A 57,315-nucleotide genomic window follows, 5' to 3' on the forward strand; every position below is an offset into this window, starting at 1 on the left:
TCGGCGAAGTCGGCCAGCTTCTGCGCCGGGTCGAAGATCGGCGCCGCCGCGATGCCGAACATCTGGTAACCGCCCGCGCCGCGCACGGAGTAGATGCAGGCGAAGCACCCGCCGTGACCCACGGTCAGCTTCGGGGTGTCCGTGCGCGGGCTCAGGTACTTCGGCACCTCCAGCTGCTTGTCGCGCTCGACCAGCTGGAACAGGAACGGCAGGCCGGCGACGAACCCGACCATCGAGACGATCCACGGGTTCGTGTGGTGGCGCCGGATGAACTCGGCCGCGCCGTCGAGGTCGTTGATCCGCGCCGCGTAGTCGAGGTCATTGCCACTCGGGTCCTGGTGGTACCCCTCGCGAAACCGCGCGCCGACCTCGTGGGTGTACGGATCGTCGTACCACACGGGGACTTCGATGATCCGGGTCGACAGCACGGTGTTGCTTTGCCGCCGCGTCTCGGTTTCCAGCTCCCGGACGGTGGTCTCCAGGTCGGCCGGCGCCACCACGTCGGGGTCGAAGCGGATGAGCAGCGACGCGTTGGCAGGGCAGATGTCGACCACGCCGTCGAGGGACTTCGCGGCCAGCGCGCGTGCGATGCCCATGGCCCGCAGGTTCCCCGGCAGGCTCATCTCCTCCGCGATCTCGACGAAGAGGAACTCGTCGCCGCCCCACGTGTAGCGGGCCTGGGCGGGCAGGGTCTGTGGTGCGCTCACGCCTTCTCCTTCAGCAGTCCAGGAGCCGTTTCGATGAACTTCGTGTGGTGCTCGACCGCGGCGAACTCGGGCCGCGCGAACAGGGTCAGGTGCAGGCCGATCGTCGTCGCGATCCCGGTGATCTCGACGCCGCGCAGCGCCTCGGTCATCCGCGCCATCGCTGCGGCGCGGTCGGGGCCGTGCACGATCAGCTTGGCGATCATCGAGTCGTAGTACGGCGTCACCGCGTCACCCGCCTCGACCCCGCTGTCCACCCGCGCACCGGACGGCCACGTCAGGGTTTCGACCGTGCCGGGGCTCGGCATGAACCCGCGGTCGGGGTCTTCGGCGTTGATGCGCGATTCGAAGGCGTGCCCGGTGAACGTGACGTCGTCCTGGGCGAGGCCGAGCGGTTCGCCGCGAGCGATCCGCAGCTGCTGCTCGACGAGGTCGATACCCGTCACGAGCTCGGTCACGGGGTGTTCGACCTGCAGCCGCGTGTTCATCTCGATGAACGCCGCTTCGTGGTGCACCGGGTCGTAGAGGAACTCGACCGTGCCGACCCCGCGGTATTGGCAGGCCTGCGCGAGATCGACCGACGAGTGGCGGATCCGTTCGCGGACCTCGTCGGGCAGGTCGGGCGCGGGGGCCTCCTCGAGCACCTTCTGCGAGCGGCGCTGCATCGAGCAGTCACGGTCGCCGAGGTGGATCACGCGTTCGCCGTCGCCGAGCACCTGCACCTCGACGTGGCGCGCGCGTTCGACGAACCGCTCCAGGTACATCGTGTCGTCGCCGAAGCTCGCCCGCGCCTCGGACCGCGTGAGGTCGAGCGCGGAGAGGAAGTCGGTCGGATCGGTGACGAGGCGGATGCCGCGGCCGCCGCCACCAGCGGACGCCTTGAGCACCAACGGGAAACCGACCTGGCGGGCGACCGCGAGCGGGTCGGCGTCCGGGTCGAGCGGTCCGCCGGAACCGGCCAGCACCGGCACCCCGGCCTTGCGAGCGGCTTCGCGGGCGGCGACCTTGTCGCCCATGAGCCGGATCGCGTCGGGCGCTGGGCCGACCCACGTGAACCCGGCGTCGAGCACGGCCTGCGCGAAATCGGCGTTCTCGGACAGGAAACCGAAACCGGGGTGCACGGCGTCGGCGCCGGTGTCGCGCGCCGCCTTCAGCACGGCGTCCTGGTCGAGGTAGCTGTCGCGGGCCGGCGGCGGGCCGATTACCACGGCTTCGTCGGCGGTCCGCGCAGCGAGCGAATCGCGATCCGCTTCACTGCACACGGCGACGGTGGTGAGGCCCAGCTCGCGGGCGGTGCGCATGATCCGGACGGCGATCTCGCCGCGGTTGGCGATGAGGAGCTTGCGCACCCGTCAGTCCTCCACCACGACGAGGACCTCGCCGGGTGTCACCGTGCCCCCGTCCACGACGTTGATCGACTTGACCGTGCCCGCCGTCTCCGCGCGGATCTCGGTGAACTGCTTCATCACCTCGACGATGCCGACGGCGGCGCCGGCCTCGATGCGGTCGCCGGGCTGCACGAACGGCTCCTTGTCGGGCCCGGGACGCGTGTAGAAGATGCCGGGAAGCGGAGAGAGGATGTCGGACACGGGCCTGCCTTTCACTGGTTCTCGTCGAGCACGGCGCGCACGGCCGCGGCGACCTCGGGGGAGTTGGGGGCGTCGGAGTGCACGCAGACGCTGTCGAAGCGGATGTCCAGCTCCGCGCCGCCGACCGACAGCACGGGCCGGCCCTTCAGCGCGCGGCCGACGCGCTCGGCCGCGGCGGCCGGGTCGGTGCGTCCGGGACGGCGGAGGATGATCAGGTTGCCCTCGTCGTCGTAGTTCAGGTCGACGTAGAGCTCGGCCACGAACGGCACGCCGAGCTCGGCGCACACCGTCTCGTGTGCGGTGCCGGCGATGCCGAAGAACGGTACGCCGAAGACCTTCGCCGCGCGGGCCGCACCGGCCATGAGGTCGGGATCGCCGGCGAGCATGCCGTAGAGCGCGCCGTGGGGTTTGACGTGGTTGAGCGGGGCGCCGTGCTTGGTCAGGAACGCCGTGAGCGCTCCCACCTGGTACAGCACGATCGACTCGACCTCTTCGGAAGTCAGGACCATGCGTCGCCGGCCGAAGCCGGTCAGGTCGGGCAGCCCGGGGTGCGCGCCGATGCGGACGTCGTGCGCGACGGCGGCGGCGACGGTCGCGTTCATGACGTCGGGATCGCCCGCGTGGAAGCCGCAGGCCAGGTTGATCACGTCGACGAGGTCGAGGAGCGCTTCGTCGTTGCCGAAGCTGTGCAGGCCGAGTCCTTCGCCCATGTCGGAATTCAGGGTCGCGGTCATGGTGGGTAACAGTAGGCAGCATGTGGTGGCGGGCACATTGGTCAGAGTGACCTAATCGTCTGGGCTGGGTTGTGCTGAGTGCTCTACGCTGCCCGGGTGCGTGTTGCCGACATGCTCGAAGATCCCGAGCGCCGCATCGACATCCGCGTCGAAGGCCCGCCCGGCGCCCTGGCGAGGCCGATCACGTGGTGCGCGCCGACGGAGTCGATCGACCCGTCGCCGTTCCTCACCCCGGGCGCGCTGATGCTGACGTCCGGGATGGCCTTGAACGTCACGGACGTCCGGATCTGGGACGCCTACGTGGAACGGCTCGCGAACGTGCCCATCGCGGCGCTTGCGTTCGGGCTCGGGCCGGCGCACGCGGCGCTGCCGGAAGGGCTCGTGGTCGCGTGCGAGAACCGCGGGGTGCCACTGCTGGTGATCCCGGACCAGGTGCCGTTCGTGCTCGTCCAGCGCGACGTGCAGGACCGCCTTTCGGCCGAGCGCTACGAAGCCCTGCGCCGTGGTTCGGAGCTGGCCGACGACTGCACGCGCATCGCGGCGGATCAGGGCACGATGCAGGACGTGCTGCACCGCATCAGCGAGGTCGTCGGCGCTCGGGTGTCCATTCAGGACTCGACCGGCGCGACCTTACTCGCGGCGGGTGGCGAGGGCGCGCTCGCGGCGCGTACGGAGTTCACGCTGCCGGGCAGCAACCGCGACCGCTTCCGGCTGGTCGTCGAGGAAACCGATGCGCAGACCACGATCCGGACGCTGCTCGCGCCCGTCGCCGCCGTCGTGTCGATGCAGCTCAGCACCACACTCGGTTCCGCGGGCGTCGCGCACTCGCGCAACGCGGGCCGGCTGACCGAAGCCGTCTACGGCAACGATGCCGTGCCGACGGCCGATCTGGTCGCGCTGGCCCGCGACGCCGAGCTGGAGCCGTACCAGCGCACGGGCGTTGTCGTGCTGCAAGCCGAAGCGGGGATGTCCACGACGTACCTGCGGTCGGTGTCGTGGCGTGCCCGCGTGATCCTGGCGGGGGAGTTCTCGGCGATGCGGTTCGTCGAGGAGCCGGACCTCTCGACGATCCTGCTGCAGAGCGAGTCGCTGGAGCCCGCGCAGTTGCTGTCGGCGGCGCGCTCGGCGCTCGGGCAGGCGCGGTCGGTGTCCGCGGTGGTCGCGACCGCGGAGAACGCCGCGGAACTCGGCCTCGTGCTGCGGATGTGCCGGCGCGCGCTGGGTCCGTCCGGCGTGCGCGCCGCGCCGCAGCTGGACTTCGACGCGGTGGTCGACACGCTGCGCCACCCCGGTGCGATCAGCCTGGCCCAGCGGCTCGTCGCGCCGCTCGCGCGATCGGAGGAGCTGCTGACCACGCTCGAGGCGTACCTGCGCCACAGCGGCGCGACACCGGCGATCTGCGCCGAGCTGTTCATCCACCGCAACACGCTCGCGTACCGGCTGAAGCGGATCCGGGAGCTGCTCGCGCTCGACCTGCAGGACGGGCACGTCCGTGCGACGCTGTTGATGGCCCTGCGACTGGCGTGAGCTTGTGCTGAGTGCACAGCCGCGCTTGTCCGGTTTGGGCATTCAGCTGCGCGCGGCCACTTCCCGCGCGGCTTCGATTAACGCGTGGCAGGCCGGGTCGGTCTCGTCGGCGTGCCACGCCAGCGCGGTGCGACTCGGCGGAAGCCCGGTGAGGGACACGTACGCGACGCTGGACCGCGCGAAGTGGCTCGGCGCCGCCCGCGGTGGTCAAGGTGCCCGCCCGCCCTGGCAGCTCTTCGTCCGCGTCCCCGACCTCCACGAGTGCGGCGCCGGGTGGTCCTCGCGCAGGTCGCCACCAGAACTCGGCACACACCGTGTCGGCGGTGCGTCGATCGTGAGGGGTTCGTCGAGCAGGCCCGTGACGTCCTCGCTCTCGCGGTCGGCCGGCGGGTGACCGGCCGCGCGCTGCTCGGTGCGGAGTACGAGTCGCCGCAGCTTGTCCGACCGGAACGGTGGCCCCACGAACGCCAGCGGCACCGCCCGCTCGGGCAACCCCGGCTGCCAGACCACAACGTCAGGCTGCTGCTGGTGTTCGCACCGTCGATGGCGCTGTCCCTCGGCTGGGAAGCGCCGCTGAGCGCCTCCGTCTTCGCGGCGGACGCCGCCCTGCTGATGGCAGTCTCGCCCAAGGCTCCGTCCGCTTCTACGACGACGACCACCTGGCGTTCACGCACACCGTTGCGAACCTGGGGCACGACTCGCTCGTCGAGGTGAACTCCACCGACGTCTTGCGCCGTGGCTACCGATTTCCCGGTCGCGGTGCAGGCAGGCGCTCGGATGGCGGCGTTACGGACCCGGCTGCACCGGCGGGGTGAACGTCGGTGGGGTGGCTGCTGGATTGGGCAACGGCGTCGGCGTCGTCACTGGTTCGTCGGACGGGCCGGTGTCCTTGGTCTTCGTGCCGTTCTGCGGAATGATGCCCGGGCCCGTCACCTGTCCCTGCGGCCGCGCGTTGAGCGGCTGCTGGTAGACGCGATCCCGGACCCGATCCGGCGGCGCCTCGTCGCTCGCGGGGGCCTGGGCCACCGCGTAGCGTCCGTGACCTGTGGCGTTGAACCCGGCGTGATCACTGTCATACGGTAACCATGCGGTGACACGACGCCACTGGCGACAGGGCTTGGTGGCAGGGGAGGCGGGGCGATGGCGTCGGGAGGCTTCACGGCGGTGCCCGACGCGCTCAGTGCGGCGGGCCGGGCGGCCGGGGAGAAGGTGGACGGCCTGCGTGGTGCTGACTGCGCTGAGCCGGCCGGGCGAGTGGCTGCGGCGGTGCCCGGGGGCAAGGCTGCGGCCGCGGCGGGGCGGTGCCGGGAGGCGTTGGCGGCCACGTTCACGGAGTGGTGCGAGGAAGCGCAGCGGCTGGCCGAGCACCTGGGCACGGCGGCTGACCGCTGCCGTCAGGGCGATCATGCACTGGCTGGGGTGTTCCCGCGGGCGGCGCCGGGGATGAGAGGGCCGCGCTGATGGTGTCGCTCGCCGATGTCCGGGCCTGGAGCCCCGCCGCGTTGGAGGACATTTTCTCGCTGCTGCAGGCTCGTACCCAGATCCTGATCAATGACGGGGACGACTTCGCCAAGACCCTCCCCGTCGTGGGATGGAGCGGCGATGCCGCTGACAACGCCGCCGCCCAGCACCGCGCCCTGACACGCGGGCTGGATACCGTCGCCGCGGGAGCCGCAGCCCTCGGCAAAACGATCGCGCAAGCCGCCGACGCCATCACGGGTGTCCAGAGCGCCCTCACCAATGCGGAGGAGTTGGCCCACAAGTACGGCTACCAGATCACCGACGCCGGTGCTGTCGCCGACGCCTTCGCCGGACAGCAAGTGCCCCCGGACCTGAGCCCCGAGGACCGGGCACGCACCCACACCCAGCTGGTGGACGACGTCGCGCAGATCCTGCGCACCGCCGATGACATCGACACCGACCTGGCCTCGGTGCTGCACCGGGCAGCGGCAGGCCAGTTCGGTACCGGCGACGAATCCACGGTCGCCGCCGCTGCCGCAGACGGAGTCAAAGATCCCGGGCTCACCCTGCCCGAACCCCCACCCCATGCGACCCCGGCCGAGAACGCGGCCTGGTGGGCCACCCTCTCGACCGCGGGGCAGGCGATCCTGCTTCGTGATCACCCTGACTGGCTCGGCAACCGCGACGGGCTGCCCGGCAGCGTGCGCTCCCAAGCCAACATCGCCCGTATGCCGTCCGAGCGTGCCATGCTGGAACGGGAGTTGGAGCATTCGCGGGAAATGCTGGCGCTGGCGAAAGATCAGCCGTTCCCGACACCCAATATGGTGGCCGACGCACTCGCCGATGTACGCAAGATCGAGGCGAAACTGGATTCGCTGAACAAGATCGAAGAGACGCTTCATCGGCCCGGTGAACGACAGCTGCTGACGCTGGACACTACCGGCGAGCGCTTGAAAGCGGCCGTATCCGTCGGCAATATCGACACCGCGAAGCATGTCGCCGTGTTTACTCCAGGTTTCACCTCTACGGTCAACGGCTCGCTCGGAAACTACGATGCCGACATGCAAAACCTGCAACAACACACCCAGAACATCGCCGACCGGTACGGCGATGGAGGCGGGGCGGCGACGGTGACGTGGATCGGTTACGAGGCGCCCCAGAACGATGACATCCTGAACGGGGGGAAGTCGGTGATCTCCGGCGACCTCGCGCAGGTCGGCGCACGGAAGCTCGACGGCTTTCTCGACGGGATCGGCGCATCACACGATGCCCAGAATCAGCCGCTGCACTTGACTGCTCTTGGCCACTCCTACGGCAGCCTCACTACCGGCATCGCGTTGCAGCAGCAGACACCAGTTCACGATGCAGTTGTGTTCGGCTCGCCAGGCCTCGACGCCCAGCAGCGCAGCGACCTACACGTGCCCGTCGGGCACCTCTTCGCCGCCGGGGCTGATCAGGACGCGGTACCCAAACTCGATATCGCGAAGCATTTCGGTGTCTCGCCCTACGACATGCCGGGCGTCGACCGCGCCAGTACCGAAAGTGGAGTCGGTGTGGAAGGGCCTACCAGCAGTACTCACGGCCACAGCGAATACCTCACCAACGGGTCCACATCTCAATACAACATAGCCGCGATCAGCGCGGGCCGCCCCGACTTGCGCATCAACTACGTCGCGCCACCACCGCCTCCGCCGGCACAGATCCCGACGCACCGATGACGAAGAGGTCGCCTGTCCGCATGAACATCCACGCCGCGCGCGCAGCTGTCGGCACGGTCCTCGCCTTGTCTTTGATCAGCTGTAGCGGCCAGGGAGCAGCCGTGAATAACGAGCAAAATTCTACGACGCAACAGTTCAACGAACTCATGCAGCGTCCGGACATCGAGCAAGAAGCCGCCCGGTATCAAGAGATGGACCAGAAGATTCGCGGCGCACTCACTGCGACTTTTCCAGCGCTCACATGGCAACAGCGCACACAAATCGCGGGCAGTGCATGCGGTGCCGGGTACCCGGGGCTCGGAGCTGACGGCGAAGTCCGTGGCCTGCCAAACTGGATGGCGGCGGGAAATATTCCCGATGCCCAGTGGGATAAAGCTGTGAACGTGGTGCATGGTGTCGCGCAAGGTTACGGGTTTGACTCTGGGCAGGTGATCGTCAGCCGCCCTAATGACCACGAGGTTGTGTTCCGCGACCGGTATCAAGCCGAACTCAACATCGGTACGGCGGTCAATACCACCCTTCTTGTCCGAACCGGCTGCCATCTCACCGCCGAAGCCAAGAAGCGCGGCACCCCTGCGCCAGCGCCAACCGCGTAAGCGGCCACGCGTCGGGGCGAGTGTCTCGGTGGAACCCGGCCGCCGTGCCTTCGTCGGGGAACCAGCACGGCGGCCGGGAGATCAGGAGTCGCAGGGTCGTGGAACCCGCCGGCCAGGGGTGCAGTGCAGGCCGGGGTGGTTCGGCGGAATCGCACAGCCGAGCGCGCGCGCCGGTACGCCACATCGCAGTACGGGCACTGCGTCGGAACCCCGTTCGCGGTGCGCTGGTCGAGCCGCTCGAATTCCGCGGCGGCCGTCGCGCCGCACAGCATCGTGATCCCCTCGCCGGGCGCCGGGACCGCGGCGAGGGCTGTTCGGTGCCACACGCCGTCGATCACCGGATGGATCGCAGCCGGGTCGATGTGGATGAGCGCGCTCATGCGACCAAGGCTCGTGCTGAAGGCTTCGTCAGGCAAGTGATATCGCACGAAATATCAAGTACCCACACGAACGGACTACGCGTCGCGCATGTCATCGGGCGTGATCGGCTGATATTCACCTGTCTTCCGGTGGTAGTCTCTGCTACGGCCTGACCACAATGGACGCCTAGCTGATCAAGGAAGACGCAACATGACTGATCACGCCATGGCGTTCGCAGGCACCAGTTCAAACACCGGCGGCTGTCCGACGCTGTTCGTCACGGACCGCGGCACGCTGGTCATCCAGGGCACCACCGTCACCGACCCCGTCGCGTTGGAGACCGTGCGTGCACGCGGCAACGGCATCCCGGCCCACGAGTCCGCCGTTGAGATCCCGGCCGCGCTGCTCCCGTTCGTCGACATCGAAGCGCTGCAACGGATCGCCTTCGCCGACGAAGACCGGCCCGACTTTATCGTAGACCCCGCCTCGGCCGGGAAACTGCAGCAGCTCGCCGAGGCCGTCAGCCGATGACCTGGGTCAAGCCCGGGCCCGAGTTCGCCGACCTGCTCCGGAGCTTCGAGTGCTCGGCGTGGCGGTGGGAGTGTCAGGGCACCTACCGGGAGCCCGAGGAGCGGGAGCCGTTGCAGGTCTGGCGTGGCGGGCGCGTCGACCACGCATTCATGCGACCGTGGCTGGAGCAGATCCGCGCGCAACGCGCCGCCGGGAAGACGTGGGAGCGGGCGCGGATGTTGACCGACCCGCCGACCGAGTACCCGCGGTGGATGTTCGAGCTCACGCCTTTCAACATTGAGGCGGGCTAAGACATCCGCTGGATCAGCGAGGAGCACGCCCGCAAGCTCGGCGCCCCCCACGAGGACTTCTACCTCTTCGACGACCGGCTCGTCGCCACGGTGCACTTCGACGAGAACGGCGTGGCCGGCGCCGAGCTGGCCGACGATCCCGCTACGGTCGCGCAGCACCGGCGGTGGCGTGACATCGTCTGGCCGGTCGCCGTGCCGCACGACAAACAGTTCGCACCTTCGACGAGGAGCCCGTGACCGGAGACCCGAACGGCCGACTGCTGGAATTCGCCGATCGACTCCGGCAGCACCGCATCGCGCACACGCCCAAGATCACCGGCAAGGCGCTCGCCGAAATGCTCGGCTGGGGGCCGATGAAGATCTCGCTCATTGAGCGCGGGCGCCAGCCGATCACCGAACCCGAGCTCACCGAGTGGGCCCGGGTCCTCGGCGTATCCGACGACGAGCGCGACGATCTGTTGCGAGAGCTACAGGCGATCCGGCTCGACCAGGCCCGCTGGAAAGCTCGCATTCGCACAGGCGGCCACGAGGGCGCCCAGCGCTCGTTCGCCGAGCTGGAGCAGGCGGCCCGCAAGATCGCATGCTTCGAGACCGCGGTCCTTCCCGGTCTGGTCCAGACACCGGGCTACGCACGAACCGTGTTCGAGAAGAGCGCTGCGCTCCGGGGCGCAGGCGACGACATCGACGCCGCCGTCGCCGCGCGCATGCAGCGGCAGCAGATCCTGTACGACGAAACGAAAACGATCGAACTTCTCATTGTCGAGAATGCTCTACGGGGCGGCGTTGCCTCGGCTGCACCATGGCCGGCCAGATTGACCGACTGATCGCGGTGACGCAGCTGCCGAACGTGCGGTTCGGGATCGTGCCGAGTGGCATCGATCTTCCGGCACCCGCCCAGCATGGTTTCTGGCTGTTCGACGACGGGTTGCTCTACATCGAGGTGCTGCACACCGAACTCACCACCCGCGATGCCGACGACGTGCAGCTCTACCGCGACTACCTCGCCGCGCTCTGGACCGCCGACGCCGAGGGCGAGGACGCCCGCGCCACGCTCTTACGTGTGCAGAGCGACCTCGCCCAGACTGGCTGAGTCGGCCGTGCCCTAGCGGCGACCGTGCCCGTCAGAGCAGTCGCGCCTGCGCCGCGTAGACCGCGTCCTTGAGCGCGACGAACTCGGCGTTCGACTTCTTCAAGAACAGGATCGCGTTCTCATCGCGGCCGGTGGTTTGAGACCGGCTTCCCTGACGGCCTCGGCGTTCCTGACCACCGGGCACGGTGAACTCGATCCACCCCTGAATCAAGGCGTTCGCCGGCTTGAAGTTGATCCCTGTGATGTTCTTGATGTGGATGCGCTTCTCCGCCGAACCGGTCAGCAAACGGCCGGCCTTCCCGCGGGTGATCGTGACGAACACGCCGTCGAACGTGACCGTGCCGTACCGTGATCATCCATCAGCCAGGACAGACCGCCGGCGTTCTCGGATGTCCGCACGGCGACGTCGGCGCCGCCGTGGTCGTAGCACCGACGTGCGGTGAGCTCCTTGGTCGTGTTCTGGAGCCCGAGCTCCATGCCATCGAGGTACCAGGGCACGACGTCGATGACCGTGGACGCTCGCACGCTGGAGGCCAAATCCCGTCGGCAGGACCCGTTCGGCAATCCGCGCGGTGATCAGCCTTCGTCGTGGGTCGACGACAAGGGCTTCGTCGGCGGCACCAAGGACGAGAGCGGCTTGACGAACCTCGGCGCGCGCGAGTACGACCCCGAAACCGGACGCTTCATCTCCGCCGACCCGGTCATGGATCTCGACGACCCGCAGCAGCTCAACGGGTACGCCTACGGGAACAACTCGCCGGTCACGAACTCCGACCCGAACGGCCTGTTCTGGAAGACGGTGTCGGTCCAGAAGCGGATGGCCGTGACCGTCATGCTGTGGGCGCTGGTCGCGGCCTCATTGTTCTTCCCCGTGCTCATGCTGGTCGCGGTCACCTACTGGGTTGTGCAGGTGTTCGTCTACCGCATCTGGATCGACCCGCCGTGGGGCATCGGCGGGGGCGGCGACGCGTAGGCTCACGACCAGGCGCTGAAGGACGCCGGCCTGAGCCAAGCCGAGTACGAGGAGGCCAAGAAGGCCGCCGCCGACAAGCGCAGCTGGGTCGACATCGCCATCCAGGTCGGCGGTGACATCCTGCAGGAGATCATCGGTGTGAAGGGCATCGTCGACAACTGCATCAAGAACTTCAACCTCGCTGCCTGCGGCTGGGAAGTCCTGACGGCGCTGCCCTGGGGCAAGATCCTCAAGGGCGGGAAGATCGTCGAGAAGATCGTCACGGCGTTCAAGGACACGCTGTCGTGGATCCGGGGTCGGGACAAGGCGATGGCTGATCTGCGAGCGGTTGAGGCCGCGGAGCAGCGATTGTCCAGCGTGACCGGGTGCAACAGCTTCGCACCAGGGTACATTGGTGCTGATGGCCGACGGCCAACGCCGTCCAATCGAGGACGTGCGATTGGGTGATCGGGTGCTGGCCGCTGACGTGGAGACCGGGCGCAGTATGTCGCGCGAGGTCGTCGCGACGATCGCGGGCCAAGGCTGGAAGCACCTGGTGGAAATCACGGTGGCCGGCGAGTCGCCGATTATCGCGACCGATGGTCATCCGTTCTGGGAGCCGGACCGTCGACGGTGGGTTCAAGCAGCAGATCTCAACGCCGGTGACCGGCTCCGCAATGACGATGGCACAACAGTCGAGGTCACCAACAGCCGTCATTGGGATGCCCCGGCGCGCGTGCGTAACTTGACGGTCGAAACTGATCACACGTACTACCTCGTGGCGGGCGATCGTCCGGTGCTCGTCCACAACGCCAGCTGCCCCAGCGGGAAGCTGTCGGATCCCTTGCCCAACGGGATGAACAACAAGATCGCCTCGGCCTACGATGATGTGAAGGCGGGTAAGATCGCATCACATGACACCTGCCGGGGACGGGAGAACCCTTGGTGGGCGGGAGCCAAGGAGTATCGGGTTCCTGGCGGGCCTGAGAACGAAAGAATCTTGGAGAAGGAATTTCCCAACGGTGTAAAGGTGTACGGCTGGTCGATACGTCACTACGAGGACATTAAGCGCTTTAGTGCGCCACATTTCCCCGATTCTGGATGGAAATGATAATTTATGAATAATATTGGCGATATCAAAGAAGTAGGCCGTGAAAGAGTACTGTTGTATCGGCTGATTGACGAGCGACAGGAAAAAATTCTCGCAGAAGCCGAAGACGTAAGGGGATTCTTTGTTTCGTCAAGCGAAGGCCATGGCGAAGTTTCCTTTCTGAATGCTCAAGTAGGCGACGATGCACCGCGAAGGACCGACGACGCGGTTCTCCTCATTATGAATAATCGACGAGAAAAGATTGGTGAGTATTTCATTGGTCGAGTGTTCTTTGGTAGTGGGGAGACGGCATCTTGGCGCGGTAATAAATCCACGCTTGAATTTCGATTCTTCGGTAATCGCTGTGAGTCTACTGAGGCTGGAGCAATCTGGCGACGCTGGGCGTCTGGGGTCCCCGTTCGTGAAGGAGAATGGCTTAACCTGTCGACGAGTGAGCAGGATTCGTGGCTACACGTCGTGCAGAACTCGTGGTTCGCAACCGGTCATCGGGCTGCTCGCTACGGAGGTGACGATGTTGTGCGCCTCGACGGGGCCCGTCTTTCAACAAAGGCCGAATTCTATTGCGCCCTCGGTGAGGCGGTAAATGGTCCTGGTGGTTATTTCGGCTCGAACTTGGACACCGTTGCCGATTGTATCCGTTCCAGCGCTGGGGCTAAATCGCTGATCGGGGTGCAATGGGGCGACTTCGCTTCGTCTAGGGAGGCGTTGGGATTGGAATTCATTGATGCCATCATGAACGTAATGCGTGAATTTGACGTAATGGTAACTTTCCTTTAGTGAATTTACTTCGTAATTGATAGCTTCGTTTTCCGCGGTGCACTCAAAGCCACGTTGAATCGGGGTGGTTCGCACCAGCCTGCGATGCACGATTCCGGCGAGTTCGGCAATCGTGCAACCGCACTGTGGTCCATTGGCGCAAAGGGCGACTGTGGACCGTCGGCTGCTCGAGGCTCTTGGAGCTGGGGGCATCGGGATCTCAGGACATGACTCGCGGCCGGTTGGTTTAGTCATCATGCCTGCTAAACCTTATGTTGCATTTACTGGCTCAGGTCCCGCGGTTACGGAGCACTGGTGTCGACTGGTGCTGATTGCTGACCTTATCTACGACGCACTGGAGTTCCGTGACTGCTCTACTGGAGCTTCCGCAGTCCCCGGTTGCCACCGCGTAGACGTAATGAAACGCCCCGTCACCCGTGGTGAGCGCGCTTCGCGGGATCGCCACGGGATCCGCGCCGGATTGGTCGCTGACGCTGACCGAGGGCGCTTCCGATTTGCCGGTTTCGTCAGAGTAGCGAATAGCTTCAGCGACGTTGTGTAGAGCGGCCTCGAAATCGTCGCCACGGTGTGGCGGCTCGTCGTAGTCGTGGTCGCACTGGTGCCGCCGGTCTTCGGCGAACGCTAAGCGTTAAGGGGATCGCTACCGGGCTAGGCGCGATGTTTGCCTCTTAGGCAAGGCCTGAGTGACGTGGCCGAGGCGGCGCGCGAAGAAAGTCGACCGGTCGCGGCGGAAAATCGACCAGGCGCCGCTGACCTCCTCTGCGCTTGTCAGTGGACCATGTGCACGCGTTACGTCAGCCGAGTCCGAGTGTGGTGGGTGGCGTGCAAGATCGTCTCGGACACTCAATTACCCCATGAGCGCGGGGTGGCTTCGGGTTCAGTTGGTGAGAACCTGCAGGTCAACGCGGCAGCCGCAGGCGTGTGGTTAACGTGCAAGATCGTCCTCGGACACACAGTCTGGTCTCTGACCAGCGCCTTCTCGTCCGGCCGAGAGTTCTTTTTTGCAAACATGCTGGTCATTGGTGTGGGAGTACAAGTCCCTCAGGGACTCGCTCACTAGCCACACGCGCCTGGTGAGCAACCCAATAGAATCGTTGGCGGCCCCGGAATCTAGCGTCGGGCACGAGCATGTGAAGCCTGGGCGTAAGCAGACATGTCGCCCGACGACCACCGTCGACTCAGTGGAACTTGCAGCGTTGTCTTCAAGACCGTACGCAACGCTCGACGAAAATTCGCCCGCAAGATTCTTCTGGACGCCACACGAACCGGAAGCGTATGACATTGGCTACGCCGTGAGCCAAGCCTTCAGGGCATGGAGCCGACCGCGCGTCGCGGACGGAACATGCCTGTCGGCGAGAGCCTCGGTAAGCAACGCGGAAGCGTCGCCGCGGCGACCGCATTTCACCAGGCAGGATGCCGCCAACACTCCCTGATCGACTGCTTCGCCGTGGTATCGGAGCACGTGCAGCCAGACGGTGATTGCATGGGCGGGCAAACCGGCCTTGGCGAACTCATCCCCGACCTTCATGCGGTGCTCGGCGCGGACGTCACGCGTCAGCACCTCCGTCAGGATGTCTTCAGCACTGGACACGCCACCAATCCGGATCCATTCGGCAACGCAGTACCCCAGCCAGAAGCCGTCGAGGTTCCGGACAACAGCCTGTTTGGCCGCGTTGACCGCCTCCGTCGTGTGGCCTATTTCAGACAAGGATTTGATGAGTTGCCATTGCTGAAATTCGGTGCATTCTGAGATGTGTTCAATCGCGGCCATGAGAAGACCTTCAGCATGGCTTGGCAGCTCGTTTTCGACGAGCTCCGAGGCGACTTCCACCCAGGTGTCCGCTTCGGCGTGGGAACTCACCTTCGCGATCAATTCTTTCCCCAGTGCGTCGTACCCGGACACACAGAGCGCCACGGCTGCCTTTCCCCAGAAATCGGGACTACGGTTCAAGCTAGTCTCGTAGACCACGTGAGCTGTTGCGGGATCGTCCTTGCGAAGCAGTACTGAGGAAGCGCGGGAAAAATCCCACTGGTCGATTGCGCCATCTACCAGTGCTGCTCGCGCGAATTCCTGAACGACGGGATTTTCCTCTTCATCGGGTAGTGACGAAACAATCTTGATCAGGCGCCAAGCTCCAAGGTGGGGCAGGTTGTCCACTTGTTCCAGCAGCGTGGTCGTGGCGCCGCAGGTGGTGAAGATCCGGGCAGCTCGCGTGAATTCGATGTCTCTTGCGTGAGCGTTGGTGAGAGCTCGGCCAGCGAGCTCAAGCGCGGCGGATGAATTCCGTTTGCGTTGCAACGCCTCGGCAGCTGCCACTAGATGACTGGTCGGCCGTCCGGCGCTGGCGACGACGATCTCAGCGACCGCGTCAGAGCCATCCACGGACAGCATGGCGTCCACGGCGGTCCGGAACTCTTCGGCACGTGGATCGGCCGAGATTAAAGCCCGACGGGCAGCCCACAGCGCATCGTCTCGGCACCCCGCCCGCGCGGCCAGGTCGGCCAGTACACCCCAACTCGCCGCACCGTCTTCGACCAGATCCGCTAGACGGCTGTCGCTGACGGTATACGGGAGAATGTCGCCTTCGGTCTCAGGAGCGGAGCGCAGCTTCCTGACCAGGTCACGGATCATCTTCGCCGCTGCCGGCGTGCGATCGGCGTCCAGAAGGAACGAGATCAATGCCATGGTCTGCACGCGGTCGTGCTCAATCGTCGCGGCGACACGGACCAGCAGGTTTTCGACCCGTTCCGCGCCCCCGGGTGCCAGGTCCCGCAACACACTCGCGCCGCGTTTCATCCCAGCCACGCTGGCGTCCTGAATGAAGTCTTCGAGCCAGGCGACTGCCTCGTCTCCCTCTGCGAGATAGCCGAGCGCAGCCGCCGCTTCGATCCGAGTGGCCTCGGCCAGGTCGGCGTCATCCCGCAAGGTGCGCAGGCGAGTGAGGGCGGCTGAGCCGAGCGTTTGGGGCATGAACAGGCTCAGCACCTGACCGATCGCCTCCAGGTCGTCCCACGGGTCGGTGCGCGAGCCTTGACAGACCATGAGGTCCAGGATCCGGTCGATGACGCCCGCGACGAGTTCCTCATCGACCTCGATACCCTCGCTGAGCAGCTGCCCGGCAAGGAGCACCCGGTCGTTGGTGCCCTGCAGAAGGGCTCGCAGGATGCGCCCGATGTCGTGGCTTTCCCGGCCCCAGAGAACGAACGTGAAGAGCGCGAACGCGTGCTTCGCCCCGCTGAGCCCTCGCTCGATCCAGCGCTCGAGATCGGGGAAGTCAGCCGGGATCTCGCTGGCGCGACGCCGGGCCGCGAGAAACTCGGCGAAGGAGTGGTGTCTGAACCGCAGATCGTCCTCGGACAGGACGAACACGCCGCTACCGGCCAGAATGGCGTAGAGGTCTTCTTTCCAACCCTCCGGGAGGTCAGGCCTCCGTGCGGTCACCCACTCGTGCGCGGCGTCAATAAGCGGCGACTCGGTTTCCAGCCGGTGGACGGCAAGCTGTTCGACGATATCGATCCGGTGCTGCCGTAGCCAATCCAGCAGGGCCAAGCGCGCTACGTCGTCGCGCATCCCTCGGCGCAGCTCGGCGAAGGTGTCCCGACGGCTCACTCCTTCATCCAGGAGATACGCCATGAAGCGGTCGTAGAGGTCGATCCTGCTATTCGGCAGCGCCCGGTCTGGTTCGAGGGTGTGGGTGACGGCAGCGATGGTCGCCTGGAGGGGATTCCGGACGAGCTCACGCAGCCGGCTGTCCCGGACTTGCCGCACGAATTCGGTGGCCCTCTTTACCGCGGTGAGCGGGTTCTGAGCCCGGAACCATGCGCGGGCGAACTCGTCGAGCTCGACCGGGCTGAACGGCAGGATCTCGACGCTGTCGATGCCGGCCTGTTCGAGGGGCAACAGCTCGTGGCGGGGAAGCGGGCGCGTCGTGATGACCAGCCGATGATCCGTGCTCCGCCGGATGCGATGGGCAAGCGCGGCGATGACTTGGGCCCGGGCCTGGGGTTCGACGATCTCATCGAGGCCGTCGATGAACACCAACCATCGCGCGCCCAAAGCCCGACGAGCGAACAACTCGGGGCGGGGCTTTTCGTCGAGCATCCGCCCCAGCAGCGCCTCGAGCCCCGCTGCCAGCAACTCACCCCATGCCGCGTTTACGGCCAGCGCACGAGCCGGGACGCGCAGTGGCAGCATCGGCTCTGCGATCGGGGGCGAACCTTGGCCGACGCTGAGCCAGAATTCCGAGATCTGCTGAACGTACATGTAGCCGACGGTGGACTTGCCCGCCCCGGGCTCGCCGGTGATCACGAGGTGCCCGCCGCGGTTGAGGGCCTCGGTCATGGTGAGGGTGCGCTCGCCCGGCTCGCCGGCGGTGCGGCGTTCAGGATCTCCGCTCCGGCGTTCGGGCTCGGGCACGCGGTCGACTGGCTGTGCCCGCATCGTTTGCTGCACGTAGACCTTGGTGAGCTCCGGTTGCCGGACGCCGAGCAGCGTGTACGGCAGGGACTCGGTCGCGCTGTGCTGGGCGGACAGCACGTCACGGAGCTGAGGTGTCAGCTCCGGCCGCTCGTCCCAGGACGTCAGCGGTGGCCGCGGCGGAGCTTCACTGCCGACATGGATTTGCAGTCGGCCGATACTTCCCGACTGCACCACAGGCCCGGAGAAGTGGCCGTCCTTGATCTCGTTGTGATGATCAGCCATCCGTCAACCGCACCCGGCTGAAGAGGTGTTCATAGGCTGATGTTGCCCTGGACGTCACCGGCTTGCACCACCTTGCCCGTGACGTTGCCGGTCACCTGGTTGTGCACGCCGCCGTGTGTGGTCAGGGTTCCTGGTAGCTTCTGCCATTCCGCACGTAGAGCGTAGGCGAACTCCTGGTCATTCACCTCGGCCTGGTGCAGCCGTTCGGCGAGCGCACTGATCGGTTGCGTGTCGTCTGGGGCGGCCGATGCCGCTTCCAGGGCCGCAATAGCCACGGGGTCCTTGGCGAACTTGCGTTTGACTAAGTCGTATAGGCCGGTCGCACCCTTCGCCGCTAGGGCTGCGGCAATGGAGATCAGGATCGGTTCAGGCATGGGGTTCAACCTAGCGGCGCACCGGCTTCGGATCCAGGTCATTCACCTCTACAGCGGCCGTCGGAACTCTGATCCGGCGGTTGGTTAGCAGCTGGATCACCGAGCCGTAAGCTATAGCAAACCGATCATGCGACGCCCGCGCAGAACCCCTCGATGGCGACGCCAGGGGCCGAGTGGCATCACCGCCACTGCAAACTGACCGGGTCTGGCTGCGTGTCCTCGGCAAGGCACGGCATAGCAAGGCGTCCGGCTGATCAGGTGATTCCGCCAGCGCTAAGCCCGGGACTGGTTATCGTGGCAGATTGTGCCGGATGACCAAGAACGCCGCGGATTTCGAGCTCTGATCCCCGAACGTACCTGGTCGAAGTTGCGCGAGCTCGGCTTCGGAAGGAAGTTCAGCAAGGGCGAGCCCATCTTCGTTCGCGGGGCTCCGGCGACGTCGGTGCTGCTGCTGACGTCCGGGCGCGTCGAAGTCGGTTGTCATACCGAGGACGGCGACTACCGCCTGATCGCCCTGCGCGGTGCTGGCGACGTCATCGGCGAGGTGGCCTTCGAAGTCGGCGGGGTACGCACTGCAGACGTCTTCGCGCTGGAGGCATGCACGGCTTCCGCGGTGCCGTCAGGAACCTTCGAACGTGTGCTCGTCGAGGACGGTGTCCACCGCGAGGTCAGCCGGTACGTCGCGACCAAGTTGCAGCGGGCGGGGCATGACTCGGTCGACATGCTGAGTCTTCCTCCGTTGCGGCGGATCGCGAGGTTGATGGTGCAAATGGCCGAACTGGCCGACCCCGGACACGACCCTCGCTTCATCCCACTGTCGCAGACTCGCCTGGGCCAGGTGCTGGGACTGTCACGCAGCTTGGTCGCCAGCCTCGTCGCGCAGCTGCGTCACGAAGGAGTCCTGAGCACGCAACGCACTCTGACCATCGAACGTTTCGACAAGCTGCGCCTCTACGCATACCCCTCTCGCGGTGACGCACATCACTTTTGATCGTCTTTCCGTGGACATCAAGGTCAACACACGTCATGCAGAGTGCTCCGCATGACAGAGGACACGCATTCTTCCGCCCGCGAGCTGCCGTCGTACCGGGCGGTGGTTTCGGTGGACATCAAGAACTTCAGCGGTGTCGCACCCGCCGACCATCACGCTCTCACCGAACTGATCCCGACGATCCTCGAACGCTCCTTCGAACGCGCGGATCAGGCAGCAGTCTGGGAAGAACGCCGATTTCCGGCCGGGCGCGGAGATGGGTTCGTCGTCGGCTTTCGTCCGGAAACTCTGCCGCTCCTGGTCGGTCCGTTCCTCGATGCCCTTCAGAGCGAACTGAACTACCACCACCAGATGCGGCTCGGTCGGTACAGTGAGCCGACCCGCATGCGGGTAAGCATCGCGGTCGGCCCGCTGACCGATTCCGACGATGCCAGGCTGGGTGACGGCTCCGGCGCAGCCATGGTCGAAACTCATCGTCTCCTCGACTGTGAGCCGGTCCGCCGGCTGCTCGAAAGCTCGGATCCAGAAGTCACGTTCGTCGCCGCGATCGTCTCAGCCCGGGTCTACGAAGACGTGGTGGTCTCCGGATACGCGGTGAAAGCGCCGGGCGAGTTCGTTCGCGTCCCAGTGTCCGTGAAGAGCTACGCGGGCGACGCCTACCTGCACGTGCCGAAGCCTTCGGGTGCTCTGTTGTCGCGCGGCATGAGCATGTCGGATGAGCCGGTTCCGGACGATCAGGGTTCGCAGGGCGAAGTTCCCGGAACAGGGGGCGCCGTGACCAACACGATCAACGGCACCGTGCGCGGAAACGCGACCCAGATGCGCGATCAGTGCCGCTGGACTGACAAATCCCGAAATTCGTATCAGCACACGATCGGCGATGGGAACATCGTCGCTGGCGGCACTGTGCGCGGGGGTATCCGTCAGAACGTTCGCAAGAACGACAAGAAGGACCGATGACCACTATGGACGACTTTACGACGCCAGCCAACAGCACCTCTGTCACCGGTGACGCCAACGTGACAGTGGGCGGCGATGTTGTCGGCAGCGTCTTCATCAACTCGCAGAAGCGACACGAACTGATCCAGATCTTCGGCGACGGTACCGGATACCGGGACCTGATCGTCCGGGACGAGATCGATCCCGGCCACCTCATCTGGCTCAAGGCCCGCTTCGCCAAGCCGGACAACTTCACGGAGATCGTGGACTCGTTGCGCGACGACAAGGTCCTCTTCCTCCACGGCCGGCCGCGCAGCGGGCGGTGGACGGTCGGCGTCTGCGCACTCGAAGTGGTGTCTGGGATCGAAACGCCGACGATCAACGTCATCGACTTCGACGAAGGGACCCAGCTTGCATTGCGCCGCGTTGCGCAGGAAGCCCACGTCCTGCTCGACCTGACCGATACCGACAGCGAAGTACTGGACGACGCCGAGGACCAACTCAGGAGTTTTCTTGGCACCATCGCGGCCGCTGACGCGCACCTGGTCGTGCTCCTGCCAGAGCTGCCACCGCTCGGGCTGCAGCCGCTGTATCAGGGCCGGATCAAGGCGATCACCGAGCCTGACGCCGAACACGTGCTGCGCGCCCACCTGCAGACGACCGAGATCCCCGTGAAGGAGGTCTTGTCCGGCCGCGAGATCAGCGAGGCGCTCGCGTCGGCTCATCCCGCCGATGCTGCCCGGCTGGCCGACTTGATCGTGCGCGAGCACCACCTCGCGGGCGAGGACACTGCGATCAGCGTCGTGGTCGGCCAGGCGGTCCTCGCGTACGGCAATTGGTCGGCTGAGCTGATCTCCGTCTACGACAAGGAGGATGACTGGAATCGGCGGAGCCTGCTGCTCACCGTCGCCCTGCTCGACGGCTGCTCGACCGAAACCCAGTACTGGGCAGAACGCAAGCTTCTTACCACCGCCGGATATCCGCCCACCGCCGGGAATCTGCTGGAGGGTCGTGGCTTCGCCGGCCGGTTGACCGAGCTCAAGGGCGTGCGCTTCACCGATGACCGGGCGCGGTTCGACCGCCTCGACTACGACCGTTCGGTCCTCCGGCACGTCTGGCGCGGATATCCGGAACTCCGCGACAAGCTGGTGGAGTGGGTGACCAATCTCGGGCTCGGGCCGCAGCCCCGGCTCGACGGCGACGCCACGGCCGGCATGGTGGACCGCTTCTTCGACCTCTGCGCGTCCCAGGACGCCGTAAAATACATTGCCCAGGTGGCCGAAAGCTGGGCGGGTTCCGGCAAGACGGCGCAGGCCAGTATGGCCGCCGACCTGGTCACCGCAGCGGCGCTTGACGACCGTAGTGCCGCGGTGGTGCACCGTCTGCTCAACCGGTGGGCGGGTAAACCTGACCTCTCTCCCGCGCTCGTCCGTCTCGTACTGAAGGTGTGCCGGTCCGAGTTCGGCCGCAGGTACACGGACAAGGCTCTTACCCGGCTGGGCAACCTCGCCCTGCACCACGAGCGGTGGGTCAATGACGAGGTAGTTGCAGCAGTGCTCGACCTCGTCCGCAGCAACGGTGCGTTCCCGCAGGTACTGACGAAACTTGACGAGTGGATGCGCAGCGGCAAGGAACGGCAGCGGGCCGTCGCGGTGCGGATCCTGCGCGAACTGCTCGGCACGCGCTCTGGCGAGTTCATCGGTGTCCACCAGCAGGCGCTGGTCCGGGTCTGGCGGGCCCTGCTGGCCCTGGAAGACCACGCGCTCGTCTACGAGGCTATCGGGTCCTGGCTGGACCTGGCGACGGGCTCGGACCGGCAGGACTTCCTTCTGAGCGTGCTCGGCGAAGCCGCGGCGGGGTCCGACGCCCCGGTCGCGCGGATCGGCGCGGTGCGGATGGCTTCCGACGGATGGCTCGGATTCGTCCCCCGCTACTGGGAAGACCACGACCGCACGGACCGCCGTCTCGCCGTGCACCATTCACTGGCGGAGCAACTGCTGCCGAGGCATCCGTTCACCCCGCAGCCCATCCTGAACGGGGACTCCTGAGCATGCGATGGCGCCACCGCGCAACATCGGTCGGGCTCGCGCAGGGCGAGCCCGACCGGCGCGCCCCATGGGCGGGCCCGATTCCCAGCAAACTAGCCGGCTTCGACTTCGAGGTGCGCTGCACGGTGGTCTGGAACGCGCCACCGGGCTGGCGGGAGAAGGCCCGCCGCGCGGTGGCCGCCCACGCCACCAAGCTGCTGGGCAACTACTCGCCTGTCCACGCGGACCTCGCCGAAACTCGGCTGGCCGCGGACCTGGCGGTGGGGTGCACGCTGTCGGACGACCCCCCGATCCGCGTGTGGGCGGAAGACGTCGCCGTCGCCGTTGATCCCGACCAGTTCGAACTGGCGCGGCAACACGCACAACGCCTCCGGGAGCGAGAAATCGCCACCGCCGGGCACGAGGTCGAACGCGCCGAAATCGAGTACCTGAAGAACACCGTCTTCAAGGACACGGCGTCGGCGGCACTCTGGTGGCTACGGCGCCACGACCACGACGTCCTCGGGCTGAACTCGGTCGTCCCGGACCTGGAACACACGGTGAAGATCATCGCCGGCGCCGGCGACCAGGATCCGGTAGGCACGCTCGTCACCGCTTTCGACGCGCTGGTCCCGGATCTTGGCCGGAACGAGCGGTACGAAATCCACCAGCAACTGGCGCAGATCCTCGCCGCATTGGGCAGGAACGGAGAAGCGGACGCCTTGCTCTCCCGAGTCATAGAGCGCTCGGCGGACGATTCTGCCTGACCCTCGGCGGCAAGCGTGGTGCGCGAATCCGCGAACAGCTCGCCTATCGACACGCCGCAACTGAATCTTGTCTGCGTGCGAGGTCAGGAAAACGCTACGTTAGCCAAGCAGCTACAGGCGTGTGGTTAGTGTGCAACTCGGACTCGGACACTCAACTACCCTATGGGGCGCCGGTGGCTTCGGGCCCAACTAGTGGGAACCTGCAGGTCAACTGGGGAGTTGCAGGCGTGTAGATAGTGTGCAAGATCGTCACGGACACTCAATTACCCCACAGAGCCGCATGCCGCGGCGAGGTCAGAGTAACAGGAACTGCCCTCCGGTGGTTTCGGCTGTTGCGGCATGTATGCGTGGTGGGCCACAAGGTTTGATTTCACGCGTGGGACCGCCGTACATGATTGTCAGGTGACCCGACCTCAAGTAGTCCGCGATCGCGGAAGTGTCGTGGCCCAACTCTTCGGCAAACCGGGCGCGAAGGTCGTTTAGTTAGCGGTCTTCGCGGACGTAGACGTTCTTTGCAAGCCCTTGTGGGCGGTTGCGGGCGCTGGTGCGACCGTGGCGGCAGCGGTAGCCGGGTCGGCCGTTCGCCCAGCGCGACTCCAGTCGGCGGCCACAGAGCGGACATTGCACGAGGCCGGCCAGCATGTACGTCCTGGTGTCGCCGTGCCGTGTGGTTCTGGCCGCACGCATGCCCTGGACCGCCAGGAACGTTGCCTCGTCCACGAGAGCTGGAACCCATATGGTGGTCGGCCGCCGAGGAACCTCCCTTGAACGGTGGTCTGCGTATGTATAGCTGCCAGCACGCGGTGCTGCGCTCGCAACACCTCGCGACGCGACTGGGACCCGAGCGGTCGTCGAGGTTTACCGGACCGTCCGCTTCGGGGAGCCACAGTTCGATACCTTGCACCCACAGCGCGGTCAGCACCGCGCCGAACTGAACTCCGTAGCACGCTCACTCGTACTCCCCGATGACGACAGCATCGAACGAACGGTTCGGCTGCCGCGCAGCTGCCATCAGCTGTGCCGCGGCCGGCCGTTCGGATCACGGCAGCCGACGCGAACATCATTCGTCGAAGTACTCCGCCACGATCACGCCGTGCCCTCGGATCGTCTCGTCGGCGACCTCCCGCTGGCAGCCCAACGACGTCGTCCGATCCTGGAACTCGACCGTGGACATCCGCCCGTAAAACGCGAACCTCAGCCCACGGCCTCCCACGGTTTGCTGAAGACATCGGGCACCGGCCCGACGCGGAGACACCGCGCCTGTCGGGGTGGCTGGTAGGGCAGTAGTGATCATCGTGCACCTCGGTGCTTGAGGCGGATCCGGGTCGAGGACGGAACGCTGTTACCCGGTACCGACGACGAGTTGGGGCTGATCTGCACCCGGATGGACGCATTGCCGCTCGCCTCCAGATGCAAGGGGGGCGCCCGCGTCTAGTACTGCACGGGCAGTTGCTGGGTCGTGGCACACCGCCGGTTCAGCGAAAACCTGCGTACCCTCGCTCGCGCCGAAGCGGCTGTTGCCCACTTCACCGCCTCCATCGACAGCTGGGCCGGGCCGACGCACTCGAACTGCAGGCCCTGGTACTGGGCGACCTCGGTGACCCAGACGCCGCGACCGCGCGGCTACGCGCGGCGCTTGAGCTCAGCGGTGGCCGCGATGAGCAGACCACCGCGCGTCTGCGCGCCGAGATCGCGGTAACCGAACGGTCGGCCCGGGGCGGGCCACGTCAGTGACGTGGGAGTGCGCTGCCGACCTTTTGCCGATAGAGGTCGGACCCCCGGGTGGTGAGGAGTTATTCACCCCGGGTTTTTCAACGGTGCGCAGTGGAGCGACCTCGGCTCTGAGGACGTGCTCGCCGTCGACCGGTTCCCGCTGCCGTGTGTGTGGGCTTCCGGTTCGCCGAGGTCGCCCGGCGCCACGGCGACTTCGCGCTCGCCGGCGTCGTGATCCGGGTCCGGGTGTCCGGTGGGCAGGTGGGCAGGTGGAGGAGGCCGTGATGACGGCCTTCGGTGTGTCCGATCGAGCGGTCACTCGCGATGTCACCGCGATGCCGGAGGCGACGCGGGTGCTCTCGGTGAACCGGCGGCGGCGCTCGGCGGCGAGCTTGTCGACACCGCCGAGAACCCGCACGGCTCGCCCGCCTACCGGCGCCGGCTGCTGTCCGCGCCGGGTGCGCGGGAGCTGGCGCGCGCGTACCGTTTCGCCACGAGGGGAAAGCGGTGATGACACTTCCTCGCCCGGTCCGGGCGGAGTTCACCAAGCACGTCGGCGACGACCGCTACCGCGGCCGGGCGCGGGTGGCAGTCGGCCCGATCCGGCTCTCGTTCGCTGGGATCGAGCACGCGGCCGAACGTGACGCCGGCGCACACAGGCTCCGCGTCTTCGGCCAGGGCGAGGACGCTGGTGGCGGCCGGACGCAGGCCGACATCGTGCTGGTCGCCGAGGACCAGCCGGGCGGGGGGCGGCTGCGGGCCACCACTGCCTTTACCTCACCGGGCGGATCGCCCAGTTCGGCCGGGCACTCTCCGGCGACGTCAGCCGGCGGATGTTCGAGCAGTTCGCGGGTGGCGGTGGAGAAGACCGCGGTTCCGCGGGGCACCCGTCGCCCCGCGCGGAACCCCGAGCGCCATCGTCCTGGTGGCAGGCACGCTCCGTTCGCGAGCGCGCAATTGGTGGCGGCGCATCCGTGGCCGTCGTTCCGGCAGGACCCACAACACGTGATGAGGAGACCTCAACGGTGAGCTCGACTTCGACGATCGACACCTCGGCTATGGACCGAGTGCTACGAGACGCGGTCGGCGCTGGGCACGCGCCCAACGTCGTCGCCGTCGCGGGGGATCGTGACGGCATCATTTACGAAGGCGCGGCCGGACCTCGTGCCGCGGAGGCGCCGGAGCCGGTCTCGGCCGACTCGCACTTCCGGATCATGTCCATGACCAAGATGGTGGGCACCGTGGCCGCGCTGCAGCTGCGCGACCGCGGCGCGCTCGACTTCAACGCCCCCATCGACACCTACCGGCCCGAGTTCGCCGATGTCCAGGTGCTGGAGGGTTTCGACGGCGAAAACCCGGTGCTGCGCGCGCCCGCGAGCCGTGCGACTGTCGCGCAGCTGGTGACGCACACGAGCGGCCTGAGCTACTGGTTCTGGAACGACGACATCGTCAAGTGGGAGCGGGCAACCGGCACGCCGAACGTGCTGGCCGGCAAAACCGTGATCTTCCACGCGCCGATGGTGGCTGACCCGGGTACGACATTCGAGTACGGCATCAACACCGACTGGCTCGGCCGGGTCGTCGAGGCCGCGTCCGGCAAGTCGCTGGACGTCTACTTCAAGGAGAACATCACCGGCCCGCTCGGCATGGCGGAGACGACGTTCGTCCCGAGCGCCGAGCAGCGGGCCAACCTGGTGCCCGTCCACGTGCAGGGTGAGGACGGCACGTGGGCGGTCACGGAGATCGACCTGCCCACCGAGCCCGAGTACTACACCGCCGGCCACGGGCTCTACTCCACGCCCCGCGACTACCTGAAGTTCCAGCGCATGTTGCTCGGCGGCGGCACGCTCGACGGGGTCGAGGTGCTTCGGAAGTCCACTGTGGACGAGGCGTTCACCAACCAGGTGGGCGAGATCGAGTTTCCGGCGCACATCCCGACCGCGGACCCGGCTACGACGCACGAGCTCGACCTCGGCCCGGGCCTCAAGTGGGGCTGGGGCCTGGTGCTCACCACGGCGCAGCAGCCGGGCATGCGCGCACCCGGCAGCGGTGCGTGGGCAGGGTTGTGCAACACGCACTTCTGGGTCGACCCGGCCAGCGGCATCACCGGCGCGATCTACTCGCAGTCGCTGCCGTTCGTCCCGCCGGGGCAGCTACAGATGTACGCAGATTTCGAGCGGGCGCTCTACGCCTCGCTCTGAACCCGGCGAGAACCGTGAAGGGTGCTCTTCCCGTTGCGGGAGCGCCCTTCACGGCGTTTCACGCCTTCTCGGGTTCAAGACCGGACGCGCCGCTCGGTGAACATCGTGCCGTCCGCCGGTGCCGGGCTCGGCTTCGAGCCGAGGAAACCCAGCAGGATCCAAATTGGCGTCGGATAGTCGAGCGGGAACGGCGCGTCGGCCGCACCGCCCGGCCACACCGCCGCACTCAGCCATTACGAAAGACGACTCGCCGCCGAACTCGACCAAACCGCCGCCCGGCACCCCACCAAAGCTGGGTTGAAGCGGCACGCCGGGCGGCAGCCAACCAACTCGGACCCCGTGGTGAGAGATAGCGGTCACAAGTGACAGATATAAGCTCGGGCCACTGGCGGAGCCAGCGACTGGCTTTGGCCTCGTAGACGGCACGCGGTGCCAGCACGGGATTCGGGCGGATGAAGTCGCAGTCACGCTAGCGCTCAAGGGGTGCGCATAAGGGGAAAACGGCCGCAGGTTCCTAACGCGACCTTCCGCAACTCGAAATTTCTCTGCACTTGTCAACTGACTGCAACGGTGAGGGACGAGGTTGAACACGTCGGACAGCCCGTGCGGGGCGTAGACGCGCCAGCGCCCGCCTGATTCGAGGCGGACCCCCAGACGGCACGTGGTCGCGGCGAAGGAGCCGATCGCGTCCTCGGTGGACAAGTGGGCAGGACATGGCGTCCCGAACTTCTCCTCGTACTGGAGATGGACACGCGCCTCGTTGCGGATCTCCACCTCGATCGGGATGTCGGCGAAGACATGCTTCGCTGACTGGATCACCGCATCCTCCGCCTCCCAGGACAGATCGGTGGCGTCGAATTAGAACAGGTCGTAGTCCTTGATGCCGTCACCTGGGGCCTGGCTGGTGACCGCGTTCCAGAGGGTCTGGAACAGACAGCCCGCCGTCAGATACCAGCCGGGTAATCCCAGCGACGCCGACCGGGACAGCACCTCCGTCAGTACGTCGTTGCGCGAGAGCACCTCTTGGAAGGCGTCGAGTTGTTCGTTGAGAGGCAGTTGGCTGATCACCGTCTATATGCCTACCACCTGCATTGCTGGACACGGGCGAGCGTCAACGAGCGGACGGCATGCCGAGCCCGACCGGCGCGACGCGTGCCAGGCGCTTGGTCTCCTCCGCTTCGGGCTGATGCCCTGGCCGCCGCGGAAATCTCGGAGGCCAGGACCGGCCCACCGGAGGGTTCCAGTTGTCGCTCGCGGTCCACTCAGGCCGAGTGCGCCGCCCGCCTGCCCGGCCAAATCGGCAGCAGGCCCCGCCCGCTGATGTCGTTGAGAACGATGGCTGAGCACAGGTAGAACGCGACGAAGGAGTCCAGGAGGCCAACCCAGCCGCCGGCCTTGGTCAGTGCGATCGCGGTGGCTCCCGATCCGACGAGGTTGGCGAGGCCCAGCAGTAGGTAAACCACGACCAGCAACACGAACGCGGCGAACGCTGGTGCGTTGACCACCCGTGCCCCCACGGCGAGCATCGCGGTAAACAACGCCCACACGATCAGGTAAGCTCCGAACATGCGGGCGAAGTTCGCTGCTCCCGCCGTGTCGGTGATCATCGGTGCGTAGAACTGCACGATCAGCGCCGTGGTGAACAGGAAGCAGGCATACGCCGAACAGAACGTCGCGCCGAACAGGTTGTTGCCGCGGAACTCCCAGATCCCGCCGACGAGCATGGCAAGCGCCCCAGTGCCCATCGCGACGGGAACGAACATCGTGGCCGTCCGCTGGTCCACGACACCTGTGTTGGCCAACGACAGAATCGTCAGCGAGAATCCGAACCCCGCCAGCGCGAGTGGCACCCCGCTGGCTGTGGGGGCGAAGGCGGTCGTGGCGGGCTCACCCATCCGCGGCGGCGGCACTTCCGGGGCGGTTCCCGGAGGAGTGGTTCGTTGTGCATATTCTGCGCTGGTCATGATGCTACCTCCAGCTGCGCAGGACTGCTCTCGACACGGACCGGGTAGAACCGCGCCGAGGCCAGGCCGATCAGACTTCCGTGGCGAGCAGTTCCTTGAGGCCGTTGTCGATGAACCGGGTGTCTTCCTGGTTGAGGCCGCCACCGGCGAAATGTCCCCACGCTCCCGGGATGACGCGCAGCTCCGCCCGGTGCATGTGCTTGACCTCCCACTCGTTGTCCTCGGGCGGGAAGTACAGGTCCTGCTGCGCCGGCATCACGATCGCGGGCGACCGGATCGCGCCGAGTGAGTCCTCGAGGCTGCGCTTTCCCGGCGTGTTGCCGATGTCGGCGTGCTGCCAGGTCCACAGCATAGCCAGGAGGTTGTTCGCGTCGCGCTTGAGGAACAGGCCCTCCCAGAAGGCCACGAGGAAGTCTTCCAGGGACGCGTAGCCCAGTGGCTCGCGCTCGTAGATCTTCTCCCGATAGAACTGCTGGCAGAAGCCCCACCCGGCGTAGACCCGCGCCAGGGCGCGAAGCCCGATGTCGGGTTGCTTGTCGTACCGGCCGCCGTTGTAGGCCGCGTCCGCGGTCAGCGCCGTCCTGACCCCTTCCAGGAACACGAAGTTGTGCAGGCTGGTCTTCGCCGATCCGCAGAATGGCAGGATCCGCTTGACCATGTCGGGGAAGCTGACCGCCCACTGGTAGGTCTGCCCGGCGCCCATCGACCAGCCGGTGACCAACTCCAGTGTTGCGATTCCGAAGCGCTCGGTCACCAGCCGGTGCTGGAACTGAACGTTGTCATACATTGTCACCCGCGGAAACGACGCACGGTCATGCGGCGCGGGCGTGTTGCTCGGCGACGAGGACAGCCCGTTGCCCAGCATATTCGGAATGATGATGAAGTATCTCGCCGGATCGAGCGCCATCCCCTCGCCGATCAGCCATTCATTGTCGTAGTGCTGCCCGGAATACCACGTTGGGTACACGATCGCATTACTCTTGTCACCGTTGAGCTCGCCGTACGTCTTGTACGCGAGCTTGGCATCGCTGAGTGTGGCGCCTTCTTGTAACCGGACGGTACCAAGGTCGAATATTTCGTAATCCACGAGAGCCTCCCCGCCGGTTTCTCCGGCTGCGCCCTCCTCGTGGTTCTACAGTACGCCGCCACCGGGTAGGCGATGCGTGCTGGCCGAACTGTATCGCGCCAGTTCCCGCCTCGGCCGACCAGCGCTGATACCGGTGGGACGGCCGTTCGCTACGTCCAGCGGACGGCTGAGATCCTGATCGTCGACGATGCCACCCGCGATGACCGCTTCGCCCGTGACCCGTACCTCGCCGGCCTGGACTGCCGCGGCACCCCGGCCGAGCGCGTGCCCTTCTTCAGAAAGCGGTGTCGTCCACGATCAGCACCCCACCGGGCTCGCCGAGATGCTCGACCACGTAGTCGCCCAGATCGTCGCGGACGCCGTCGATGTCCCAATCCGCCCAGCGCAGCAGCCATTGCATCCCGTCCGGCGAGATCTCGCCGGCCTGCTCGGCCAGCGTCCACCCGTTCTTCCGCTCCAACCCCGCGACCAGCCCGGACACCTACTCCCGCGCACGCGCCCGCGGGTCCGACGGCGCGAACCGGCCCCCGATCCGCTCATGCACCCGATCCAGCTGATCCATCACCACACCGACCACCACCACGATGATCTACCACACCACCACCAACTGCCGTTGCAGTACTAGGTCTGTGATCCGGCCGGGGTGATTGTCACGTCGCCCATTTTGCGCGAGCGCGATTCGCGTGGATCGCGATCGACGACACTCGCTCAATGCGCATGAGAGTGCGTCCCAGCCTGCGCCATGGGGGAGACCCCGCGCTCGTGATGGCCGGCGGACGCCGCGGCTTGCTGTTCGGGATTCGGCTCACCGCGGCTCGGCGATCTGGAGGACGATCTTGCCGCCGGGGTGTTGTGATTGGCTCAGTTCGATGGCTTCGCGCCAGTCGGGGAGGGGGATGGTGCGGGCGACGGGGATACCGAAGCGGCCCTGGGCCGCGAGTTGGGCGCACGCCTCGACGACGTCGTAGCGGTGGCCGAGTGGTCCTTCGGTGAACGCGTCGCGGGCGCCGGACTCGCGTGCCTGGGCCAGGTTGCTGATGGTCAGGACGTGCTGGGGGTCGGTGACCGTGCGGAGGAGTTCCGGGAGGGTGGCGTCGTCGGGTGGTGAGACGTCGAGGACGACGTCGACGGGGCCGCCTGCCAGCTCGCGTATCCGCTCGGCCATGCCCTTGCCGTAGGGGGTGACCTCGGCTCCGGTGGCGCGCAGGGCTGCGGTGTGGGTGGGGCCGGCGGTGGTGAGCACCCGTGCCCCGGTCCGGCGGGCGAGTTGCACGGCGGCGAAGCCGGTGGTGGTGCCGCCTCCGCTGACGAGCAGGGTCGTGTCGGAGATGATGCGGAGCAGGTCCAGGCCGAGTTGCGCGGTGTCCACGGCCATGGGCAGTGCGGCGGCGGCCGCTGGACCGAGGGCGGGTGGCCGCGGGAACCAGATGTCGAGCAACGCGTGGTCTGCGGCGCCCGCGGTCGGTCCGGTGAACGGGGCAGGACCGAACACCGCGTCCCCGGGCTGGACGCCCGTCACGTTGTCGCCGATGGCGTCGACGGTGCCGGCGACCTCGAGCCCAACTCCGCGGGGCAGGTCGCCGGGGTACAGGCCCCGGCACAGGGCCAGGTCTGCGGGGTTGATCGTGCAGACCTCCACGGCGACCCGGATCTGCCCCGGGGCCGGTCGGGGCTGCTCGGCCTCCTCGAGCCGCAGGACGTCGAGGGCCTCACCGGTGTGGTGGAAACGCAGAGCGCGCATGGCGATCTCCTGGTCGGGATCCGAGTGACAGCAGATGCTGTCATCACTCGACGGTAGCACAGTGACGACAGGATCTGCTGTCACTATGCTGGGACCATGGCTCGTTGGGAGGGCAACACTCGTGAGCGGCTCGAGCGCGCCGCGTTGGAGTTGTTCCGCGATCAGGGCTACGACCGCACGTCGGTGGCGCAGATCGCCAAGCACGCCGGTTTGACCGAGCGATCGTTCTACCGCTGGTTCACCGACAAGCGGGAGGTGCTCTTCGCCGGCGACGAGCTGCAGGCCTGTCTGGAAGCGGGCATCGCGGAGGTGACCGCGGGAACCGGCGCGCTCGCGACACTGATGGCCGCGTTCACCGCCGTGCCCGAGGTACTGCGTCCGCGCGAACTGCTGATCGAGCTGCGCGCCGTCATCGCGGCCAACCCGCCGCTGCGGGAACGCAGCCTGATCAAGGAAGCGATGCTGTCCGAAGCGACCGCGGCGGCGCTGCGCCGCCGTGGCCATGACGAGCAGACCGCGCGACTGGCCACGTCTCTCGGCATGGCGATCCTGGGGTCGGCCACCAGGCGATGGGTGCTCGGCGAAGAGGTCGACTTCGCCACCCTGCTGGCCGACAGCGCCGCCGACCTCCTCGCTGTCGCCGCCGACCTGCCACCGGCCCACACCCCGACCGGCCACGCGCCACGCAAGGGGAGGTAGCGGGAGACTGGCGACACCTCGGTCCGTCGATCTCGCCGATGCGAACGGATCCAGCAACGAGGTGAGCCGGTCGGCCGCGTCGTAGCCGTAGGTCGTGGTGCCACCCGGGTCGGTCATCGTCTTGAGGTTCGTGGCCGGGTCGTAGGTGTAGGAGAGCACCTCGTTCGGGGTGGTGCCGTCGGTGCGGGTGTCGGTGCGCAGCAGGCGGCGCGTCGCGGCTCGCTGCCAGGCCCCGCTCGTCCTCGGCGATATGGCGCCGCCGATTCGACCCTAGAAAGCAGATTCGTCCTTACCTGCTTCGAGCTCTTACGATCTGCGTGAAAGCACCGGTCACAATGAATACTAAAAACACAACCACAAAGGTTGCAACTCCAGAGAAAATTAGTCTTTGCGGGATTCTAGTAAATGTCATGAGAATCAAAAAATATCACATAAAGCACTGGTGTGGAAATCACTGTGGATGTCCACAACCTGGTCCACGAACTGCTGCCCACCGACGCCGGACGCGCCCAGTTTGGCGTAACTGCTGCCTGCCGCGACCAGGTATTCCGTGTATCCCCAGGTCAGCGTTAGAACTACGGATCAGAAGGTCAGGGGTTCGAATCCTTCGGGCGCACGTCTGGTTGAGACAATGAGAAACCCTCCTGTTGACTACGGGAGCCGCAACGTCGTCGAACGCCGCTCACCTGGTCAAACAATGTCGCGTCGAGGCCTGCAGTAGCGACGGCGTCTGCTTGACCACCTGCCCTGCGTTGCGCGACGTGGACAAGATCGCGGGAAGCGCCACGCTGCCGTTCTGGTAGTGCGATCAAGTCCGGTCGAGTCAGTCCTACAGGTGCGCGGCCAGCCGGATCCGCCGGCCCAGGACGTCCGCGAGGTCGATCGAGAAATCTTTCGTTGGTGATCGGGAAGAGCGGAACCCTTACCAGGCCGAAGCGGTCGAGATCGCGGACGTCCGAGCGGGGCTGTAGCACATATCCCGCAGGACGCATCAACCGCGCGAGCGGGCCCCGGCGCGTTCGGGCCGCCGGAGGCCGGAGAGATCGACCTTCTTGACGATGTTGCGGTCCACCACGTTGTTCCCCAGCGCGAACTGACCCCAGCTGCCTGCGAGCTCCTGACGGCTGCGCTCGCTCCACTCGCGGGCCAGGTCGCTGCGCGACTTGTGGAAGTTCAGTGCGAACCCCTCGCTGTGCAGCCGGAGGATCGAGAAGCCGCCCGGGTACTCCTTGGCCGCGGCGACCTCCTGCAGGGTCACCCGCGGTGCGGTCGGGCTGACGGTGTGGTGGTTGCGGTGAGTGTGTCCCGCGTGGTGGAGGAAGACGCCCGGAGTCTTCGCGTAGGTCTCCAGGATCGACGCGGCCTGGGCGGCGTCCAGTGAACTGCTCGACTTGATCGGCCTCGACGACTCCTGGACGACGAGCGGGTGGTGACCGAAGACGAGGGTCGGCTGCTCCTTGTGCTCGGCCAGGTCCTTCATGAACCAGGCGTACTGCTCCGCCGCCAGGGCACCCGCGTCGCCTCCGCCACCGGCCTTGTCGTACGTGTCGAGTCCGATCACGTGCAGACCGGAGAGATCGGTCGAATAGAAGGCGATCTCGTCGTCGGGGAAGTAGCGGTCCTGGAAGCAGTCGTTGCCCTGCCAGCGACCGACCCGGCAGTTCGCGTATGGGTCACCGACGTGCGCCCGGTCGTGGTTGCCGCGCGTGACGAAGTAGTCCTCGCGGTACTTGCCGAACCGGTCGAGCAACTGACCGGCTCGGCTGAGATCGCCGGGTACGGCCTCGGCGGAGATGTCACCCGCGGCCAGGAGATAGGTCGGGTCGAAGCTCCGGACGTCGCGCACCAGGGATTCGAGCATGACCTCGGGATACGGCGGCTCGCCCGGGACCTGGACGATCGGGATGACCGACGGGTCCCCGCCGACGAGCCCCGCCTGCGTCTCGCCCATGTGCAGGTCGTTGCACAGCACCACGGAGAAGAGGTAGCGCCCCGGCGGCGGCTGCGGCGTGGTGAACGAGAATGGGCCGCCCGGCGTGCCGAGGCCGTAGTCGCTGGTGCCGACGGCATTGCCGGCGATGAGCGTGAACACCATGGGGGCGGCCAGCTTCCCGTGGGAGCGCGCCTGGTAGTAGTACGTCTGCCCCGGCTCCAAGTCGGTCAGCTCGACGTGGTGGTAGGGGGTAAGTGGACCACTCTGGCCGACGACGCGGTTGAGCCGGTGGGGGTTGGTGCCGTACCAGACCTCACCGTCGGCGGGCAGCGGCACCATTCTGCCCGTGCCATCGTTCGTGCCGGCTTCGCCGGTGTACCAGGTCACCACGGCCCGGTCTTCCGTCAGTGTCACCAGTTCCAAGTTGACTGGCACGACTTCGCCGGTCCCGGCAGCGCCGGTGGACGCGGAGCTTCGAGCGGGATCGACCACACTTGCCAGCGGTATGGCTGCAGCCGCGATCGCGCTCCAGCGAAGAATGTCTCGACGGGTCACATCACAACCAGGCACGCACAGCCTCCGGAATGTCTCCCCGGTCCGAGTCGCCGGGGTCGTCAACATCGCACCTCATGAGGCTGTGGCCTGAAAAGAACCACCGCCGTGAACACCTTGTGTCGAGGTCGGATCGTCGACACGAACACCGTCGCTTGTCAATGACACACAGTCCGGCTTGTAGACAACACGTCGTGCCAGTCGGTCAGTCCTGGATCAGCGTCGTTAAGTACAAGTTGAGCCGAACAAACTCAGTTTTATTGCCGAACACGAAGCACCTCTGCCAAGGTGGCTTCTGTGGCGAACGAGGGGGTGGCCACCCGCCGCGGTGGCCTGCTGCGTACGAGGGACTTCCGGCGGCTGTGGCTCGCCGACGCGCTGAGCCAGGTCGGCAGCCGCATCGACTTCCTGGCGGTTCCGTTGCTGGCCACGACCGTGTTGTCGGCTTCGGTGGTCGAGGTGTCACTGCTGAGAACACTCGCGACGCTGCCCTACCTGGTGCTCGGGCTGCAGGTCGGCGCGTGGTGCGACCGGATCCGGCAGCGGCCCGTGCTGGTGGCCGCCGACCTCGGCCGCGCGGTGCTGATCGGATCGATCCCGGTCGCGGCGGTGGCGCAGGTGCTCACGCTCTGGCACCTCTTCGTGGTCGTCCTGCTCGCGGGTGTACTCGGGGTGTTCTTCGACGTCGCGCACCAGACGTACGTGCCGCACCTCGTCGCGCGCGCCGACCTGCCCGAGGCCAACGCGCGGCTGCAGACCAACGCATCCGTCGCCGCGGTCGCGGGGCCGAGCCTGGCCGGCGTGGTGATCCAGTACCTCGGCTACGCCGGCGCGATGGCCGCCGACGCCCTGTCCCACCTGTGGTCGGCCCTCTGGTTGCGTCGCATGGAAACTCCGGACGCGCCTGGCGAACGGTCCGGCCGCAGCCTCCACCAACAGATCGCCGAAGGGCTGAAAGCCGTGCTCGGCGACGCGATCATCCGCGCCATCACCTTGCACGGCACGGTCTCGTGCCTGTTCCAGTCGATGTTCATGGCCATCAGCGTTGTGTTCCTCAGCCGTGACCTCGGGCTGTCGCCGGTCGCGATTGGATTGCTCAGCACGGTTTCCCTCACCGGCGCGCTGGTGGCGAGTGCCGTCGCGAGGCCGCTCGAGCGGCGGATCGGGGCGGCGCGCGCTGAACGCGGCGGCCGTCGTCTACGGGGGCTCGTTCCTGCTCTACGCGTTCACCACGCCCGGCTGGGGTTTGGCCTGGTACGTCGCCGGCGGGGTAGGTGCGGGATTCGGGATCATCCTTATCAACGTCTACGCCGTGAGCTTCCGCCAGGCAGCCACCCCGCGCAGGCTGCTCGGCCGCGTCAACTCGGTGTCGACGACGCTGATCCGCGGCATGGCGCCCCTCGGCAGTCTGGCCGGCGGCGTGCTCGCCGAGGTGACGAACATGCGGACCACGCTGTACGTCGTCGGCGTCGGACTGCTGCTGTCGACGGCGATCCTGCTCTTGTCGCCGCTGCGGCGGCTCAGGGACCTGCCGGAGTGACCGTGCGGAGGCCGTCGGTGCCCGCCAAGTGGGATCTCAGCCTGACCGCCGTGAACCAGGACCTGCTGCGGGTCGGCCGAATCCGCCCATCGACGCCGGACACGCCCAGTTGGGCGTAACTGCTGCCTGCCGCGCCCAGGCGTTCCGTTTATCCCCAGGTCAGCCTTAGACGAACGCCTGTCCGTCGGTTGTGCGGTGGCGGTCGACCGAGGCCACGTACAGCGACTCCCCCTGGCGGAGGCGTTCCGCCGGATTGTGGCTCTGTGGTTCGATCGACGACAGAAGTTGTAAGTCTGTCTCGGCGAGAGCTTCGACAAGTTGCTCGGGCATCGTCCGGTGTTCAGGATGGGCCGGGTCGTCCAGCGACACCCGTACTCTCGTGTCGCGCCTCAGGAAATCCTCAGCGAGGCGTTCGGCAGGCCGGCCGCGGAGACTGCTTCTACCGTCCGAGATTTCAACGTCGTCGACGGCGCCGTCGCCCGCATCCGCGGCGTCGAGGCGGACCTGGCGAAGTGGGACACCGACGACCGTGGCTACGCCGACGTCCCGGTCACCAAACCGCTGACCGAACTGCAGATCGCCAGGCGGCTCCCGACCCTGGGCATCGCGCTCGGCGACCACCGCCCCCACGTCCGCGGCAAGATCCGCGAATACGTCTCCCTGTAGGCCGCGGTGCCACGGCCGCCAGCAGCAGAATCCAGCGCGCTCGAAGACACCGGTGCCTACGGTCGCACATTTCGGCTGGCTCTGTTTCCGCACGTCTCAGGCTTCCCTCGACGCTATACATGGCACCGATAGGCGCGCGGCCCTAGCCGCCAGCGTCTTGGCGACGGCCGGCACGGCGATGTGGTCCGTCAATCGATTAAGTGTCAAGGTAATGCCGGAGTTGCGTCTCGATCTGCTCGACTATTGGAAGAGTCTCCTCGAAGACTCGTGGCCCCCCAATCGTGTATTCAACCATGTCAAGGCGAGCCTCGGCATTCTTCAAGAATTCATGGATCGCATTTTCGTCGGCGGCCACGATGTCCTGAGCCGCTCCCCAAACTTCAGATTTGAATTCGGATAGCGTCACTCTACGTTTTTGTGTTCGTCGCAACGCTCCAGGAGCGCACGAGCCACCTGTGGATAAATCGCCACATCAACCGCCGAACGGGTTGATCGCCACAACTATTCTCCCGCTATCTTCCGTAACACCCGCCGTTCGACCGGGGGAGGCAGGGTCGGGGGGTATGACCAGGAGCGGCTCTTGCCTGGCCGCCATGACGCTGCCCGCGCCCGTGCCGCCCTCGGGACGGCGCTGGGAGGTAGCGGACCGTGACTGCACAAGTCGCCGAGGCGACTGGGCCGCGACCACGCTCTGCTAGGACCAGCCCCCAGCAAGGCACACCGGCCGGAACAGTGGATGGCGGCCCGGCACGACGCCGACGTTCGCACCGCCGTGGCCATCGCTTCGCGCAGGCGGGCTTCCAAGACAACCCCCTACCTGGGCGGGTCTTCATAGAAGACTGGATGATGCCCCAGAAAGTCGGCTTCCCAGATACCGGCTAGTCGCGCCGGCTCCTCGACCTGGCGGAGGATTTCCTCGGCCTCTTGGTCCCAATCGGGACCATGCATAAGGAGGTGCCGGGCATAGCAAAGCCTGGAGCGCACATCGTTGACCCCGATCGCGAAGAGTCTTTCGTATGTCGCCTTGACCACAGCCACTGGGAGGCTAAGCCTGTCGTCGTAACGCAACACCTCACCTAGGCGGAATGCGGAGGTTTCAGCCTGCACAAGCATGAGAAGCGCATCGGCAGCGCGGCTTGAGTCCTGTGGCGTCCAGGCCTCAGAGGGGTCTACGTGTTCGGCCTGCCTTGAATACTCTCGGGCAAGCTGGACGAGGTCGTTCCACATCGATTCAGATCCTTTAGGGAATCCAGTAGGTGGAAATATCATAGCGTTGCAACTTTGCAATGTAAACGGCGCGATACTCGACATTGTAGCCGTTGATTGCAGTCTGGAAGGTAGAGTACCCCGCCTTACCTGCGGTTGCGATCTGGGTTCCGGAGCCGACCCGCGCAGCGAGGTCTCTGGCCGCTGCGGAGTCCACGACATCTCTATCCAGAACGGAGGTTATGTCCGCCGATGTCGCTGCATGATCCGAGCGATACCCATGACCACTCTTAACACGAATCTGCACACCGCTGACATCGACATCACGGATAAGGTTGTCGCCCGCGAACGAGTCTTTGAACGCTAAGGGTCCAGCTTTTGCGACCTTTGCGCCCAGTGGCTCCAATTTGCCAAGCTTGCCGAGGATCTTTCCGCCGAGCTTACCGAAGATGCCGCCGAAAATGCCCATTGCAGCGGATGTGCAAGGCAGGGCGCTGCCGTTGTCGGCACAGTTTTCAACGTCGGAAGCCGGAGAGAGTTGGTAAGCAATTCCGCCGAGCCATTTGCCGAAGTCGAGCAGATCTCCGTAAGTGGGGGGCTCCCATGGTTGTCCTTGAGCGCGGCCGCGCCCATGGCGTTGATTTCTTCCGAGCTCTTCCATTTGCCGTTTTTGTCGATCACCTTGGTGGGGTCGAGGTTCGGGTCTGCGCCGGTGGCCACGCCGGTGTATCCCCAGTTGCGGCAGGCGACCATGTCGGTTTCCGAGCAGGTGTCGAGCATGGGTTCGTGGCCGTCGAGTTCGATGCGGCTGATGGGGTTGCCGCCGGAGAAGGCGTAGCGGTTGGCGGTCCAGGGGTCGGTGCCGAGGTTGAGGTCGGCCAGGGCGCCGTTGTAGGAGTCGCGGGTGAGGAAGCGGTTCAGGCTGGGGTTGTAGTCGCGGAAGCCCATGTCGTAGCTGCCGGATGCGCTGTCCCAGCGTTTGCCGTTGTAGCGGTAGAAGTTGTAGGGCTCCTTGCCCGGGTTCTGGGTGTCGGGCTTGTCGATGCCGGTGAACGCTTGCTCGTCGTTGCTGCCGTAGGCGGTGTAGCCGTAGGTGGTCTTGGTGTTGCCGTTGTCCGTGGTCAGGGTCTCCACGTCGGTGTGCGGGTTGTAGCCGTAGTAGGAGTCTTCGGCGACGCCGGGCCCGGCGCCGTCGGTGTCTTTGGTGAGCTGTGTCAGCCGGCGTCCGGACGCGTCGTACTGGTAGGTGCGCTGCAGTTGTCCGGCGATCTCCTCCGATACGACCTGGTCGGTGAGGCCGAGGTAGGCGTAGTCGGTGGTCTTTGCCTGCGCGGTGCCTACGTTGTCGGTCTTGCTGGTGCTGCGGTCGAACGGGTCGTAGGCGTAGGTGGTGGTGGTCAGCGAGCCGTCGGCCGCGGCAGCTCGGTGGGCGGCGGTGCGGTCGAATCCGTCATAGGTGTTGGACTCGATGATCTGGCCCGCGGCGACCACGGAGCTGAGTCGACCGAACGGGTCGTAGGTGTAGTTCGCCGCGGTGCCGCTCGCGGTGGCGGAGGTCAGCCGGTTGCGGTCGTAGGTGAACGATGTTTGCTTGCCGTCGACGGTCTGGTCGATGACGTTGTCGTTCGCGTCGTGCCGGTAGGTTTCGCTCTCGAGGACGGCGCCGGTTGCCGCTGCCTTCTTGGTGGATCCGGTCAGCCGCTCGCGGGGGTCGTAGCTGTAGCCGAAGATGTTGTCGAGGTAGGTGGCGTTGTTGTCGGCGTTCTGGATTTTCGCCGCGTCGCGTGACCGGCTGCCGTTGGCCGTGTAGTCGATCAGGTGTTGCGCGACCAGGGTGCCGTCGGCCTTCTTCTCCACCTGTGTGGCTTCGGAGGCGTCGAGGTAGTACGTGTAGTCGACGGTGTTGCCGTTGGGTTTGGTTTCCCGGGCGACTTGCTTGCGCGGGGTGTAGCCGAACGTCGTGACTTTCGCCGTGCCCCCGGCTTCGTTGTTGGTGACCTTCGCCAGCAGGTCCCGCGGGTCGTACTCGAACGTCGAGTCCTGCCGGTCGTGGTCGCGGGTCCGCGGGGCGCCGTTCTCGTTGTAGGAGTACGACGTCGTGTTCTTCACGACCGAGGCCAGCTTTTCCTCGACCTTGGTGAGCTGGTTGATCCCGTTGTAGGTCATCGCGTAGGCGTCGATCTTCGCGCCCGGGCTGGTGTCGGTGAGGCTGGCCAGGTTCCCGTTGGCGTCGTAGGCCTCGGCGAAGGTCTTGGCCTCGGTGTCGGCATCCGCGGTGTGGTCGCGGACCAGCTTCACCGAGTCGGCGGACACGATGCCGTTGGCGGCATCGGACACGCTGACCTTGGCTTTGTTCCCCGCCGTGAGCGGGTAGGAGCCGAGGCTTACCCAGGTACCGCCGCCTGTGGTCTGGTCGACGGTCTTGGATGTCTTCGCGGTTCCGGTGTCCACGGTGTACGCGGAGTTGGTGGCAGCGCCGGCGACGCCTTGGGCGTAGCGGACGAACACCTCGTAGGTGCCATCGGCGGGCACGATCGGTGTCCAGTGAAGCTGTTCGCGCCGGCCCCGGCGGGTGCGGTGTGGTAGTTGAATCCGGTGTATCCGCTGCCCGCCGTGGACTCCGTCCACGGGCCCACGGCCAGGGTGTTGGAGGTGTCGGTGTTGTCCACCAGCGCCACGTGGGCACCGACCGGCACACCGTCATCGGAGCGGGACTTGAGCTTGCCGTCCGGGAAGTAGTCCCAGGTCATGGTCCGGTTCGACGAGCCGCCGGCGCTGGTCAGCGTGCGACGGGTCTGCTGCCCGAGCGGGTTGTAGTCGTAGGAGGTGACGATGTCCCACGGATCGGTGGAGGTGCGGGCCAATCCGTTGTCGAAGTAGGTGTATCGGGTGATGTTGCGGACGTTCTGCCCCGCAGACGGGGGTGCGGACACCTGGGTGAGGTTGCCGACCGCGTCGTAGGTTTTGATCGTCTTGTCCGGTGTCGTGATGCTCGGGTCGTCCTTGTCGAACGGAGTGAGCTCCTCGATCGGCCGGTTCAGCTTGTCGTATACGCTCGCGGCGGCGAAGTCGTCGGGGTCGTCGGTGGTCTCGACGCCATGAGGGGTGACAGTGCGGGTCTTGTTGCCCACTTCGTCGTATTCGAATCAGGTGGTGTGGGTGACCCGGGCCTTGTACGGCACTCGGGCCTCGATGAGTTTCGCCCGTTCGTCATAGACCAGGGTCGTGACGTTGTTCTCTGCGTCGGTTTGCGCGACGGCGTTGTTGTCGCGGTCGAAGTCGACCTTGGTCACCTTGCCCTCGGCGTCGGTGGTGGTGCGCTGCCGATGGTTGCGGTCGTAGGCGAGTTTGGTCGTGAAGTCCGCCGGATCGGTGGTCGCGTTTTTGCGCGGGTCGATCACGGTCGACAGGTTGCCGACGTTGTCGTAGGCGTAGGCGATCTTGTCTCCGGCGGCGTTGGCCGTCGAGGTGAGCTGGTAGATCTCGTCGTAGGCGTAGTGCGTCACATAGTCGTTGGGGTCGGACGCCGACAAGACTCCCAGCGGCTGGGTCTCGGTCAGCAGATTGCCGACCTTGTCGTAGGTCGCGGCGCTCGTCCGCTCCGGGCCCGTCGGTGTGTCCTTCGGTGCGGTGCTCGACACGAGCTGGTCGGCCTTGTCGTAGACGGCGGTCGCGAGGGCGCCGTTGGCCGCGGTGGCTTTGGTGATGTTGTCGTTGGCGTCGTATTCGGGGGCGGGTGTCACGACGTAGTCGCCGGCGGCCTGGTCCTTCGGCACGCGCAGCTCCAGCGGGCGACCGAAGACGTCGTAGTCCGTTGTCGTGGTCTTGCCGAGCGCGTCGGTGACCGAGGTCGGGTTGCCTCGTACGTCGAGGACCATGGTCGAGGCGTTGTTCAACGCGTCGGTGGTGCGCTTGGGTGAGCCGGTCGGGTCGTAGTCGCTGAAGGTGGTGACGTTGCCGTTGGCGTCGGTGGAGGTGGTCAGCTGCCCGAACTGGTCATAGGCGTTGACCGACTGGTAGTCGTCGGGGACAGCGGTGGTGGCGACGCCCTTGGGGTCGGTGACCGTGGTCAGGTTGCCCCGGGTGTCGTAGCCGAACATCCATTTCCGGCCTTCGGGGCTGGTTTTCGACGTCAGCTCCGCCACCGCACCGTTGAGCGAGGTCTGGTAGCCCAGCACGGTCGCCGGGGTGTTGTTGGCCACCGCTTCGGCGTCGCGGATCTGCAGCGGGTAGCCGGTGTTTGGGTCATAGACCCAGGTGGAGACCGCGTTGTTGGCTTCGGTGACGGAGGTGACGTTGTGGTCGCTGTCCCAGCCGAGCTGGGTGGTTTCGTTCTTGGCGTTGGTGGAACTGGTGGAACTGGTGGAACTGGTGGGACGTCCGAAGCTGTCCATGTGGTACGTGGTGGCGTGGTTCTCGGCGTCGGTGACGGTGGTGTCGATCTCACCGCCCTGGGGGCCGTCGGGGTCGACGTAGGAGAAGGTGGTGGCGTTGCCGAGCCGGTCGGTGATGGTGTGGAGCTTCCACTTGTCTTGCGGGTCGACCGGAGCGGTGTAGTAGGCAAGGTTGGTCGGGTTGCCGCGCGGGTCGGTGATCTTGACCAGTTTGACGTTCTTGTTGCCTTGGGTGGCGTCGTAGTCGAAGTGGAATGGCTTGGGCTGTGCCGAGCCGGCGCCGTCGACCAGGTCGACCAGCAGGCCCTTGTCGCTGTAGGCGAAGGTCAGGGTTCGGCCGGAGATGTCGCGGATCGCCTTGACCTGGTCGATGATCTTCGGGTTTTGCGTGTCGGCCTTGGTGTAGTAGTCCACGCTCATTGTCTGCCGCCCGGCCGGGTCGGTGACGTAGGCGAGGAACTTGCGGGGCTGGTTGTTGGACTTGCGCAGGGTGTAGGTATAGGTCTGCTCGTTGCCGTTGCGGTCACGGACCGCGGTGAGCCAGCCCTCGTCGTCGAACCAGAATTCGGTGCGATCGGGCTTGGTCATCTTCCAGCGCCGAGACGGGTCTGTCCCGCCGTCTCGTTGCAGGTACAGGTGCACGCCCTTGGGGTGGTCGTAGGTCCACGCGGCAGAGTCAGCGGAGTTGTGCTTGTTCAGCAGGAACACGTGGCTCGTGCCGTCCCCATCGGGCAGGGTGACGCGGGTCGGGTAGTCCTGTCCCTGGGGGTGCAGCTCGAGCGCTACACCCAGCCGCGCGAGGCCGGCCGCGGCGACCGACCACCCGTAGCCGGTGGTCGTGGTGGTCGTGTCGAGGCTGTTGTAGGTCAGCCGCAGAAACGTCGACACGCCCCGGCCGGGGTTGGAGAAGGCATCGTAGGAGAACAGGCGTTGCCGGCGTACTGATTGACCAGCAGGTTCGAGCCGGCTCCGGTGGCCTTGCCGGAATAGGCGTAGAACTTCTCCAGCCCGATCTGATCCGAGGTGGGGTCCTCCACCGAGACGTTTTGCGGCAACGCCGGCGGCGCGCCTGCCACCGACGACATCCACGTGCCGGTGGTCTTGTCACGCAGGTCCCAGTTGACGATTTGGCCTTCGCGTTTGTTGCCCTCGGTGTTCTGCAGGGTCGTCTTCACGTTGGCCTGCACCGTGACGGTCTGGCCCGGCGCGATATCAGACGGCAGTGCGGTGTCGAGACGGTTCGTCCCGGTGACGTCGGTGCCGTCGGGCAGTGTCCACCGGTAGGACAGCACCTGATCGGCGGCCTTCCAGGTGGTCGTGGTGGTGTTCGTGATGGACACCGGTACCGTCTGCTGCTCGTCGGAGACCATCCGTACCTGGGGAGTGTCCGCGGCGTAGTAGGTGAGCTCTGCGGTCGGAGCGGTGTAGGTGACGGTCAGGCTCGGGCGCAGCCGCGGCTCGGCGGCCTCACCGCTGAGCAACAGCACGCGCTGTTTCGCCGCGCCGGCCTCATCGCGCACCTTGACGAGGTAGCCGTTGTTGGAGGCAGGGGTATCCACCCACCCCTGCACGACCGCTGAGTTTTCCCAGATGTGCATCATCGGGTCGTTGGAGATGCCCACGACGTTGTCCAGCGCGGGCCCAAAGTCCCCACCCGCGGCGGCCCATGCCGTGGCAGTCGACGCCCGCGCCCAGCTCGCTTGCGTTTCGGCGAACGGTGTGGTGAGCGCGTGGGCGTCGAACGTCGCGCCGCTGCCGCTGGAGTAGAAGCCCCACATGGTGAAGTCCGCGTCCACGATCCGCGCGCGCCGGCAGAGCAGTGTCGAGACCATCGAACCGGACGACGGCGCGGGTGTTTCCGTACGTGCCGGAGTTGTTGCCCACCATCAGCCACGGCTGCCCGCCCAGGGAGTCCAGGTTGGAGCCGGACTGCGTGGACGAGAGAGTGGTGTCCGCGGCGCTGCCGGTGAACACCTGCTGGATCAGACCAGCCTTCGGCAGCCGGGCGAGCTGGGTGGGCCCGGGGATGAGCTGACCGTCCCGGGTCTTGGCCACCACCATGTAGTAGTAGGCGTTGACGAACGGGTCTGGGGAATCCGCCGGCGTCGGAACAGCCGTCGTATCGGCGAAAGACGTCGCCGTGGCAGGCAGGGGTGCGATCAGGGTGTAGCGCGACGGGGTAAAGGTTTGGAACACCGTGCGGTGGACCTGGAGCTCGACGATGTCGTCGTTCGGGTCGTTCGGGTTCGGGTCCACGTAGGCGGGCCAGGCCAGCTCAGCGCCCGTTGCAGTGATCTTGGAGGGCGGCTGCAGGTCGACACTCGGTCGTCCATAGGCGAGCACCAGTTTGGGACGGTTGACCGTCTCCCCGTTGTAGGCGAACTCCGCCGCTTGATACACAGCGCCGCCACGTGAGAGCGTCTCGTCGGTGGCCTTGACCATTACGCCATAGTTCGGTTGCGAACCGGACACCCAGGCCTGGGCGATGTTGCGCACGTCCAGCTCATGCCACACATTCGTCACGTTCGCCTTCTTGACGACCGTCGACAACCAGGCCTCGGCGATGGCGCCGTTGATCGAATTCCACGTGACGGTGTCCTCGATCCAGGGAGCAGTCACGCGCCGCGCCTCGACCGTCACGTCCGTCGCACCCGTGTACAGCTCGCTGTCGTAGTACAACTGCAGCTTCGCGCTGGCCAACGAGGTTCCCGCCGGCACGACCGAGGTGTCGAACTTCAGCAACGACCGTGCCCGACCCACGTTGTCCGTGCCGACAGACAAGCGGTAATCGAGGCCGTCCTTGCGATCAGGGGTATCCGACCAGATCTGCGCATCCTGACCGGTCGTCGGCGTCGGCTCGATCCGGATCGTCGGGTCGATCACGACCGGGAACTGACGTTCCTTCGCCGCCAACCACTGGCTGTCCGCCTTCACCGTGACGACGAAGTTCCCGCCCTGCTGGGTCACCGATTGAGTGACCTTGTCGCTGAACACCTTGCCGTATGGGGACTTCGCGTCATCTCTGGCGTCGGTCATGAACGGCTTCGGGATGACGAACACCGGCGGGCCGTCGACGTTCTCGTTCGCGAAGAACCCGATCGAGCCGTCCCCTTGCAGCCGGGCAGTCACCCCGCCCATCTGCAGCGTGAACCGGTGTGTCGCGTCCTTCGGCGCCTTGGCGAGAACGATCGACTCCTTCACCGACTCCGGTGTCACCCGATAGTTCACATCGGCGTCGGCGAACACCGCCGGGTAGGTGACCGCCGAGCCCTCAACCTTGGGCGAGAGGGTCTTCACTCCGGTGTCCGCACCCATTGCGACACGCCGGCCCGCATACTCGAACCGGACCAGCTTGTCGCTCCTATCGCCGAAACGCGATACGAAACCGTTGCGGTCACTGGCAAACCGATACCCATCACGCGCGGACTGCCGCACCGAGGTGTCGATGTCATGCCAGCCCTGACTGTCGTGGAACGCCTCCGGTTCGGCCGACACCTCCGCCTCGAACGTTCCGTCCGACATGGCGAACACCCGAGCGTGCGCCGACCGCCGCTCCGGCAGCTCTCTCACCCGGTGCGGCGGCTTCTTCGGCGCCCGCGCCGCGGCGTGAACCGCCGGCGCCGCCTTTGCCTGGCCAGGCTTCGGCAGCAGGGAACCCAGCCAGTTGACAACCCCGGCGACGCCTGGCCACTGCCCGTTCGTAATCGGTCCGGCCGGTGCCCCGACCAGCACCAACGACGACAACATGAGAATGAGCAGGGCACGCGAGAATAAGCCACGCGCTCGCGACGGACGCATCAGAATCCCCTCAGCACACCAGGCTCGTCGCCAACGACGACCAGCAAAACCCCGACGACAGTAAGGGAAACTCACACAACCGGCAGGCCACCAAAAGGTTGAAAAGCACGTCAATGCGACACACTCCACAAAGCTAACGAACAGTAAAGCAACCCTACTTTAGAATAATCGGAAATTGACTTACACTTTCGATGTGTAAGTAACTGACCAACCAATGCTGTGCGGGCCCTGCCTCAACGCAAGGTCTGGTTCGCCGCTGCGCCAGGTGCCGGCGCCACTCCGCGTGCGCGGCCTCCTCGACGTGCTGGGGCTCGTCGCCGACCTCGCCGAGCGGCGCCGTGCGCGCCGCTCGGCCTCGCTGGCCTGGTGCAGCTCGGTCACGCGCTCCCCGGTGGAGCCCGGCCAACCGGGTGGTCAGTACGACCATTCCCACCCGAGGGTGCCGTTCTGGAAGTAGCCGGAGCTCTGGGTCACTTGGACCTTGCCGGTGTCGTATGGCGTGGCGAACGCGATCTGCCCCGTGTAGGCGTGGCCAGGCACGTACGTCGACGGCAGCTTTTTTAGCGGCGTCACGCACCTGTCCGTCTCGATCACTCTCGTGCCGATCGTGCCAGTGGTCGATAGCGAGAACGGGTTGATCCTGCCGGGCAGGACGATGAACGGGCTTAAGCGCTGCCCCGCGACCTTGTCGGTGTAGGTCGTCACGGTGACGTCCAGGACGACCGTGGACATGCCTACCGCGCGATGGCTGGAGGGGTCACACTTCGGGTCCACGCTGATCTTCGTGATCCAGAAGTCGACCGCTTTGCTGCCGTCAATGTTGGTGATTCCGACTCGTTCCCCGACCTTCTTCGCCAGGTAGGTGGCCGCCGCCCCAGGCGCCGGTGCGGCCTCCGGCGGTGTGATGGGCACGATCTCAGCATGGGCGTGGGGCGTGGTGGCGGGCGGCGCGTGGGTGGCGGGCGTCGCTTGGGTGCCGCATGCGGTCAGGCCGAACGCGGCGACCGTCGTGGCGGTGAGCAGGAGGAAGCGTCTGGACAAGTCGTAATCCCTTGGTCGAGTGTGCTGGTGGTAGCCGGGACTGCGGGCCAGACGACGGCCCGTAGCCGATCCGCATGGTCCAGGCCGTGAACCCCCGAGAACGTGACCTTGGCGCGGACATGGCAACCTTTACAGATCGTTCCTGCGGAAACGCCGATCAGCCACGTGTGTCTCGCGAACGATCGTTATTGAGACTCCAACTCGGGTGGCCGCGTACTCAACCGTGGCCGGTAGCCAACGTCGGCGTAGCCGAGAAGCAGTCATCGAGCGCAACCCGCACGTCGCGTTCTAAGAAACGGACGACGACAACGACGTGGGCCGAGCCGCAGTGGTCTGACCACTGAAACAGGGTGAGCAGAGCCCTGCCCTGCCAGCGAACAGCGGGAATCACGCGAGGGGCGTGGCGGCTCGCCACGCCCCTCGCTACGACGACAGCTCATCCGCGCCAGGCCGAGACCAAGCGGGTGCATCGGCGCCGAGGAGACTCGCTAGAAGATCTGGACCTCCTGGACGAACGCCGGCGGTGTGATCGGGGGGCTTTGCTGCCCAGGCCCAGCCGTGCAGCAGTCGTCGTTGATGTTCACGGCAATGCCGTCTGTGGCCCCTCCGCGGATCGCCACCACGCCCGGAATCGTGCCACGCCAGATTCCCTTGCCCTCGAAGCAGGTGATTACCAGGACCTCGCCGTGTGCGTCGGCAGCTCGGCCCCACTCGGCATCGGGGGCAAGGGGAGCACGAGCCCAGATCCCGCCCCGGTCCCACAATTCGAGCCCATCGTGGGTGCGGCGGACTGTCCACCCCGGAAGCCTGGCGACCTGGCCGGCGCTCGCGCCAGGGTGAAGGGGGCCGCCGGGATACGCGCGAAAGGGGCAATGAGTCCCTGAGCGTGCTGGTCGGGCCCGGTTAACGGGGCCTCTGGGAGGAGAACCGCTACGGCAACTGTGACCCCTACGAGCCCCCGCGGCGGTCGGGGCAGCTCTCGTGACCAGCGACGACGACACCAGCTCCGGGCCCAGCGGACGCGAAGCCGGCCAGCCGCGACCGGGGGCTGTCGGGGCGGCAGGGGGTTTGGTGGCGCCAGGTACTATGTGTGGCATGGTAGCTGGCGCGAGCAGGAACCCGATGACCGAACTGCGGCGCGGGACCATCGCGTTCTGTGTACTCGCCCTCCTGGACGAGCGAGAGCGTTACGCGGTGGAGCTGGTCAACGCGCTGACCGGCAGCCAGGCACTGGCGGCCGGGGCCGGAACGATCTACCCGCTGCTGTCACGGCTGCGGGAGGACAAGCTCGTGACCTCGACTTGGCAAGAGTCCCAGTCGGGGCCGCCACGCCGGTACTACCGGCTGACCCCGGCCGGGCACCGAGCGTTGGACGTTTTTCGGGGGGACTGGGCACAGTTCCGCGACGAGGTCGACCTGCTGCTGAGGAAAGGACCGCGATGAGCACCGAACCGACCAGGACGAGCGCGACGGGGAGCGAGCCGATGCCCGACATTGAGGCACTTATCAGCGACTACCTGGACCGGTTGCGGCGGGCAAGCACCCGGTTGCCGGCCGCCACCCGTGCCGAATTGCTGGACGACATCACCGCGCACCTCGCGGAGACGATCAGGTCCGGCGCGGACGAAGGCCGGGCCCGTCAAGTGCTCGACGAACTGGGCGCGCCCGAGGAGATCGCCGCGGCCGCGGCCGCCGAGTCCGGCACCCCGGTCCGCACCAGTGGCGAACGCGTCTATGACGTGGCCACACCGCTGATCCTGCTGCTGGGGAATTTCGTGGTACCCGTACTGGGTTGGGTCGCCGGGGTGGCGATGCTGTGGAACGGGCCGCGCTGGAACACCCGTCAGAAGTGGATCGGCACACTGATCTGGCCCGTCATTACCCTGCTGTTCCTGGCGGCTGTGCTGATCCACCGCGGATTGTTGGTCATGCCGGCCGTCATGATCTTCGGCCTGGCCGGCCTGGTGGCCGAGCTCATCTTTCTGCTGCGCGCAGCGGCCCGGCAGCAACCCTGACCGCCCAATGCTCTCATCTCACCGGAGCTCAGCACCCGGCACAGCCCATGCGTGAGGTGTTCTCGTTTCCGATACCCGAGTCCCGCCTCCGCAAGTGCTGTGGTGTGCCGCAGTAACGTTCACCGGCTGCTCACGCGACCTGAATACGGCAAAGCCGACACGAAGGGGACGTGATGCGAGCTCGAGCACTTGTGATGGCCGGTGTCGCCGGTCTGTTGTCCTTGACCCTCACCACGCCGGCGGAGGCGTCCGGCGTACCGGAACAGTGGGCGACCGGCCAACCGTTCCCTCCGGGGATGAAGGTCATGGGAGCCGGGGACTTCGACGGCGATGGCAAGGACGACGTCCTCACCTACTACAGCGGCCAGTGCTGGGTGTCGCGGTCGACCGGGGCAGGCTTCCAGTGGCTGCAACCCTGGTGCGACGCGTTTTCGTCGCCCGTTCCCACCGGCGACGCGAACTTCATCGGTGATGCGGACAACGACGGCCGCGCGGACATCATCATGGTCAACAAGGACGTGGTTGGGAACACGCACAGGAGCGGCGTCTGGGTGGCAAGGTCGTTCATCGACTCCCAGGGCAAAGACCGGTTCTCGTCGGGCGCGCAGTGGCTGGACAACACCATCTTCGGCGACCAAGGGAACCTCGCGGTGGACCTGGAGGGCGACGGGGACACAGACGTGATCGGCCTGTTTACGGGAGTGCCGGCACTGGCGGCCCGGTCGAACGGCACTACTTGCCTGCCGTTGACAGCGTGGGGCCCGGACAACCTCCGCGGCGAGAAGGCGACACTGGCGGCGGATGCGACCGGTGATGGCCTGGCCGATTTCATCCTCGTCGACTCGGACGGCACGCGCGTGGTGCCCGCCACCACGGAGACCCGCTGGCACGCCACCCCGCCGCAGCAGTGGTCGACCACGCCGTTCCACAGCACCAAGAAAACCTTCACCGGGGACATCGACGCCGACGGCAAGGCCGACCTCATCGCCGTCAACGACACCGACGTGCAGGTCATGCGCTCCACCGGTACGAGCTATTCCGCGCCCGAAGTGTGGTACGCGGGCTCGTTCTCCGGCACGAGAGACACCCTCACGGCCGATGTGGACGGCGACGGCGATACCGACCTCGTCGCGGTGAACGACACCGACATCTGGGTGTTGCGCTCGCAGTAGGACCGACCAGCCCTGCAGGTCAAGCGCCGATGCCTCTCGGCCTTTCTCGACGACACCGCCGAGGAAGGAGAAGGCCACGGCTGAGCAGGACGAGGCGAACGCTGGGTTGCCAGCGACCCGCGCAGCTGCGCGACCTGGCCGCTCGACGGCGCGCTATGCCAGCGCGCCGTCGAGCTCGGGTTCATCGGGGAAAGTCGCGCTGTGGATCAACGGCAAGGGCCGCAAACGCCGCTGGGTCCCCGTCGTCGACTGGGTGCCGAGCCGTCGCCCTGACACACCACTCAGAGTGGGAGCAGTCCGGTCTCCCCGGTTCGCGGCTCGTCGGCAGCTCCGTAGTGCAGGGATCAGGGGGCAACCTTTCTCGTCAACGCGCCGGCGAGGAACCACTGGACGAGCGTGACTGCGAGGTGCACGGCGGTCTCAGCTTCGGCTTGGGTGCTTGGACGGTTATGGTCGCTCGATGTGTGGCGATTGGTTTCACCATGCAGAAGTCGGTCGAGCATCGCCGAGACGACGTCGGCCGTACCGGAGCCGGATGGCAACGACTTGTCATGGACGAGGACGAACTCCCAGCCCGGGAGCTTTCCTCGCAGGTCTCGCGCGGCCGCGTGCACGGTCTTCGAGGTTCCCGGCGCGATCACCGGGACGGCGACTGCTTCCACCGCCTTGACCGCGGCGGAGTAGCTCGCCGACGGGTCAGGGTGCTGGCCGTAACACAGGCGCCACGCTTCTTCGAGATTTTTCGCGGCGACGCTTCGGCCCCCGTCTTCGGCAGCGGCTCGCGCATGCCGCCAAGCCTGTGTTGCGGTCGGATCCACACGCCGGTACAGACCACGAAGATCAAAATCGACGTGCCAGGCGGATCCGGTGTCGCGCAGCAACTCCTGCAGCTTGCCGAGCCTCTTGCCCCAGGCTGCCCGGTATGTCGTGTAGCCCAAGAGTTCCCTGGTGTTGTCCCAGTGGGGGTGCAGCGCGATCAGCGCGTCGAGGACGCTCAGCGGCTCCAGAGGCCGTGGCGAGCGGGCCCAGTCGGTCTCACCGCGAATGATCGAGCGCACAACGGCGTGGTGTCGAATTGTCATCCGTCCCGGCACATCCCAAGAAACGCGGAACGAGTTCAGGAGGAGGCGCGGCAGGTCACCCACACCGTCTTCCGCCAGCGTGTCGCTCACCCAGGCTTCGAGGTCGTGGACTAAGTGCGGCGGCACGCCTTCGTAGATCTCGGATTCGGGCTCCCTACCCGCGTCGCGCTCGTCGAGAGTCAGCCACGGCGCACGCGGGTCGGGTCTTCTGGCTTCGGCATCCGTCATGGCGATAACGGGTAAACAGCTCGACCGACAGCACAGGCCGGCTGGGTGCAGTTTCGGCGCGATGGAACGTCGACCACCCGGCTCGACGCCCCGCGCCTAGTCAATCGTCGAGCTTGTCGAGGTCGACGGAGCCGATACGCGGGCGGTCTTTTGCCGAGCGCTTCGGTGGCGGCGTGTTCAAACGGTGCCGGCGGACGATGTCCCGGTTGCGCTGGCACAGTTCGATCACGCGCGGTAATTCGAGCCGGGCGTCATCGGCGACGACCAGCGCGCCGCTCTCGAACAGCCGCTGGCGCTCAGCTTGGAACCGCACCAGCGGATGGAAGTCCTGGCTTGGCTCGTCGAGGTGACCGGCATCGAGATCGACGACGAGAGCGTGGTGCTGCGCGACCTCGGCGACTATGTCGTGTTCGGACCGGGCCAGGCGCACCGCTGGCAGGCTCTGGGCGAGGCGACGATGCTCACCGTCCGGTGGGCCGTCGGCAACGGCGCACCGGCAGGTTTTCGGCCCTGGGCGGTGGTTCAACGGTGAGGTGTGGCGGTCGGTCGAGATGCCGTCACGGCCGTGACGGCTTCGGCGATCGGGCCAACGTGCTCAGGCGTGTTTACGGGCGGCTTCGTTGCGTTCGTCGGCGTGCTGCTGGGCCTCGTCGGGGGTCAGGCCGGTCTGGACGAACTGGTGTTCGTCGAGGTTGTAGACGCCGTAGTCCTTGCCCTGGCGGTTCGGGGCGGGGTTGGCGACGTAGGGGTATTCCATGCTGGGTCCCTTTCGGGTCGTGCGCTCGTACGCGAGCGTGGTGGCTGTGCCGAAGGTGGCACGCGCGGTCGTTTTCGATCAGTGCGGTGCGACCGGGGCCAGGCCGCGGATACCGGAGTTGGCCCCGGTCGCGATTCGTCTCGGTGACTACCGGACCGCGGCGTCGATGGCGGGCTGGTCGGCGGCGAGCACCGTGCGGTAGGCCTCGGCGAGTCGCTGGTCGTCGTAGTCGGCCAGGTCGTCGGGGGTGATGTCCTGGCGAGCGCAGGTGATCGCCTCGTGGTCACTCATCGAGGGGTCGGTGGTCTCCTTGGTGTCCTTGATGGCCAGGCGGATCGCGTCGAGCAGGTTTATGATCAGCGGTTTCCTTTCGAGCGGCGTGTTCTGTGTGGACGGGTTGTGCGGGTGTGGCTGCGGGAATGAGCCGGACGGGTTAGCTCCGGAGGTAGGAGCGGATGCGGTCGAGGTCGGCGGTGGCGAGCAGGTCGGCGAGCTGGTTCAACCGGTGCGCCCGGAACTTCGGCGCCAGGGCGCGAACAGCCTGCTCGTCGCCGTCGGCCAGGGCGTTGCCCAGCTCGATGTCGAGGTCGTACAGGTCGGTCGGGTCGGGGATGGTGGCGTGGGCCATGGCGGTGATGTCCTTCCAGGTTGCGGTGGTGGGTGGTGCTGGTCAGCGGTGGTCGGCGGTGGCGACGATGGCGTTGTGGTCGAAGGCGAGCAGTTCCTCGAGGGCTTCGGGGAGCGGGTGACCCATTCGGCCGCGGCGGCGTCGTCGCCGGCCATCGGGCGTGGCATGGTGGTGAGCTCGGCGAAGTAGGCGTCGGTCGAGTACGGGCCGCGGGGATCGCGGCCGGGGGTGTCCCAGGTGCCGAGGAAGCGCAGCGACTCGGGCGGCACGGTGACGCCGGCTTCTTCGCTGTCTCGCGGGCGGCGGCGTTGCTCCGAGGTTCGAAGGGAAGCCCACCGTCACGCTCCGGCCAGAGACTGAGGACGGTGGGCTTCGCTATGCGGAGACTCGGGGAGCGCCGGCGAGCGTGGTGTGGGCGCCGCCGCGCGGAGCGGGCGATTCTGTCGGTCCGGTGCTGCACACTTGCCCGATGAGTTCCGAAGATGACCAGTCGCCCGAAGAAATGGCGGCAGCCCTGAGCGATGGTTCGGCCGGCGAGTTCGTCGCGGCATGGGCTGACGTCGTGCTCAACCACCGCGACTGGACCTTGGCCATGCAGGTCGCCACACCGGAGCTTCGGCTGGCCACCGTGCAGCTTTTCCTCCACAGCCTCGGGGACATCGGGCTATCCAACGCCGAGCGGGACGCGGTGGCCGCCGACCTGGCCTCGATCAACACCAGCAACCCGATCTGGGACGACTACGCCGCTGCTCTCCTTGGCAGCTTCGACGAGCGCCGCCAGGGAGGTCGGCTCGGCGTCGGCACGCTGCAGCGTCCCGTCGACATCGACCATGAGCGCATCGTGCTGATCGACTACGACAACAGCCCGCACGAAATCCGGGTCGTCAACGGCCAGGAGATCAAGGTCCGCCCAGCCGAGCACGAACTACGTGGGTGGCCTCTCCTCGCGCGCCGAACGCCCACCGGCTGGCTGCTCGCCAGCTACGGCGAGGAGCTCCCTGAACAGGGTGGCCACCGTTCCTCGGGTGACACCCAGGAACAACGACGACGCCCGGCACCGCACCTGAAAGCAAGCCGTGACCAGTGACGCAGCAACAAGCCGAACAAGCGGCGATGTCCGCAACTACCTACTCCAGCAGACGAACTCAGCCCTCCGCCGACCTGGCATGTTCGGTGGCGAAATCGCGCTCCGGCTTTACTTCGACGCCCTGGCGTTCGTCGATGGCTTGGAGCAACTCTGGCGCGAGGACATCGGGGCACTTCTTTCACCTCTGGAACGGGACCGCACAAGACCCGGGTACTGGCTGGCCGCCTGATCATGACGAGCCGCAACTACTGGCGACCCGCTGCGGCGGCACGACCTTCATAGCTGGGTTCTCGTTCACCCCGAGAGGCACGGCCCAGCACGAACGACACAAATCGTGACCCAACCCCGGCCACTAGCGACGCCTGCCAAGGAATAGCGCACACTCGGAGTAACACCCCTCCACCGGTACTGATCGAGCTGCGGCCCGGATGCCGTCTGCCGCCGGAGGAACCCTTTCCCGGGATGCGCCGGTACAAGCCGGCCGGGACCGTGATCAAGGGGCAGCCCGTCGGCGGAACCGGGGACGAGTGGGTCGTGACCGAGCAGGTCGACACCGCGGTCGCCGTGGCCGAGCGCATCGCCAGCGACGGCCCGCTGTTCCGAACATGGTCTTCCACACGAGATACGACGCTTTCCGCCGCTGGGCCAACGGACCCGCCGGCGCGCGGCTAGGGCTCGCACCGATTCCCGACGGCGCGCTGCTGGGCCTCGTCGGGCGCCAACGCTGGCCGACCTACGTTGTGGCCGCCGAGCCGCCCCGACGTCGACGGTGCTCCCGCAAGCAAGCCCTGCTCAGCTTCGGGAGACGGGAGCCCTGCCGCTCGTCAGGTTCAACTCCCTTGACGCGGTTCAGGGATCACATGTTGTTGGCGATAAGTGCGCCGCGGTTTGCCCGCGGCGCACTTATCTCGAGAATGACACGACTAGTTCTGCACGAGCCACCAGCGGAGTGCGCCACCACTGATCGTGACCTGCTCACAAGAGAGCGAAGCGCCCGGGTGCACGGTCTCGTAAATCGCCAGCGCGGCTTGGCACGCGCTCGGGTTGTCGTAGCTCGCGATCACCGTCGAGGCCGAGGCGATCGCGTTCCCACCGAGGACCAGCGCACCGGCGACCAGTCCCGTAGCGAGGGCTTTGCTGCTGAGTTTCACGTCTGTTCTCCTATTTTCGCACGCGCTCGAAGTGTCATCGGGCGAGTCTGTGTTGATCTTGGCACAGCGACGGGGAAGATCCGGCGCGTTTGTCGCCTGCTGAGAAAGCAGGGAAGCAGCGTTGCCCTACCGACCAAACCCCCGGCCCCGCCAAAACTGCTTCGGGCCAGGTAGCCGGGAAGAGTTCGACTTCTGGATCACGAAGATCCGCTTTATCCGAAATGCGATCCCCTGAGCTGGGGGAACGATCACCGCGGGACGGCTGGGACGGCTAGCTTCAGCCGTCCCGCGCGGCGATCGCGGTGTTCGGTTGAAGGCGAGCCGCGTGACGGTTGTTGGAGCACGGTTGCCGCGGCGATGATCCGGTTATGGCAAGCCCCGGGAGCGGGGCATGTGGACGCTGGCGGTCAGGTGGCCGGCCTGCACGGCTAGTACTCCAGCCGCACTTCGTGGTTCTTGCCTGTAGCTTGCTGATCTTGTGCTGAACTATGATGATCTGGCGGCCTGGGTGTCCGGGCTGGATGACCTGTTTGCACAGGTCGCGGGACGGTTCCATTGGGCTGAACCTCGACGCAGGGCTCGTGCCTACGTGCGTGGTTTGCTTGCGCCGCTGGCTGGCAAGAACGGCTGGACGTTGGTTGAGGCCCGCCGGTGACCTCACCCCGGACGGGATGCAACGCTTGCTCAACGCGGCGACCTGGGAAGCCGACGGCGTCCGCGATGATGTCCGCGACTATGCGGTCGGGCACCTGGGCGAGCATGACGGTGTGCTGATCGTGGAGGAGACCGGATTCCTGGAGGAGGGCACCAAATCCGCTGGTGTGCAGCGTCAGTATTCCGGCACTGCCGGGCGGATCGAGAACTGCCAGCTCGGAGTGTTTTGCGCTTACGCCACCAGCAAAGGCCGCACCTTGATCGACCGTGAGCTGTACCTGCCGAAATCCTGGATCGCCGATCGGGAACGCCGCCGCGAGGTGGCGGTGCCCGATGAGGTCGAGTTCGCGACCAAGCCCGTGCTCGCGCAACAGATGCTCGCCCGTGCCCTGGACGCCGGTGTGCCCGCGACGTGGGTCACTGCCGACGAAGCCTGCGGCGCCGACTCGAAATTCCGACGATGGCTGGAGGACCAGCGGATCGGCTATGTCGTGGCCGTGCCCAGCAGTCAGACCATCACCGCGGTGGCCGGCACGTCCCGCGCCGACGCGCTCGTCGCCCACGCACCCAGTGATGCGTGGAAACGCCGAAGCTGCGGCGACGGCGCCAAGGGGCCACGGATGTTCGACTGGGCCGTCGCCGAGTTGCCGACCTATTCCGACACCACCCCGCCCGGCTGGGAGCGCTGGTTGCTCGCCCGTCGCTCACTGACCCGCAACAGCAAGGCACAGCACGAGATCGCTTACTACTTGTGTTGTGCCCCACC

The 57,315-nt window shown here is 66.3% G+C and carries 49 protein-coding genes and 9 pseudogenes (2 of these 58 running past the window's edge); 27 read left to right on the top strand and 31 right to left on the bottom strand.

What is annotated here, in order from left to right; genetic code table 11:
* The 4 genes in view from AB0878_RS36600 to pxpA are tightly spaced (at most 11 nt apart) and all read right to left on the bottom strand, a layout consistent with a single transcriptional unit that may run on beyond the window.
* A protein-coding gene (locus AB0878_RS36600) for a carboxyltransferase domain-containing protein (protein ID WP_366585211.1) crosses the window boundary here: on the bottom strand, positions 1-707 show its 5' portion. It extends 199 nt beyond the left edge of the window; the window shows 707 of its 906 coding nt (coding positions 1-707); its start codon is at positions 705-707; its stop codon lies off the left edge, out of view.
* The gene (locus AB0878_RS36605; protein WP_366585213.1) at positions 704-2,053 is read right to left on the bottom strand and encodes an acetyl-CoA carboxylase biotin carboxylase subunit; all 1,350 of its coding nucleotides are present in this window, start codon (positions 2,051-2,053) and stop codon (positions 704-706) included. Before AB0878_RS36605 ends, AB0878_RS36600 begins: the two co-directional genes overlap by 4 nt.
* A gap of 3 nt (positions 2,054-2,056) precedes the next feature.
* Positions 2,057-2,293 carry an acetyl-CoA carboxylase gene (locus tag AB0878_RS36610; protein ID WP_220240282.1) on the bottom strand — a complete coding sequence of 79 codons (237 nt, stop codon included), beginning with the start codon at positions 2,291-2,293 and terminating at the stop codon, positions 2,057-2,059.
* An 11-nt stretch (positions 2,294-2,304) separates the two neighbouring features.
* Positions 2,305-3,027: a 5-oxoprolinase subunit PxpA gene (gene pxpA, locus AB0878_RS36615; protein WP_366585216.1), complete on the bottom strand. Its 723-nt coding sequence runs from the start codon at positions 3,025-3,027 to the stop codon at positions 2,305-2,307.
* A gap of 96 nt (positions 3,028-3,123) precedes the next feature.
* Between pxpA and AB0878_RS36620 the strand changes: the two genes are divergently transcribed.
* Positions 3,124-4,554, top strand: coding sequence for a PucR family transcriptional regulator (locus AB0878_RS36620; RefSeq protein WP_366585218.1), 1,431 nt, complete (start codon positions 3,124-3,126; stop codon positions 4,552-4,554).
* Between the two features lie 207 nt (positions 4,555-4,761).
* Here AB0878_RS36620 and AB0878_RS36625 read toward each other — a convergent pair whose 3' ends face one another.
* The gene (locus AB0878_RS36625) at positions 4,762-5,064 is read right to left on the bottom strand and encodes a hypothetical protein (protein ID WP_366585220.1); all 303 of its coding nucleotides are present in this window, start codon (positions 5,062-5,064) and stop codon (positions 4,762-4,764) included.
* Positions 5,065-5,340: 276 nt separating this feature from the next.
* Positions 5,341-5,580, bottom strand: coding sequence for a hypothetical protein (locus tag AB0878_RS36630; protein WP_366585222.1), 240 nt, complete (start codon positions 5,578-5,580; stop codon positions 5,341-5,343).
* Positions 5,581-5,694: 114 nt separating this feature from the next.
* Here AB0878_RS36630 and AB0878_RS36635 point away from each other — a divergent pair, with 114 nt between their 5' ends.
* The 6 genes and pseudogenes from AB0878_RS36635 to AB0878_RS36660 all read left to right on the top strand — a co-directional run bounded on the left by AB0878_RS36635 (position 5,695) and on the right by AB0878_RS36660 (position 10,600).
* Positions 5,695-6,015, top strand: coding sequence for a hypothetical protein (locus tag AB0878_RS36635; protein ID WP_366585224.1), 321 nt, complete (start codon positions 5,695-5,697; stop codon positions 6,013-6,015).
* Positions 6,015-7,733 carry an alpha/beta hydrolase gene (locus AB0878_RS36640; protein WP_366585227.1) on the top strand — a complete coding sequence of 573 codons (1,719 nt, stop codon included), beginning with the start codon at positions 6,015-6,017 and terminating at the stop codon, positions 7,731-7,733. Before AB0878_RS36635 ends, AB0878_RS36640 begins: the two co-directional genes overlap by 1 nt.
* Before the next feature lie 20 nt (positions 7,734-7,753).
* Positions 7,754-8,329: an LppA family lipoprotein gene (locus AB0878_RS36645; RefSeq protein WP_366585229.1), complete on the top strand. Its 576-nt coding sequence runs from the start codon at positions 7,754-7,756 to the stop codon at positions 8,327-8,329.
* A gap of 570 nt (positions 8,330-8,899) precedes the next feature.
* Positions 8,900-9,220 (top strand): hypothetical protein, encoded by a 321-nt coding sequence (locus AB0878_RS36650; protein ID WP_366585231.1) that lies wholly within the window; start codon positions 8,900-8,902, stop codon positions 9,218-9,220.
* Positions 9,217-9,747, top strand: a pseudogene (locus AB0878_RS36655) (DUF6879 family protein). The gene AB0878_RS36650 and the pseudogene AB0878_RS36655 overlap by 4 nt, the downstream one beginning before the upstream one ends.
* Positions 9,744-10,600 (top strand): annotated as a pseudogene (locus AB0878_RS36660) (helix-turn-helix transcriptional regulator). The pseudogenes AB0878_RS36655 and AB0878_RS36660 overlap by 4 nt, the downstream one beginning before the upstream one ends.
* 31 nt (positions 10,601-10,631) lie before the next feature.
* On the opposite strand, the pseudogene AB0878_RS36665 reads toward AB0878_RS36660, so the two are convergent.
* Positions 10,632-10,925 (bottom strand): annotated as a pseudogene (locus tag AB0878_RS36665) (DUF4429 domain-containing protein); the annotation flags it as partial.
* A 150-nt stretch (positions 10,926-11,075) separates the two neighbouring features.
* On the opposite strand from AB0878_RS36665, the gene AB0878_RS36670 reads away from it, so the two are divergent.
* The 4 genes from AB0878_RS36670 (at position 11,076) to AB0878_RS36685 (ending at position 13,440) form a co-directional block, all read left to right on the top strand.
* Complete coding sequence (locus tag AB0878_RS36670; RefSeq protein WP_366585233.1) at positions 11,076-11,573, top strand: RHS repeat-associated core domain-containing protein; 498 nt, start codon at positions 11,076-11,078, stop codon at positions 11,571-11,573.
* Between the two features lie 138 nt (positions 11,574-11,711).
* Positions 11,712-12,020, top strand: a complete 309-nt coding sequence (locus AB0878_RS36675; RefSeq protein WP_366585235.1) for a hypothetical protein — start codon at positions 11,712-11,714, stop codon at positions 12,018-12,020.
* Positions 11,974-12,663: a polymorphic toxin-type HINT domain-containing protein gene (locus AB0878_RS36680; protein WP_366585237.1), complete on the top strand. Its 690-nt coding sequence runs from the start codon at positions 11,974-11,976 to the stop codon at positions 12,661-12,663. The genes AB0878_RS36675 and AB0878_RS36680 overlap by 47 nt, the downstream gene beginning before the upstream one ends.
* A gap of 6 nt (positions 12,664-12,669) precedes the next feature.
* Positions 12,670-13,440 (top strand): barstar family protein, encoded by a 771-nt coding sequence (locus tag AB0878_RS36685; RefSeq protein ID WP_366585239.1) that lies wholly within the window; start codon positions 12,670-12,672, stop codon positions 13,438-13,440.
* A 1,285-nt stretch (positions 13,441-14,725) separates the two neighbouring features.
* Here the strand turns inward: AB0878_RS36685 and AB0878_RS36690 are convergent.
* Positions 14,726-18,142: an NACHT domain-containing protein gene (locus AB0878_RS36690; protein WP_366585241.1), complete on the bottom strand. Its 3,417-nt coding sequence runs from the start codon at positions 18,140-18,142 to the stop codon at positions 14,726-14,728.
* 29 nt (positions 18,143-18,171) lie between these two features.
* Positions 18,172-18,516, bottom strand: a complete 345-nt coding sequence (locus AB0878_RS36695) for a hypothetical protein (protein ID WP_366585243.1) — start codon at positions 18,514-18,516, stop codon at positions 18,172-18,174.
* Between the two features lie 304 nt (positions 18,517-18,820).
* Here AB0878_RS36695 and AB0878_RS36700 point away from each other — a divergent pair, with 304 nt between their 5' ends.
* From AB0878_RS36700 to AB0878_RS36715, 4 genes are read left to right on the top strand one after another with little or no spacing between them, the layout of a single operon-like run.
* Positions 18,821-19,507, top strand: coding sequence for a Crp/Fnr family transcriptional regulator (locus tag AB0878_RS36700; protein ID WP_366585245.1), 687 nt, complete (start codon positions 18,821-18,823; stop codon positions 19,505-19,507).
* Positions 19,508-19,558: 51 nt separating this feature from the next.
* Positions 19,559-20,467 carry a hypothetical protein gene (locus AB0878_RS36705; protein ID WP_366585246.1) on the top strand — a complete coding sequence of 303 codons (909 nt, stop codon included), beginning with the start codon at positions 19,559-19,561 and terminating at the stop codon, positions 20,465-20,467.
* Positions 20,464-22,494 (top strand): hypothetical protein, encoded by a 2,031-nt coding sequence (locus AB0878_RS36710; protein WP_366585247.1) that lies wholly within the window; start codon positions 20,464-20,466, stop codon positions 22,492-22,494. The genes AB0878_RS36705 and AB0878_RS36710 overlap by 4 nt, the downstream gene beginning before the upstream one ends.
* Positions 22,495-22,496: 2 nt before the next feature.
* On the top strand, positions 22,497-23,240 hold the full coding sequence (locus AB0878_RS36715; RefSeq protein WP_366585249.1) for a hypothetical protein: 744 nt from the start codon (positions 22,497-22,499) through the stop codon (positions 23,238-23,240).
* A 483-nt stretch (positions 23,241-23,723) separates the two neighbouring features.
* On the opposite strand, the gene AB0878_RS36720 is transcribed toward AB0878_RS36715, so the two are convergent.
* Entirely contained in the window at positions 23,724-23,927 is a 204-nt protein-coding gene (locus tag AB0878_RS36720; RefSeq protein ID WP_366585310.1) for a recombinase zinc beta ribbon domain-containing protein, read from the bottom strand.
* 2,051 nt (positions 23,928-25,978) lie between these two features.
* Between AB0878_RS36720 and AB0878_RS36725 the strand changes: the two genes are divergently transcribed.
* A complete protein-coding gene (locus tag AB0878_RS36725) occupies positions 25,979-27,154 on the top strand; it encodes a serine hydrolase domain-containing protein (protein ID WP_366585251.1) in 1,176 nt (391 codons plus the stop codon).
* Between the two features lie 48 nt (positions 27,155-27,202).
* Here the strand turns inward: AB0878_RS36725 and AB0878_RS36730 are convergent.
* The 5 genes and pseudogenes from AB0878_RS36730 to AB0878_RS36750 all read right to left on the bottom strand — a co-directional run bounded on the left by AB0878_RS36730 (position 27,203) and on the right by AB0878_RS36750 (position 31,946).
* A pseudogene (locus tag AB0878_RS36730) lies at positions 27,203-28,222 on the bottom strand (nucleotidyltransferase family protein).
* 194 nt (positions 28,223-28,416) lie between these two features.
* Positions 28,417-29,118: an acetate uptake transporter gene (locus AB0878_RS36735; protein WP_366585253.1), complete on the bottom strand. Its 702-nt coding sequence runs from the start codon at positions 29,116-29,118 to the stop codon at positions 28,417-28,419.
* A 70-nt stretch (positions 29,119-29,188) separates the two neighbouring features.
* Entirely contained in the window at positions 29,189-30,205 is a 1,017-nt protein-coding gene (locus AB0878_RS36740) for an alpha/beta fold hydrolase (RefSeq protein WP_366585255.1), read from the bottom strand.
* A 239-nt stretch (positions 30,206-30,444) separates the two neighbouring features.
* Positions 30,445-30,785, bottom strand: a pseudogene (locus AB0878_RS36745) (transposase); the annotation flags it as partial.
* 225 nt (positions 30,786-31,010) lie between these two features.
* Positions 31,011-31,946, bottom strand: coding sequence for an NADP-dependent oxidoreductase (locus AB0878_RS36750; protein WP_366585312.1), 936 nt, complete (start codon positions 31,944-31,946; stop codon positions 31,011-31,013).
* A 96-nt stretch (positions 31,947-32,042) separates the two neighbouring features.
* Here AB0878_RS36750 and AB0878_RS36755 point away from each other — a divergent pair, with 96 nt between their 5' ends.
* Entirely contained in the window at positions 32,043-32,645 is a 603-nt protein-coding gene (locus tag AB0878_RS36755) for a helix-turn-helix domain-containing protein (RefSeq protein ID WP_366585314.1), read from the top strand.
* A gap of 57 nt (positions 32,646-32,702) precedes the next feature.
* On the opposite strand, the pseudogene AB0878_RS36760 reads toward AB0878_RS36755, so the two are convergent.
* Both AB0878_RS36760 and AB0878_RS36765 read right to left on the bottom strand, forming a co-directional pair.
* A pseudogene (locus AB0878_RS36760) lies at positions 32,703-32,804 on the bottom strand (RHS repeat domain-containing protein); the annotation flags it as partial.
* A gap of 832 nt (positions 32,805-33,636) precedes the next feature.
* Positions 33,637-35,199 carry a metallophosphoesterase family protein gene (locus AB0878_RS36765; RefSeq protein ID WP_366585257.1) on the bottom strand — a complete coding sequence of 521 codons (1,563 nt, stop codon included), beginning with the start codon at positions 35,197-35,199 and terminating at the stop codon, positions 33,637-33,639.
* A gap of 243 nt (positions 35,200-35,442) precedes the next feature.
* Between AB0878_RS36765 and AB0878_RS36770 the strand changes: the two are divergent.
* The 3 genes and pseudogenes from AB0878_RS36770 to AB0878_RS36780 all read left to right on the top strand — a co-directional run.
* A pseudogene (locus tag AB0878_RS36770) lies at positions 35,443-36,243 on the top strand (MFS transporter); the annotation flags it as partial.
* 19 nt (positions 36,244-36,262) lie between these two features.
* The gene (locus AB0878_RS36775) at positions 36,263-36,670 is read left to right on the top strand and encodes an MFS transporter (protein ID WP_366585316.1); all 408 of its coding nucleotides are present in this window, start codon (positions 36,263-36,265) and stop codon (positions 36,668-36,670) included.
* Between the two features lie 345 nt (positions 36,671-37,015).
* A complete protein-coding gene (locus tag AB0878_RS36780; RefSeq protein WP_366585259.1) occupies positions 37,016-37,336 on the top strand; it encodes a hypothetical protein in 321 nt (106 codons plus the stop codon).
* A gap of 813 nt (positions 37,337-38,149) precedes the next feature.
* Here AB0878_RS36780 and AB0878_RS36785 read toward each other — a convergent pair.
* The 8 genes and pseudogenes from AB0878_RS36785 to AB0878_RS36820 all read right to left on the bottom strand — a co-directional run bounded on the left by AB0878_RS36785 (position 38,150) and on the right by AB0878_RS36820 (position 47,775).
* Positions 38,150-38,563, bottom strand: a complete 414-nt coding sequence (locus AB0878_RS36785) for a hypothetical protein (protein ID WP_366585261.1) — start codon at positions 38,561-38,563, stop codon at positions 38,150-38,152.
* 13 nt (positions 38,564-38,576) lie between these two features.
* Complete coding sequence (locus AB0878_RS36790; protein WP_366585263.1) at positions 38,577-38,948, bottom strand: hypothetical protein; 372 nt, start codon at positions 38,946-38,948, stop codon at positions 38,577-38,579.
* The gene (locus AB0878_RS36795; RefSeq protein WP_366585318.1) at positions 38,906-40,708 is read right to left on the bottom strand and encodes an RHS repeat-associated core domain-containing protein; all 1,803 of its coding nucleotides are present in this window, start codon (positions 40,706-40,708) and stop codon (positions 38,906-38,908) included. The genes AB0878_RS36790 and AB0878_RS36795 overlap by 43 nt, the downstream gene beginning before the upstream one ends.
* A 218-nt stretch (positions 40,709-40,926) precedes the next feature.
* Positions 40,927-41,673, bottom strand: coding sequence for a hypothetical protein (locus AB0878_RS36800; RefSeq protein ID WP_366585265.1), 747 nt, complete (start codon positions 41,671-41,673; stop codon positions 40,927-40,929).
* A 15-nt stretch (positions 41,674-41,688) separates the two neighbouring features.
* Entirely contained in the window at positions 41,689-43,824 is a 2,136-nt protein-coding gene (locus AB0878_RS36805) for a hypothetical protein (RefSeq protein WP_366585267.1), read from the bottom strand.
* Positions 43,803-44,768 (bottom strand): DNRLRE domain-containing protein, encoded by a 966-nt coding sequence (locus tag AB0878_RS36810; RefSeq protein ID WP_366585269.1) that lies wholly within the window; start codon positions 44,766-44,768, stop codon positions 43,803-43,805. The genes AB0878_RS36805 and AB0878_RS36810 overlap by 22 nt, the downstream gene beginning before the upstream one ends.
* Positions 44,769-45,333: 565 nt before the next feature.
* Positions 45,334-46,734: pseudogene (locus AB0878_RS36815) on the bottom strand (DNRLRE domain-containing protein); the annotation flags it as partial.
* A 414-nt stretch (positions 46,735-47,148) separates the two neighbouring features.
* Complete coding sequence (locus AB0878_RS36820; RefSeq protein ID WP_366585271.1) at positions 47,149-47,775, bottom strand: hypothetical protein; 627 nt, start codon at positions 47,773-47,775, stop codon at positions 47,149-47,151.
* A gap of 1,122 nt (positions 47,776-48,897) precedes the next feature.
* On the opposite strand from AB0878_RS36820, the gene AB0878_RS36825 reads away from it, so the two are divergent.
* From AB0878_RS36825 to AB0878_RS36835, 3 genes are all read left to right on the top strand, one after another.
* On the top strand, positions 48,898-49,218 hold the full coding sequence (locus tag AB0878_RS36825; protein ID WP_366585273.1) for a PadR family transcriptional regulator: 321 nt from the start codon (positions 48,898-48,900) through the stop codon (positions 49,216-49,218).
* Positions 49,215-49,790: a hypothetical protein gene (locus AB0878_RS36830; protein ID WP_366585275.1), complete on the top strand. Its 576-nt coding sequence runs from the start codon at positions 49,215-49,217 to the stop codon at positions 49,788-49,790. The genes AB0878_RS36825 and AB0878_RS36830 overlap by 4 nt, the downstream gene beginning before the upstream one ends.
* Before the next feature lie 296 nt (positions 49,791-50,086).
* Complete coding sequence (locus AB0878_RS36835; protein ID WP_366585277.1) at positions 50,087-50,962, top strand: VCBS repeat-containing protein; 876 nt, start codon at positions 50,087-50,089, stop codon at positions 50,960-50,962.
* Between the two features lie 344 nt (positions 50,963-51,306).
* Here AB0878_RS36835 and AB0878_RS36840 read toward each other — a convergent pair whose 3' ends face one another.
* Both AB0878_RS36840 and AB0878_RS36845 read right to left on the bottom strand, forming a co-directional pair.
* Positions 51,307-52,272, bottom strand: a complete 966-nt coding sequence (locus AB0878_RS36840) for a hypothetical protein (RefSeq protein WP_366585279.1) — start codon at positions 52,270-52,272, stop codon at positions 51,307-51,309.
* Positions 52,273-52,372: 100 nt separating this feature from the next.
* The gene (locus AB0878_RS36845; protein WP_366585281.1) at positions 52,373-52,585 is read right to left on the bottom strand and encodes a hypothetical protein; all 213 of its coding nucleotides are present in this window, start codon (positions 52,583-52,585) and stop codon (positions 52,373-52,375) included.
* A 33-nt stretch (positions 52,586-52,618) separates the two neighbouring features.
* On the opposite strand from AB0878_RS36845, the gene AB0878_RS36850 reads away from it, so the two are divergent.
* Positions 52,619-52,804, top strand: a complete 186-nt coding sequence (locus AB0878_RS36850; protein WP_366585283.1) for a hypothetical protein — start codon at positions 52,619-52,621, stop codon at positions 52,802-52,804.
* A gap of 63 nt (positions 52,805-52,867) precedes the next feature.
* Here AB0878_RS36850 and AB0878_RS36855 read toward each other — a convergent pair whose 3' ends face one another.
* The 3 genes from AB0878_RS36855 to AB0878_RS36865 form a co-directional block, all read right to left on the bottom strand.
* Complete coding sequence (locus tag AB0878_RS36855) at positions 52,868-53,029, bottom strand: hypothetical protein (RefSeq protein ID WP_366585285.1); 162 nt, start codon at positions 53,027-53,029, stop codon at positions 52,868-52,870.
* A gap of 147 nt (positions 53,030-53,176) precedes the next feature.
* Positions 53,177-53,320 carry a hypothetical protein gene (locus tag AB0878_RS36860; protein WP_366585287.1) on the bottom strand — a complete coding sequence of 48 codons (144 nt, stop codon included), beginning with the start codon at positions 53,318-53,320 and terminating at the stop codon, positions 53,177-53,179.
* A 142-nt stretch (positions 53,321-53,462) separates the two neighbouring features.
* Positions 53,463-53,657 carry a hypothetical protein gene (locus tag AB0878_RS36865; protein ID WP_366585289.1) on the bottom strand — a complete coding sequence of 65 codons (195 nt, stop codon included), beginning with the start codon at positions 53,655-53,657 and terminating at the stop codon, positions 53,463-53,465.
* A 469-nt stretch (positions 53,658-54,126) separates the two neighbouring features.
* Here AB0878_RS36865 and AB0878_RS36870 point away from each other — a divergent pair, with 469 nt between their 5' ends.
* Complete coding sequence (locus AB0878_RS36870; protein WP_366585291.1) at positions 54,127-54,744, top strand: hypothetical protein; 618 nt, start codon at positions 54,127-54,129, stop codon at positions 54,742-54,744.
* A 534-nt stretch (positions 54,745-55,278) separates the two neighbouring features.
* Positions 55,279-55,416 carry a hypothetical protein gene (locus tag AB0878_RS36875; RefSeq protein WP_366585293.1) on the top strand — a complete coding sequence of 46 codons (138 nt, stop codon included), beginning with the start codon at positions 55,279-55,281 and terminating at the stop codon, positions 55,414-55,416.
* A 251-nt stretch (positions 55,417-55,667) separates the two neighbouring features.
* Here the strand turns inward: AB0878_RS36875 and AB0878_RS36880 are convergent, their stop codons facing one another.
* Positions 55,668-55,895 (bottom strand): hypothetical protein, encoded by a 228-nt coding sequence (locus AB0878_RS36880; RefSeq protein ID WP_366585295.1) that lies wholly within the window; start codon positions 55,893-55,895, stop codon positions 55,668-55,670.
* A 478-nt stretch (positions 55,896-56,373) separates the two neighbouring features.
* On the opposite strand from AB0878_RS36880, the pseudogene AB0878_RS36885 reads away from it, so the two are divergent.
* Positions 56,374-57,315, top strand: a pseudogene (locus tag AB0878_RS36885) (IS701 family transposase); it runs 254 nt beyond the window's last position.

This window comes from Amycolatopsis sp. NPDC047767 (assembly GCF_040704195.1).
GTDB lineage: Bacteria > Actinomycetota > Actinomycetes > Mycobacteriales > Pseudonocardiaceae > Amycolatopsis.

Bases quoted from the DNA above. Each gene is read 5' to 3' on its own strand.
- pxpA (WP_366585216.1), bottom strand. From the start codon at position 3,027: ATGACCGCGACCCTGAATTCCGACATGGGCGAAGGACTCGGCCTGCAC.
- AB0878_RS36635 (WP_366585224.1), top strand. From the start codon at position 5,695: ATGGCGTCGGGAGGCTTCACGGCGGTGCCCGACGCGCTCAGTGCGGCG.
- AB0878_RS36640 (WP_366585227.1), top strand. From the start codon at position 6,015: ATGGTGTCGCTCGCCGATGTCCGGGCCTGGAGCCCCGCCGCGTTGGAG.
- AB0878_RS36645 (WP_366585229.1), top strand. From the start codon at position 7,754: ATGAACATCCACGCCGCGCGCGCAGCTGTCGGCACGGTCCTCGCCTTG.
- AB0878_RS36650 (WP_366585231.1), top strand. From the start codon at position 8,900: ATGACTGATCACGCCATGGCGTTCGCAGGCACCAGTTCAAACACCGGC.
- AB0878_RS36670 (WP_366585233.1), top strand. From the start codon at position 11,076: ATGCCATCGAGGTACCAGGGCACGACGTCGATGACCGTGGACGCTCGC.
- AB0878_RS36680 (WP_366585237.1), top strand. From the start codon at position 11,974: ATGGCCGACGGCCAACGCCGTCCAATCGAGGACGTGCGATTGGGTGAT.
- AB0878_RS36685 (WP_366585239.1), top strand. From the start codon at position 12,670: ATGAATAATATTGGCGATATCAAAGAAGTAGGCCGTGAAAGAGTACTG.
- AB0878_RS36690 (WP_366585241.1), bottom strand. From the start codon at position 18,142: ATGGCTGATCATCACAACGAGATCAAGGACGGCCACTTCTCCGGGCCT.
- AB0878_RS36695 (WP_366585243.1), bottom strand. From the start codon at position 18,516: ATGCCTGAACCGATCCTGATCTCCATTGCCGCAGCCCTAGCGGCGAAG.
- AB0878_RS36705 (WP_366585246.1), top strand. From the start codon at position 19,559: ATGACAGAGGACACGCATTCTTCCGCCCGCGAGCTGCCGTCGTACCGG.
- AB0878_RS36710 (WP_366585247.1), top strand. From the start codon at position 20,464: ATGACCACTATGGACGACTTTACGACGCCAGCCAACAGCACCTCTGTC.
- AB0878_RS36715 (WP_366585249.1), top strand. From the start codon at position 22,497: ATGCGATGGCGCCACCGCGCAACATCGGTCGGGCTCGCGCAGGGCGAG.
- AB0878_RS36720 (WP_366585310.1), bottom strand. From the start codon at position 23,927: ATGCGTGCGGCCAGAACCACACGGCACGGCGACACCAGGACGTACATG.
- AB0878_RS36735 (WP_366585253.1), bottom strand. From the start codon at position 29,118: ATGACCAGCGCAGAATATGCACAACGAACCACTCCTCCGGGAACCGCC.
- AB0878_RS36750 (WP_366585312.1), bottom strand. From the start codon at position 31,946: ATGCGCGCTCTGCGTTTCCACCACACCGGTGAGGCCCTCGACGTCCTG.
- AB0878_RS36755 (WP_366585314.1), top strand. From the start codon at position 32,043: ATGGCTCGTTGGGAGGGCAACACTCGTGAGCGGCTCGAGCGCGCCGCG.
- AB0878_RS36765 (WP_366585257.1), bottom strand. From the start codon at position 35,199: ATGTTGACGACCCCGGCGACTCGGACCGGGGAGACATTCCGGAGGCTG.
- AB0878_RS36780 (WP_366585259.1), top strand. From the start codon at position 37,016: ATGGGCCGGGTCGTCCAGCGACACCCGTACTCTCGTGTCGCGCCTCAG.
- AB0878_RS36785 (WP_366585261.1), bottom strand. From the start codon at position 38,563: ATGTGGAACGACCTCGTCCAGCTTGCCCGAGAGTATTCAAGGCAGGCC.
- AB0878_RS36795 (WP_366585318.1), bottom strand. From the start codon at position 40,708: ATGACCTACAACGGGATCAACCAGCTCACCAAGGTCGAGGAAAAGCTG.
- AB0878_RS36810 (WP_366585269.1), bottom strand. From the start codon at position 44,768: ATGGTCTCGACACTGCTCTGCCGGCGCGCGCGGATCGTGGACGCGGAC.
- AB0878_RS36825 (WP_366585273.1), top strand. From the start codon at position 48,898: ATGACCGAACTGCGGCGCGGGACCATCGCGTTCTGTGTACTCGCCCTC.
- AB0878_RS36830 (WP_366585275.1), top strand. From the start codon at position 49,215: ATGAGCACCGAACCGACCAGGACGAGCGCGACGGGGAGCGAGCCGATG.
- AB0878_RS36835 (WP_366585277.1), top strand. From the start codon at position 50,087: ATGAAGGTCATGGGAGCCGGGGACTTCGACGGCGATGGCAAGGACGAC.
- AB0878_RS36840 (WP_366585279.1), bottom strand. From the start codon at position 52,272: ATGACGGATGCCGAAGCCAGAAGACCCGACCCGCGTGCGCCGTGGCTG.
- AB0878_RS36855 (WP_366585285.1), bottom strand. From the start codon at position 53,029: ATGGAATACCCCTACGTCGCCAACCCCGCCCCGAACCGCCAGGGCAAG.
- AB0878_RS36860 (WP_366585287.1), bottom strand. From the start codon at position 53,320: ATGAGTGACCACGAGGCGATCACCTGCGCTCGCCAGGACATCACCCCC.
- AB0878_RS36865 (WP_366585289.1), bottom strand. From the start codon at position 53,657: ATGGCCCACGCCACCATCCCCGACCCGACCGACCTGTACGACCTCGAC.
- AB0878_RS36870 (WP_366585291.1), top strand. From the start codon at position 54,127: ATGAGTTCCGAAGATGACCAGTCGCCCGAAGAAATGGCGGCAGCCCTG.